Raw genomic sequence first — 57,671 nt, forward strand, 5'->3', positions numbered from 1 at the left:
GCGCGTGTAAAAACAATTATTAACCAGAAGGCAGGTCAATAATGAGCGATAAAATTCGTACTCTTCAAGGCCGTGTAATCAGCGACAAGATGGAAAAATCTTTCACTGTTGCTATCGCACGTTACGTGAAGCACCCAATTTATGGGAAATTCATCAAACGTACGACTAAGTTACACGTACATGACGAAAATAACACTGCAAAAGCGGGTGACACTGTCACTATCCGTGAATGCGCTCCAATCTCTAAGAACAAATCTTGGACTTTGGTAGATGTTGTTGAACGTCCAAAACAAGCTTAATTTTTAATTAAGTCTGTTTTATGAAAAGCCCCGGCATTAGCTGGGGCTTTTTACGTTTAGAGCAGTTTTTAGCGGTAAACTTTCAGCCTTTAGCTGGCAGAAGTAAATTATAGCGCCGTAGTTTGGGCTGAGTGTTACGAAGCTAAGTGCAAAAATAATATTATAAAATGGGCGTATTGTTAAATTAGAATTTCATAAAAGGCAATAAAAACCCTTTAGGTTAATTTCACTGGTTTTTTAACTAGGTTAATAACTAAATGGAATATCAAAGCAGATTCTATTCTTTTTTTATCTATGCTTAGACGGCTATCCTGCATACTCAATTAACCTCAACAGAACCTTCTGAATGAGGTGGCACTCATTTTAAACAATGTGAACAAGCATTGTGTTTAACGTTCAGGGTTATGAGGAAAAATTCATGTTGTTAGGTCAACTCAATGCGTTAGCAAGTCCGCTTTCGCAAGAGCAAGTTCAAAAGCTACAAGGTTTAGTGGCTGAGCTTAATCCAATTCAGCAAGCGTGGGTTAGCGGCTATTTGGCTGCTAATGCTAATTCAGCAGCGCTAGGTGCGCCAATTGCAGGTACACCGGCAAGCTCTGAGGCAGCCGTACTTACTATTTTGTATGGTTCACAAACAGGTAACGCTAAAGCGGTGGCGACTAAGCTTAAAGAGCAAGCTGAATCTCGTGGGCTAGCTGCAAAGCTGGTTAGCATGTCAGATTACAAACCGACCGCATTGAAAAAAGAAAAGTTTTTAACCGTTGTTGTATCAACTTATGGTGAAGGTGAGCCACCAGAAGACGCCGAAACACTGTATGAATTTTTAATTACCAAAAAAGCGCCAAAGCTTGATGGTGTTAAAGTCGCGGTATTAGGTTTAGGTGATTCTAGCTATGAATTTTTCTGTCAAACCGCTAAAGACTTTGAAGAGCGTTTAACTAACCTCGATGCAGAGGTTATTTATCAACGTGCCGACCTAGACGTTGATTACGATGACGAAGCCGCCACTTGGATCGAGGGCGCATTAAATGCGTTTGAGCCAGATTTAAAAGCTCAGCAAGATGCCACAGGCGGCCAAGTTGTATCAATGCCATTTGGTACGCCCACAACAGCGGCTAGCCAATACACTAAGCAAAACCCGTTTGCGGCAGAGCTAAGCTTAGTGCAAAAAATTACCGGTCGTGATTCAACCAAAGATGTACGCCATATTGAAATTTCACTTGAAGGGTCTGACATTACCTATACGCCGGGTGACTCGTTAGGCATTTACTTTTTAAATGATGAAGCCCGTGTAGATGAGCTACTAGCGCAAACGCAAATTGATCCAACTAGCCGCGTCAAACTTGGCGATGAAGAACTTAGCGTGCGTGATGCCTTAATTGAAAAACTAGAGCTGACACAATCGTACCCTGGTTTTGTAGAAAAATATGCCACGGCTACAGGCACGCCTGAACTTCTTAAGCTTGTGGAAGATAAAGCCGCAATGCGTGAATACATTGAGCCACGCCAAATTTTTGATGTGGTTGCACAAAACCCAGCTAAATTAGAGGCACAAACACTGGTTGATTGCCTACGTAAATTACAAGCGCGTTTATATTCAATTGCTTCTAGCCAAAGCGAGGTTGAGGACGAAGTGCATTTAACTATTGCACTGGTTGAGTTTGAAGCGTTTGGCACAGAGCATTTAGGTGGCTGTTCAGGCTATTTAGCACGCCGAGCGCAAGAAGGCTGTAAAGTAAAAGTATTTAGTGAACATAATGACAACTTCCGCTTACCAGTAAATGATGACACACCGATCATCATGGTAGGGCCAGGTACAGGTATTGCACCGTTCCGTGCCTTTTTACAAGAGCGTGATGCGCGAGAGGCTACGGGTAAAAACTGGCTGTTTTTTGGTAACCCACACTTCACCCAAGACTTTTTATACCAAGTAGAAATTCAAGGTTACTTAAAATCAGGCTTGTTAAGTAAAGTCGATGTGGCGTTTAGCCGTGATCAAGCAGAAAAAGTTTACGTGCAAGATAAGTTACGTAAAAACTCAAAAGAAGTGTTTGACTGGTTAGAAGCGGGTGCTCATTTTTATGTGTGTGGCGATGCAAACCGCATGGCTAAAGATGTACACAATGCCTTAATTGATATCATTAGCGAAAATACCGGCAAAAGTAATGAAGAGGCCGACCAATATTTAAAAGATTTGCGTAGCGCAAATCGCTATCAGAAAGACGTGTACTAAGTACACGTTGTTTATTTTATTAAAAGCTAACAGCCGTCACTGTAACAAATTTAGGATTTAAAATGAGCGAACAAGATAAAACCGTAAAGCTTTCTGATAACGAACGTTTAAAAAGAGAAAGTAACTTTTTACGCGGCACTATAGCGCAAGACTTAAAAGATGAAATTACCGGTGGTTTTACTGCCGATAATTTCCAGTTAATTCGTTTTCATGGCATGTACCAGCAAGATGACCGCGATATTCGTCCCGAGCGTGCTAAACAAAAGCTAGAACCACTACATAATGTCATGCTGCGTGCGCGTATGCCTGGCGGCATTATTAAGCCCGAGCAATGGTTAGCAATTGATAAGTTTGCTGGGGAGAAAACCAGCTATGGCAGTATTCGTTTAACTACGCGCCAAACATTTCAGTTTCATGGTGTATTAAAACCTGAAATTAAAGGTATGCACCAATTACTTAATAGCGTGGGTATTGATTCTATTGCAACCGCCGGTGACGTGAACCGCAATGTACTTTGTACCACTAACCCTGTTGAGTCTGAGTTACACCAAGAGGCGTATGAGTGGGCGGCAAAGATTTCTGAGCACTTATTACCTAAAACCAAAGCGTATGCAGAGATTTGGCTCAATGGCGAAAAAAGTGAAACCACAGAAGAGCCAATTTTAGGCTCAACTTATTTACCGCGTAAGTTTAAAACCACAGTAACAATTCCACCAAATAATGAAGTGGATGTTCATGCAAACGACTTAAACTTTGTGGCAATTGCTGATAACGGTAAATTAGTTGGTTTTAACGTGCTAGTAGGGGGGGGGCTTGCCATGACCCACGGTGATACTGCAACGTATCCACGTAAAGCCGATGATTTTGGTTTTATTGCCCTTGAAGATACCTTAAAAATTGCGGAGCACGTAGTGTCTGTGCAACGTGATTGGGGTAATCGTTCTAACCGTAAAAACGCAAAAACTAAATACACACTTGACCGTGTTGGGTCTGATGTATTTAAAGCAGAAGTTGAAAAACGTGCAGGCGTGAGTTTTGCACCAAGCCGCCCTTATGAGTTTACTCATCGAGGGGATCGCATTGGTTGGGTTGAAGGCATTGACGGTAAACATCACTTAACGCTCTTTATTCAAAGTGGTCGTATTTTAGATTACCCCAATAAGCCACTAAAAACAGGGTGTCGTAAGATTGCAGAAATTCATCAAGGTGATTTTCGCATGACCGCCAATCAAAACTTAATTATTGCCGGTGTGCCTGCGGATCAAAAAGCAATCATTGAAAAAATAGCGCGTGAACACGGTTTGATTGATGACAAAGACACTGAGCAACGTAAAAACTCAATGGCGTGTGTGTCACTGCCCACTTGCCCTTTAGCGATGGCTGAAGCCGAGCGTTACTTACCGAGTTTAATTGAAAAAATAGAAGGCTTATTGGCCAAGCATGGAGTACCAAATGACAGCATTATTATGCGTGTGGTTGGTTGCCCTAACGGCTGTGGTCGTGCCATGTTAGCTGAAGCTGGATTAGTAGGTAAAGGCCCAGGTAAGTACAACGTTTACCTTGGCGGGAATACGGAGGGGACGCGTATCCCTAAGCTTTATCTTGAAAATGTGGGCGAAGAAGTTTACCTAGAGGCATTTGATAAGCTTATTGGGCAATGGGTTAGTGAGCGCAATGAAGGCGAATGCTTTGGTGATTTTGTTATTCGCAAGGGTATTGTTGCAGAAGTAAAAGTATCTGTTACCGATTTTTACGCATAATTTAAAAGCAGCGCACCGCGCTGGTGAGGTTTAAAATTGACCATGAGTGAATTTAAAAACATATTACAGCTAGATAAGCAAAGCCAACAGGCTATGTTAGCTGATGCGAATGGTTTGCTGGCTAACATGAATGCTGAGCAGCGCGTTGCATGGGCGCTAGAGCACTTGCCTGACACCGCGTTTTTATCATCGAGTTTTGGTATTCAAGCAGCGGTAATGTTGCATTTAATGACATCACAGCGCCCCGATATACCTGTTGTACTAACAGACACGGGTTATCTATTTCCAGAGACCTATCAGTTTATCGATCAGATGAGCGAGCGTTTATCACTTAACTTAAAAGTGTATAAAGCGCAGTTGAGCCCTGCATGGCAAGAGGCTAAATTTGGAAAACTATGGGAGCTAGGTGAAGAAGGTATTAAGCAATACAACCAGCTCAATAAAGTTGAGCCAATGACGCGTGCTTTAAAAGAGCTTAACGCGAGCACCTGGTTTAGTGGCTTGCGTCGAGATCAATCGTCGAGCCGTGCTGAAAAGCAAGTTTTAGAAATCAGCCGAGGTACAGTAAAAGTGTACCCTATTATTGAGTGGAATAATCGTGATGTGTACCAATACCTTACTAAACATGATCTGCCATACCACCCATTATGGGAGCAAGGTTATGTGTCTATGGGTGATGTACACACTACGCGTAAATTAGAGCCAGGAATGAGCGAAGAAGAAACCCGCTTTTTTGGGCTGAGCCGTGAGTGTGGCTTGCATATCGATGGTGATGGAATTTAATTACCTTGTTATTCAAAGCTATAAATTTAAAAACGCAGCTAAAGCTGCGTTTTTATTTTCCATAAAATAATTGCCTGATTACCGTTTTTTTATTATATTAATGATAATAAAGGATTAAATTTACAGCAGGAACGCTATGAAATACTTTACCTACTTAGCAATATCAGTAATGGTCATTGCTCTTATCTCTTTGTTTTATCTTAAAAAGCCAAATGGGCAACCTTGGCTCACCAGCTCATTGATTAAAAATGAATCTTTTTCTATTAAAGATAAAGTGGTAGCGCTTTCATCTGATACATTTGAGCAGCTCACACTTGAGCTTAAAAAAGTAGGAGATAAAATCACATCGTCACCGTTAGCATCTGACTCTCAAAGTAAAATTTATAAGTGGCAAGATGAGCAAGGGCAGTGGCATTTCTCCGATGTGCCAAATAAAAATGGCAAGAGTATTGAAGTGCACCTTGACCCTGCAGATATTAATGTTGTGGTAGCCGAAGATACAGCTATATTAAGTGGCAGTGCTAAATCTGCGGCAAAACCTTTTCCTCAGCGAGCGCCTGAAATATACAACAGTGAGTCAATTAATAAGTTGTTTGAAGATGCTGAAAAAGCCAAAAAGAGAATTGAGCAACGCAGTAAAGAAGTCGAAAGTTTCAGCGGCTTTTAGCCCTTGGGAGTTACTGCGATTTCAAGTAGCGCTTTTCTGCTTCCATTAATAATATGGTTAAATAAATTTTAGTTGGCAGTGATAAAAACACACCAATTGCAATGCACGCTGCTGCAGTAATAATGCCTTTAATACCGTACTGGCTGGTAAAGTAGCTCGATACAATTAATACATGGCCTGTCACAATCAGGCATAATCCAAGCAAAATAGATGTTTTAAGTAGTCTTATCATTACTATTGAAGACATGGCGACCTCTGCGCAGCGTGTCTTCTTAGTGTATGGTATCTTGATAGAGCAACATTGATTTAGCGCAAGGGTGTATCAATATTTACTTCTATAGCGAATGTAAAAAGCCCAGCTCATTGCTGAGCTAGGCTTTTAAGCTACCATTGTTTAATGGCTAGTTAGTCGAGCATATTGCGTAATACGTACTGCAAAATCCCGCCATGTTTGTAGTAATCCCACTCTTTAGGGGTATCAATACGCACATCGGCACTAAAACTAACTTGTTTACCTTCACTGTTAGTGGCAATGACACTGACTTCGTCGGTTTTGTCGTATAAACCTTGAATATCAAATTGTTCTTGCCCCGTTAAGCCCAATGACTCATGGCTTTCACCCTCTTTAAATTGTAAAGGTAATACACCCATACCAATCAGGTTTGAGCGGTGAATACGCTCATAGCTTTGTGCTATCACAGCTTTAATACCGAGTAGTAATGAGCCTTTTGCAGCCCAATCTCGTGAGGAGCCGGTACCATATTCTTTACCTGCTAGAACCACTAACGGTGTTCCACTCTCTTGGTATGCCATTGCCGCATCATAAATACTCTCTAGCTTAGCGTCAGGTTGAGTGCGAGTGACACCGCCCTCAGTACCAGGGGCGAGTAAGTTTTTAAGGCGCACATTAGCAAACGTACCACGCATCATTACTTCGTGATTACCACGGCGAGAACCATAAGAATTAAACTGTGCTTTCTCTACCCCATTTTCTTGCAGATAAAGTCCTGCGGGTGCCTCCGCTTTTATCGCACCTGCTGGTGAAATATGATCGGTAGTCACTGAATCGCCTAGTTTAGCTAAACAGCGCGCACCTTCTATTTTTGGGATCCCCGGTGGTTCAACACTCATACCATCAAAGAATGGCGCTTTTTTGATATAAGTCGAGGCAGCATCCCAATCGTAAAGCTTACCATCAGGGATTTGAATTTTTTGCCAGCGGCTATCGCCTTCGTAAACGTTGGCATAGCTTTTTTCGAACATTTCTTTGGTTACCGTTTTTTGTACTAGTTCGTTGACTTCGCTCACGCTTGGCCAAATATTTTTAAGGTAAATATCGTTACCATTTTCGTCTTGCGCCAGCGGCTCGTTGTATACATCTATGTCTGTACGTCCTGCGATAGCATACGCAACCACAAGAGGTGGCGAGGCTAAAAAGTTCATTTTAACGTCTTGGTGAATACGCCCTTCAAAGTTACGGTTACCCGACAAAATAGAGCTTACAATTAGTTTATGCTTTTGAATAGCTTCTGAAATTTCATCCGCTAATGGACCGGAGTTACCAATACAGGTGGTACAGCCATAACCAACTAAGTTAAAACCAAGCGCATCAAGATCATCCATTAACCCTGCTTTTTCAAGGTAATCGGTAACCACCTGCGAACCTGGTGCTAAAGACGTTTTAACCCAAGGTTTTACATTAATACCTAATTGACGTGCTTTTTGAGCCACTAATCCTGCCGCTAAAATTACGCTTGGATTAGAGGTATTAGTACAGCTTGTGATTGCAGCAATAACGCAGGCGCCATCGTTTAATTCAAACTCTTGGCCATTAAAGTTAACTTTTGCTGCGCCCATAAACTGCGCTTCATCAGTGGGTTCGTCAGGATTGGTAGTAGGGCCTTCACTTTCAATACGCGCTTGCTCTTCATCGCTTTTATCTCGACGTGCCATACGTTCGTCTTGGAAGTCTTTTAAGTGTTGGCCAATAACATCACCGGCTTTATCCAGTGTGATTCTGTCTTGTGGACGTTTCGGGCCAGCAAGACTTGGTACTACATCATCTAAAGTTAGTTCTAGCTTATCGGTATAATGTGCTTCATCGCCATCATTACGCCATAAACCTTGATGTTTTGCGTAATCTTCAATCAGTTTAAGCTGCTTTTCATCGCGATTAGTTAAGCGTAAGTAATTAATCGTTTCATCATCAATAGGGAAAATACCACAGGTTGCGCCATATTCCGGTGCCATGTTGGCAATAGTCGCTCTGTCGGCCAGTGGTAAGTCGGCAAGCCCGTCACCATAGAACTCAACAAACTTACCTACCACACCGTGGTTACGCAGCATTTCAGTAACAGTAAGTACTAAATCGGTTGCTGTAGTGCCCTCAGGTAAGCGGCCATTTAATTTAACGCCAACGACCTGAGGAATAAGTAGGCTAATAGGTTGGCCAAGCATGGCGGCTTCTGCTTCAATACCGCCTACCCCCCAACCGAGTACGCCTAGGCCGTTGATCATGGTTGTGTGAGAATCAGTACCAACCAGTGTATCTGGATAGGCTAACGATTTACCGTTTTTTGTATCATTGAACACTACACGTGCTAAGTATTCTAAATTTACTTGATGGACAATACCTGTGGCTGGTGGCACTACTTTTAAATTATCAAATGCGGTTTGACCCCAACGTAAAAACTCGTAGCGCTCTTTATTACGTTCATATTCTAGTTTTGAATTTAAGTCGAATGAGCCATCTTTACCGTAACCATCCACTTGTACTGAGTGATCGATCACCAGTTCAGCCGGAGAAAGCGGATTTATTTTTGCAGGATCGCCACCAAGTTTTTCCATCGCATCACGCATGGCGGCTAAGTCAACAATAGCAGGGACACCGGTAAAATCTTGCATTACTACGCGGGCAGGGGTGAAGGCTACTTCGGCCGAGGGCTTAGCCTTTGGATCCCAATCTAGTAGTGCCTGAATATCTTGCTCTTTAATATTCACACCATCTTCATTACGCAATAAATTTTCTAGTAATATTTTTAACGAAAAAGGCAGGCGTTTGGCTTTATCGCCAAGTCCCATGAGCGAGTTAATATGATATTGCTCGCCATTGATAGTAAGCTGTTGTTGGGTGTCGAAACTATTTTTCATTATTTGTCCCTTCAATAAATTAGATTGATATTCTTGAAAAAGTGACCTCTGTAGTAGTTTGCAAACTGTGTACCATGATAAAAATACCATGCAGTGTAATTTTCTTGACTGTTATATAAATAGAGATGAAGGCCAAAAGTTAAAATTCAAGGGATGCTCTGAGTAATAATTGGCCACAAAACTAAACTTAAAAAGTGTTATTTAAAGTAGTCCTGTTGTTTTAAGTGGAAACTTAAATACACCAATGCAATCGCAATTAAGGTCACTGCAATAGGCATAAAAATAGCGCTAACGCCAAACAAGCTGATGCTATTAATAATCAAAAAATTATAATATTGCTGAGCTAAAACCGCTGCCAAAGAGATTATTAATGTTAATGTGGCCAGTGACTTTTTGAATAATAGAAGTACACACCCTAATGCGCCGCCAAATACTGCAATAGCAAACGCTAAAGTAGCCCATAGAGGTTGGCTGTTATAAGCAAGTTGTTGTTCTTGTGGGAGTTTACTTACCATTTCGGGTGTTAATAATAGCTGCATGCTAAATGCAAAAACACCTAATATATTCCATAACAGGGCGGTGATGAGTGCGGGTGTTATCCAGCGGTTTGCAGTGTTTTCTGACATGTAAACATCGATTTTTTATTATTGATATTCTATTAAAGAATAAAAAAGCCAGTGATGCAAACTGGCTTTTAATAACACATATGACGTAAGCGAATGTTAGCCAAACGAAATAGGACGACGACCCGTTTTTTCATCCACTTTAGGTTTTTTAGTACGTTTGCGCTTATTTTTAGATGGTTCTGTTGTTGCTACGGGCGCGGCTTTTTCTGTAACAATTGATTCATCAATAACAGGACGTTCTGCTGGAGTAGCATCTTCACTTAGCGTCAGTTGGAACAACTCGCCATCAAATGTAAGAACATCGCCACTGTATAATTTTTTCCGTTTAATTGTACAAATTTCATGGTTAACACCCACATAGCCACCGCTAATTAGATTTTTTGCTTGGCCGCCACCTTCAACTAGATCTAATACTTTTAATAATTTACAAAGCTCTATAGGCTCTTCTTCTAACTCAATTTCTATATACTCTTCGTTCATCATGTTTCTCTGTGGGGGGGCATTAGCTGTAGTATAAAGGCTAGCTGGTTATTTTGCACCAAAGTGCGTTTGTTAGATGCGATGATTGTGCATTTTTTATGAAACTTTTTACCTCTTTCATTTGTCTTTAAAAAAACTGAAGTAATTCAAGACTACACTTCGCGTGAAAAAATTACACATTGGCGCGCTTATTGCCAATATCTGTCGTAAAAAGAAATTGAATATAAACAGTGGAGTAAAACATGGGCATAAGATTAGCGATGAAAAAAGAGCTAATGGGCTTAGATAATTCAGATATGTTAACTGCTGATGATGTTAGAAAGCATTTGGCTCAGCAGGTACAAGAAGACACTAAACGTGGTTTTTCAGTTATCTCCAAGTTTAATGACACCCACAGTCAGTTAGTCAGCGGGCTTAAAACCAAACAAAGCGAGCTGGTATTTGAACGACATCGTTTATTTAATGAAGTACTTTATAATCGCCAGAGTGTTGATGCATGGTTAAATAACCAAATAAATTAAATTGCCATTTTAAGTCCCCCTTATAGACTACACTTGTAATCATTTGGGGGTGATAATGAAAATGGAATTTTAATATGTATATTGGTGTTTTTATTAGCTGCGTGCCAGCGACCTACTGTTTATGTTTTTATTGAAAACTTGCAAGGTGAACAGCGCAACCAGCTAGATGCTGCACTAAATGCACAAACTCTTCCCTATGAATATGTAGAACTAGCAATCCCATCAGATTTTGGTGAGGCCACATTACTACTCTCAAGCGATAAAATTTACCCCAAAGAGACGGAGCAACTTGCAGCTATAATGCAAGAGTTAGGGTACGCGCCACAAGTTAATTATACAAGTCGTTCAAATCATTTTTATGGTGATGGCAATATAGGCTTTTATTTAAAAAATGCTGATGCCAATAGAAATTTTGTTATGCCTAATCAGCTGAGAACAACTCATTGCAGCGAAGATAAATACAATGGTTTAGCAATCAAATTTGCAAATGAAGCTGTTGAGTTTACATTACCAAGTGGCGCAATCGTGAGGCTAAGTTGGGAATATTTATATGGTTATGTTGTTGTTTATTATAAAGACTATTCGCAAACATACAGTCATTCGCAGCCGCTTGTAAATACCCCCTTTGGCGCCAAGCCGTCAGATACCTACACATTTATCGCAAGCGTTAACACCCCCGGTTGGCTTGATTGTTCACTACAAATTGTTTATATGGACTGATTTAACCGTGGGTTTCTATATGCTCGCTTAGTTTAGCTATGCGCAGGCTCATTCCTTCAATAATACGGTCTTTAATTTTTTCGCGTATAACATTAGGTAGGCGGGTAAGGGCATCGGCTGTAATAGCCAGTACGATAGCATTTTCTTTGGCGCGTGCATTAATGCTGCGCTCTCGGTTATTAATAAACGCGCCTTCACCTATAAATTCACCAGGTTCTATGGTGCCTAGCTCTAGAAGGTGATTATGCTTAAACACCATCAAGGAGCCACTGAGGACAATAAACAGTCGCTTGTCATTATCAAACTCTTTAAATAAAAACTGATTTTTACTTACTAAGTATAATAATCCAAACGACTCTAAAAGAATTTGACGTTCATTAAGCGTGAACTCTTTAAAGAATTCTAAGCGATTTATAATTTCCATTTGCTTAAACAAAGGGATGTTTTCAATTAACTTCATCAATAACCTAGGGCGCTAGCCTTATAAAATATCAGCTAATATTGCGCTCTTTTAATTTACGGGTCAACGTATTGCGACCCCAACCAATTTTTACCGCGGCTTCTTGCTTATGGCCTGAACAATTAGCGAGTGCTGTTTTTATTAAGCGGGTTTCTAGCTGGGCTTGAATATCCGGCCAAATATTTTCTTTACCTTGTTTAAATTCTTGATTAAGCCATTGCTGAAATGAATCTAGCCAATCGCCTTCTTGGGTTGCGGCGGCATTATCAATAATTTCAGGGGGTAAATCTTGCTCACCAATCAGCTCCCCAGGAGCCATTACAGTTAACCATCGACAGGTATTTTCAAGCTGGCGAACATTTCCTGGCCAATTAAATAAACACAGTTGTTTAATCGCTTTAGGGCTAAGTACTTTACTATCTACTTGCAGGTCTTTTGCGCTTTTATGTAAAAAGTGTAGCGCTAAGCGTTCTATGTCTTCGGGGCGCTCGCGAAGAGCTGGCAAGCGTAAACGAACCACGTTTAAACGATGAAATAAGTCATCTCTAAACTTACCTTGTTTTACCAGCTCTTCTAAATTTTGGTGAGTGGCGGCAATAATGCGCACATCCACTTTTATACTTTGATGGCCGCCAACGCGGTAAAACTCGCCATCGGCTAATACGCGCAATAAGCGGGTTTGTACATCAAGCGGCATATCACCTATTTCATCCAAAAATAAGGTACCGCCATTGGCTTGTTCAAAGCGCCCTTTACGCACGCTATCGGCCCCCGTAAAAGCGCCTTTTTCATGGCCAAATAATTCAGACTCAACTAACTCTTTAGGAATAGCGGCCATATTAAGAGCAATAAATTGGTTTTCTTTACGCGGGCTGTGATTGTGCAAGGCGCTGGCAACCAACTCTTTACCGGTACCTGATTCACCATTGATCAGTACGCTCATACTCGATGCTGAGAGTTTGCCTATAGCACGAAACACTTCCTGCATAGCAGGGGCTTCGCCAATAATATGAGCGCTTTTGGGTGGCGCGCTTTTTCGTTTGGTTTTTTTGGTCGAATTAGCACGATAGGCGCTTTCCACTAGCGCAACGGCTTCATTTAAATCAAACGGTTTAGCTAAGTACTCAAACGCACCTTTTTGAAAAGCATTAACCGCTGAGTCTAAATCAGAGTGTGCGGTCATAATAATAACGGGTAGGCTAGGGGTTTGCTCAGCTATTAGCTCAAGTAACGCCATCCCGTCCATCCCCGGCATTCTTACATCTGAAATTAACACACTGGGTTGACTAAATTTTAGTGCATTAAGAACGTTTTGCGCATCTGCAAAGCTTTCTACTTCAAACCCTGCGCGAGTCAGTGCTTTTTCTAGTACAAAGCGAATTGAGGCATCATCATCTACAAGCCAAGCTGTTTTCATGCAAACTCCAAAGTATTAATCTGTAAATGGCAGATAAATATTAAATTCAGTATGTCCTGGCCAACTATCGCATTCGATATAGCCATCATGTTGATCAATCAAGGTTTGCGCTATAGATAATCCAAGTCCCGAGCCACCTTCTTTATTAGTGGTCATAGGGTAAAATAAGGTGTCGCGTAAATTAGCATCAATACCTGGGCCGTTATCCATTACTTGAATAAGCAATGCCTTTTTAGGGGCTTTGCCCGGACGACGATGCTGATAATTAATCCGTGTTTTTATTTTTATTTCGCCACCATCTACCAATGCCTGTTGCGCATTACGCACAATATTAAGCACCACTTGTTGAACTTTGCTCTGATCAATATAAACATCAGGAATACTCGGGTCGTAGTCTTTAATTAACCGAATATCGCGGTTGTTATCTAACGTACTGAGTTTAACAACCGACTCTAATGTTTGATGTATATTGCCATACGATTTTTGCGGTAGTTGGTTAGGCCCAAGGAGTCTATCAACTAATTCACGCAACCGATCGGCTTGTTCAATTATCAGTTCTGCACATTGATCTCTTTCTTGTTGATCACCCTCGTACTGCAATAATTGCGCCGCCCCGCGAATTCCACCCAGCGGGTTTTTAATTTCATGGGCCAAACCGCGAATTAAGTTACGTGCAGCTTGGTATTGATGCATTTGATTTGAGACCTGATCGTGCTTTATTTCGTCATCGGTTTGTCGACATTCAAATAAAATATAATAGGTGTTGTTATGTTTTATTCGCCGAGTACTCACCGCTAGTTTTGCATGGCGAGAATCGATAAACACCACGTCAGCTCTATGCTGGTGGCAGTCTACACCATCAACTAACGAGTACTGCGCAATACGTTTTAAGTCGATAGAATGGTAGTTAAATAAATCGTCGAATGCTTGTCCTAGCAAACGTTTTTCGCCTAAGCCAAGTAATTCACTGGCACTGGTGTTAGCGTAAATAAGCTGAAAGCTTTCATCAAGTAACATCAGGGCGGTGGTTTGGTTTTGCCAAATTATATTCAGTAGCTCTGGGCTAAAATGTGTTTTATTAATCATCATTGCACCATTTTAGTGCGCCTGGGCAGGTAGGCAAGGTTTTTAGAAAAATATACGCTAAACACGCGTACTTAATTGTAATTATCGACCTATGTTAAGGCCTTTACGGTGCATAAAAAATACACTTTCAGGACTGGTTGCAATTACCTGATTTTGTTTATTATAAAGTTTAACTTGCAGTGTGTGTTGGCCTCGCTCCACATCTCTTAACGCCAGTGTTGTCGTATCGCTCGGTGCACCAATGGCAACGCCATCTAAAAATAAACCAATGGTAAATCCAGCTTCAAATCGAGGGGCAATACGGGTAGAGACATACACAGAGCCCGTGTTTTCTCTTATAGTTTGCTGTGGTTCAGGCGATGAAATACTAATACTAAACTTTACTGCTGTTTTAGTAGGAGCAGTATCAAGAATATCGGTGTTTGTAGCGGGCATGCTGAGATGTTGGCTCGTGAGTTTAACCTCTTTAGCGCCAGGCTGAGGAGTATCTGAAAAAACCAGCACCCCATTTTTGTCTTTCCATGCGTAAATTTTTTTATCGCTCGCATGGCTATTAAGGCTTAACATTAAAGCTATTAATAGCAACAAAATCTTACCTACCATCCAGCTATCCTGCATTGTTTAAACTAACTTCACTTTAGTGTAGAACCGTTAAATTTACCATAAAAAAAGCCCGCAAAGCGGGCTTAAAACACACATTATTTTATCGGTTAATAAATTAACAGCTGTAGTACATTTCGAACTCAACTGGGTGAGTTGTCATGTTAAGTTTTTCAACTTCTTTTGACTTAAGTGCGATGTAAGCATCGATTAGGTCATTGGTGAATACACCACCTTGGTTTAAGAATTCACGGTCTGAATCAAGCGCAGCTAATGCTTCATCTAATGATGAGGCTACTGTTGGAATTTCTGCCGCTTCTTCAGCTGGTAAGTCGTATAAGTCCTTGTCCATAGCATCGCCAGGGTGGATCTTGTTTTTAATTCCGTCAAGGCCAGCCATAAGCATTGCAGAGAAAGCAAGGTATGGGTTAGCAGTTGGATCTGGGAAGCGTACTTCGATACGACGACCTTTTGCAGATGGCACAACTGGAATACGGATTGATGCCGAACGGTTACGAGCCGAGTATGCAAGCATTACCGGAGCTTCAAAACCAGGTACTAAACGTTTGTATGAGTTAGTTGACGCATTAGCAAAAGCGTTGATCGCTTTAGCATGTTTGATGATACCGCCAATGTAGTAAAGTGCATCTTCAGAAAGTCCGCCGTATTTATCACCTGCGAATAAGTTTACGCCATCTTTTGCTAAAGACTGGTGACAGTGCATACCAGAACCGTTATCACCAACAATAGGTTTAGGCATAAATGTTGCCGTTTTACCGTAAAGGTGAGCCATGTTGTGGATAACATATTTCATTTCTTGGATTTCATCGGCCTTTAACACCATAGTGTTAAAACGCGTTGCAATTTCGTTTTGACCGGCAGTCGCCACTTCGTGGTGATGCGCTTCAACAACTTGCCCCATTTCTTCTAAAACTAGGCACGTTGCAGAACGCCAATCTTGGAAATCATCAACAGGTGCAACTGGGAAGTAACCGCCTTTAACACCTGGGCGATGGCCTGTGTTTCCATCTGCATATTCTTTATCTGAGTTCCAAGCTGCTTGCTTAGAATCAATTTTATACATTGAACCTGACATGTCAGATTTGTATTTAACATCGTCAAATACGAAAAACTCTGGCTCAGGACCAAATAAAACAGTGTCAGCAATACCCGTAGAGCGCATGTACTCTTCAGCGCGCTTAGCAACTGAGCGAGGGTCGCGTTCGTAACCTTGTAATGTAGAAGGTTCAACCACGTCACAACGAACTATTAGCGTTGTTTCTTCTGTGAAAGGGTCAAGTTTAATTGAATCTGCATCTGGTAATAACACCATGTCTGATTCGTTGATGCCTTTCCAGCCAGCAATTGAAGAACCGTCAAACATCTTTCCATCTTCAAAAAAGTCTTCATCAACTTGATGGTGAGGAATAGAAATATGTTGCTCTTTACCTTTTGTGTCAGTAAAGCGTAAATCAATGAACTTAACGTCATTTTCTTTAATAAAATCTAAAACCGATTGTGACATGTGTCCTCCAACTATTGGGTTTTATTATTGCTGCATTAAATGCTTTAGCTACTAGTAAGCCGATTTTATGCCATTATTTTAACCTACTGTTTATTAAGTTAAAAAATATGGCTGCACAAAAATAGCCATGCGTATTGCACTTTTTTGGTGCGTAAGATATCCATAATGGTGCAAAAAATCCACACTTAAATTTGCATGTATTTTAATCACCTAAATCAGCTTAACTTAAATAGTAAATAGCGCCAAAGCAATTAACAAATTAGCTAAAAAATGACAGTTTATGTAATTTGTCGAAATTTATTTCATATAAATGTCATATAAAAAACAGATACTTAGTAAAAGTATTAAGAAAGTTTTTAAAATTGTATTGGATAAACTTTCATCCATGTCATTAATGAGGGATAATATGCGCCCTTTTAAATCCTATGCTGGGACATCTGGTGAAAACACAGATGAGTGCGTAGATCTTGCAGGATCAATGAGAATAAACTTCTCTGAGTAAAAATATGAGCATCGAACAGTTAAGAAATATAGCGATTATCGCGCACGTTGACCACGGTAAAACAACGTTGGTTGACAAACTACTTGAGCAATCAGGTACATTAGAAACACGCGGCGGTAACGAAGAGCGCGTGATGGACTCAAACGACATTGAGAAAGAACGTGGTATTACCATTTTGGCCAAAAATACAGCCATTTCTTGGAAAGACTACCATATCAATATCGTAGATACCCCGGGACACGCCGATTTTGGTGGTGAAGTTGAACGCGTACTTTCGATGGCTGACTCAGTATTGTTACTTGTTGATGCTCAAGAAGGTCCAATGCCACAAACGCGTTTCGTAACGCAAAAAGCATTCGCACAAGGCTTAAAGCCAATTGTTGTTATCAATAAGATTGATAAGCCTGGTGCACGTCCTGATTGGGTTATGGATCAAATCTTTGATTTATTCGATAACCTTGGTGCAACTGACGAACAGTTAGACTTTAAAGTAATCTACGCTTCAGCAATCAATGGTTGGGCTACATTAGATTTAGACGAGCCGTCTGACAACATGGAACCTATGTTCCAAATGATCGTTGACGAAGTATCACCACCAGAAGCTGATCCTGAAGGTGACTTCCAAATGCAAATCTCTCAGCTTGATTACAACTCTTATAAAGGTGTAATCGGTGTTGGTCGTATTAAGCGTGGCTCTGTTGCTCCTAACCAACAAGTGACTATTATCAGCGCTGATGGTTCTACGCGTAACGGTAAAATTGGTTCAGTACAAAGTTATTTAGGTCTTGAGCGAATCGAAACTGACCGTGGTTATGCAGGTAATATCGTAACAGTAACAGGTATTGGTGAGCTGAAAATATCAGACACAGTGTGTGCGCCTAATAATGTTGAAGCACTACCTCCACTAAGTGTTGATGAGCCTACAGTAACAATGACCTTCTCTGTAAATACATCACCATTTGCTGGTAAAGAAGGTAAGTTTGTAACGTCGCGTAATATCCTTGAGCGTTTACAAAACGAGCTTGTACATAACGTTGCACTTCGTGTAGAAGAGACAGATAACCCAGATAGCTTCCGCGTATCTGGCCGTGGTGAATTACACCTTGGTATCTTAATCGAGAACATGCGCCGTGAAGGTTACGAGCTAGCTGTATCACGTCCAGAAGTAATTTTGCGTGAAGTAGACGGTGTATTAGAAGAACCGTATGAAACAGTAACAATTGACTGTGAAGAAGAGCACCAAGGTTCTATCATGGAGCAAATTGGTCTTCGTAAGGGGGAACTTACTGATATGGCACCAGATGGTAAAGGCCGTATGCGTATGGACTTTATGATCCCAAGCCGTGGTTTAATCGGTTTCCAAACTGACTTCATGACGCTTACTTCTGGTTCTGGCCTTATGTACCACACATTCGATCATTACGGTCCTCATAAAGGCGGTACTATTGGCGCACGTAAGAACGGTGTAATGATTGCAAATGCGACAGGTAAAGCACTTACTAACGCATTATTCAACTTACAAGAGCGTGGTAAATTATTCATCGGTCACGGTGTTGAAGTTTACGAAGGTATGGTTATCGGTATTCATAGCCGTGATAACGACCTTACCGTTAACGCACTTAAAGGTAAGCAGCTTACTAACGTTCGTGCATCTGGTACAGATGAAGCACAAACACTTACGCCACCATTGAACTACACACTTGAGCAAGCGCTTGAGTTCATCGATGATGACGAGTTAGTAGAAGTAACACCTGAGAACATTCGTATTCGTAAACGCCACTTAACTGAAAGTGAGCGTAAGCGTGCGGGTCGTGCTGCTAAAGCTTAATAGTTTTTAGAGTAAGCATAATAAAAGCCGCTGTATTGCAAAATACAGCGGTTTTTTTGTGGGTGAAAACAAGCGCTATTAGCTATAAGTCGTCAGCTGTCAGATTAGAACAGTGTAATTGAATCGCTTGGTATTAATGTGGCTATTAGGTGAAAGCCGCTAGACTTTGTAAACCTTGCAACATAGTTTTTTTCCTCTAAAAGCGCTGCGCCTCTTATCCTCTTTGTGAATAATTCACTTAAAAAATATTTGCACAAAGAGAAGGGAGTGAGCAGTAAAAGAGTCAGATCTTAAACAATCTATAATGTAAAGCACCTGTAATTGTTGCTAGGATACTTTTTGCTTGGTTTCGCTGTGCTCAGCCCAACCTACGTTTTCAACTATTGTATTAATGGTTACTTACTTTTTGGCAGTAGGGTGATTTTGCCAAATACATCTGCATCTATAAACCCACGGTTTCTGTCACCATTGACTGGTTGTACTTCATGGGAGCCCATAAAGCGTTCGCGTACTTCGCTACCATCGTTATCGCAGTAGGCGAGCATAAAACCAATGAGGTGTTTTTCAGTTAACTTAATCGGTGTGTTTTGTGCGCCTTGTTGATAATCATTCGGGTAGAGTTTTATTGCCACTTCCCACGTGATGTTATAGGGCGCAGTGGTATTGCGTTTGCAGTTACTAACTAAGTGGTCGGTATATAAATGCGCTTTTTTATCAGGGCCATAATCGGCTGCTTGGTTATCAAGGCCAATGTGATAAGCAAACGCGGTATGATTAAACTGATGATTCCCACCCGATGCGTCACTATCTATAAACACTTCTAAGGCATCATCATCCCAGTATTTATCAGTTGGATTTGGGTGAGTATCTATCAGCACATCGTCACTAATATCTACTTGTAAATACAAGTAGTTTTCATCCCATAAAAGACGGTATCGGCCTTTAAAATCGGCCTCTGATGAGGGAAGTGCGCCATCCATTAGGTTTGGTATAGGATGCCATGTGGCGCTATCCCATGTACTTTCAGAGACACCATCAATAATAATAGCTGTTGATGTATGACTAACTTCAATAGCCATAAGTGGTTGGGTGAAAAGTAAACTAAAAGCGAGTAGTGTTTTTTCATTAATAAGCTCATCAATTAAAGATGGTTTAACTTGGCTTAAATAGCAATTAAAAACAATTTCATAGTTGTATTTATTATATTAACTTATTGCCCCAGTTATGCTTGTTTTTAATGTCAACATTAATAAATGCGCGCTTTCACCCGACATTTTAAAAGGGTTAAAGTCAATGTTACCCGAGTATTTTAGATTAAGTAATTCGGTTAGCTGTGATTGCGGCACATAGCCCATTGACCATGTTTCAAACTCTCTTTCGGGAATTTGGGTATAGTTGAGCATAATTACATTGTGATGACGTTTGTCATTTAATATTTGTTGATAGGTATTATTAACAGCGGTTCTGGAGCCTTCAAGGCATTGTAAAAAGTACTCATTACTAAAACATAACATGCCGGTGACATTTGTTTTTACATTGTAGGTTCGCGCATTTTGTAAAATATTTTCTATATCTTCAGGCCCAAACCACTACTTACTTTACTGGCGTAAATGAGTCGCACAAGAAAAATAAAACCCCCTGACTGTTTAGTTAATTAAAGATAGTTCAGTGAGGGGGTTATTACTAATTATGTAAACGCATTTTGTGTAAATGACTAACTAAAGCTGGATGCTTTCACCTTCATTTAAAATATACAGAGGGATCTTCGAGTTCATTTTTTTATGCATATGCAATAAGCGCAGTAGTGCAGAGTGGCTGCTGTGATCGCCCATCTTCCAACTTGAGTTACCATAGCCCCACGGTATCATTACTTTACAGTTAAGCGCTTGTGCTGCGGTTAATGCATCCTCAGGAGTGGTATGTACATAACGGTACCAGTTGCCGTTCTCTTTATGGTAATAAGAGGCAATAGGCATTAAGCACACATCGATATCGCCATATTTTTGCTGTATATCGTTAAAGTGTTTTGAATAACCAGTGTCGCCTGCAAAAAATAAAGTGCTACCACTTTGCTCAAGTAACCAGCCATTCCATAGGTCTTTATTGTTATCTTCATAAATAAAAGGCACTAAAACACGACTACTAAAATGATGCGCAGGTAGCGCATGAATGGTTAAATCATTAATTTTAGTTTTTGCATACCATGCCATTTCACTAATGTTAAAGCCACCTGTTGGAAAGTTATCAGCCATACCAAGGGGGGTTAGGTAGCGAGGCTGATTACCAATTTCTTCAATATCGGCTTTATTGAAATGATCGTAGTGAATGTGAGAATACATAACGGCGACTAAGTTTTTCAATTCATTGTCTGTGAGCCAGTCGCCAGGCTTGCGATAAAATCCTGAAGTAAGACGAAAAGCTAAATCAATAGGCGAGTCAAATTGCTCTTTTACGGGATCAAATACAACTTGTTGGCCATTCGGGGTTTTGATCACAAAGCCTGCGTGTCCGAGCCAACGAATAGTAAAGCCCGCATTAACCTGCGGATTTTTTTGCTTACCTTGATATTGGCAGTTTTCAGCCTCTGTTTCACAAATTAAGTTATTGTTTTTTGGGTAGCAATCAGTTTCACAGCTAACAGGATAACTTTTTTTGCCTGGGTAGAGGTTGTGGTAGCGCCCAGCTTGCTCACCTTGTTGATGAAGTGGAATAACGGTATCAGGGCCTGCAATAACCTCAATATTATTCGCAGTGCTGCATGCAACGAGCACACTGGAGGCGATGATTAAGCTAAGTGTATGTATTTTCATAATTCATTTTTAGTTGTTATTTTTATTTTACTGAAAGTGTAACAAAAGCAGTTTGCTAAAAAAGGACAAAAAAGTAACAAAAAGTGTGTATAAAAAAGCCCGCTATTTTTAGCGGGCTCAGTTTAATAGGTTAAATATTTAGGATTTATTCATTTGCTCAATAAATTTATTTGAGTCTTCAATCGATTTGTTCATATCATTCATTAATAACTGAATATCGCGCTTTAAGTTAGTAAATTCACCTTTGATAGCCGCTACCGCTTGCGCATTTAAGTTATGCTTTAAATACAATACGTTGTCTTTTAAAGATGATAATACCGGCTCCATTTTGCTCTCGGCGCTGCGCATTGAGCGAAGTAACTGGTCGAATTGACGTTGTGTTGCTGCTAACTTTTTGCTGCTTTCACGCTTAAGTGAGGCACTTTTGTATTGCTCTAACTCATCATTCCACTCATCAAATAAAGCTTCTGCTACGTCTTCAACTTTATTAATATTACTTGATACTTCGTTTGCCGCTTGAAGGCTTGACTCGTAATCGTCATTAAGTTGATTGTAAGCATCTTGCAATTCACCGCCATCAAAATTAATAAGTGTAGTTAAACGCTCAAGTGCTGATTGAAATTCTTGTTGAGACTCTTGTTGTGAGTCTTTTGTTTCTTCTACGCGGTCAATCAAAATATCACGCTTATGAACACCTACTTTTTCCATTGCCGAATAATAAGCAGACTGACAACCAGAGAGCATCAGCATTAACGCAAGTATGGTTGTCCCTAAAAATGTTTGTTTTTTCATCTGAATTCCTATTTACGAGTGTTAATGCTGTAAATTATGGCCTTGATTGTTATTATAATCAAAAGCTCACCAACAAAGTTAATTGTATGAATGATAAGCTCTCCCATTACAAACAGCAAGTTAAGGCGTTTTTAAAACTGCAACCAGGCTGGTGGATGCAATATTTTAATCGCTGTATTGACGATCAAATAACCATTAATGCAGGGTATTTAGCGTACGTTACTTTACTTTCGTTAGTCCCACTTATTGCTGTAGGTGTAGCAATATTTTCTGCTTTTCCAGGATTTGAGTCGACTCGTTTAGCTATTGAGAGCTTTTTGTTTACTAACTTTGTGCCCACCTCTTCTGGTGTCATTAAAGAGCATATTAGCTCGTTTGCTAGTAATGCCAATCAAATGACGGCAGTAGGTATTGGCTTTTTAGCAGCCATTGCCTTGCTACTTATTCGTAATGTAGATGCCACGCTAAACCGTATTTGGCGAGTAAAGAAAAAACGCCCGATGATGATATCGTTTGCCGTATATTGGATGGTACTCAGCTTAGGGCCCGTGTTACTGGGTGCGAGCATTGGTGTCACCTCTTATATTGTGTCGTTGGTATCGTTTGCCGATCAAGGGATCCCAGGGTTTAGTGGTTTCTTGTTAAAGCTACTACCGTACGCTATCTCTATGGCTGGTTTTATTATGCTTTACACCTTAGTGCCTAATACTCGCGTTTCGTTTAAGGCGGCCGTTCCCGGTGCGCTATTTGCTGCCATGTTATTTGAGCTAACCAAAAAAGGCTTTGCTTTGTACATTAGCCATTTTCCATCATACGAAGTGATTTATGGTGCGGTAGCAACCATTCCCATTTTGTTTGTATGGGTTTACTTGTCGTGGGTCGTGGTGCTACTAGGCGCTGAATTCACTGTGTGTATTAACATGAAGCATTACAATAAAAAAGATCAACAAGTAGAGGATACAGAGTAAATGCAGGGATTAATTCAACGAGTAACACACGCTAACGTGGTGATAGACCAACAGCTTGTCGGTGAAATTAAACAAGGCATTGTATTATTGCTGGGGGTGGAAAAAGAAGATGATGAAAGCAGCGCTGATAAACTATTACACAAAGTCACCAATTACCGTATTTTTAATGACGAAAACGATAAAATGAATCTCAGCCTTAAAGACATACAAGGCGAACTGTTAGTCGTATCGCAATTTACGCTCGCAGCCAATACAAAAAAAGGCATGCGGCCTAGCTTTTCATCGGCAGCTACACCAGACCAAGCGCAAGCGCTATATAATTACTTTGTAGAGCAGGCTAAATTACTCGGTATTAAGGTCGCGACCGGTGAATTTGCAGCCGATATGCAGGTGAGTTTATGTAACGATGGGCCGGTTACCTTTAATTTAACCGCTTAACGTGCTTTTTCTACAATCACAATATGATTAACAAAGCCGGTAATTTTTTGAATACTAATAGTCTTCCCAAATACAGTCAGTAGTACATGTTGTAACTGAGTAAGTTGTGATGAGTGCTGCGATAAAAAGTTAATAAATAATACGCCCTGTTGAGCAAGTGCATCATAAATTGTTTGATAAAAGCATGAATCAAATAAAAATCGCGGGGCGTCTAATTCACTAAATAAATCTAAAATAACCCAGTCCATCTGCTCTGCTGATTTTAAAATTGTTTGCGCATCCTCGCAATGAATCTGTTGTTGTTCACTGGGGGCAAAAAATTGTTGATAACAGTCAATAATATGGGGGCTTTTCTCTACTGAAGTAACCTGCACTTGAGGATACTGCTCTAATAGGTAATTACGAATGGCACCGCCACCTAACCCCAGTTCGAGTACTTTTTTAGGCGCAGGTAGCTGTTGCCAAGCCGTTGCTAAATAAGCAAGGTGCGGAAACAGCAATGCATGTGGTTTTGCTTTTAAAATAACAGACTGCAAGGTGTTATTAATGAGTAGCCAGCGAAGTTGTTGATACTCTCTTACTTGTATGTGCTCACCATGCTGATTATGCCAATAAAGTAACTGGCCTAGCGATGAACTATGCTCAATAAAATGTTGGCTGATCAGGCCACTACTGCAATGGATATATTTATTCATGCTATTGAGCATAAACCAGCAGAGGTAAATCGCAACGGCTTTTGTCATTAATTTTTTACAGCTGTTTTCTCAGCACCAAAGTCTTATTTGCAGTTTTACCCAGATCGAGTATGGTGTTTTTCACAAAATGCACAGCGTAATATTTTACATTTTTAATTTATGGAGTATGTATGTTTCAAGTGAGCACCCCACAAAGTAGTGAAGACTGGCAAGCCTATTACCAATTACGCTGGCAGGTTTTACGTGCCCCATGGGGCGAACCTCGGGGCTCTGAGCAAGACGATTTAGAGCAAGAGGCTGAGCATCGCTTCATTAAAAATAAAGCGGGTGAAGTATTGGGTGTGGCTCGTTTGCACTTTAATAATCAGCAACAAGCTCAAGTACGTTATATGGCGGTTGCAGAGGGTAACCGTAATCAACATATTGGTAGCCGTTTACTACATGAGCTAGAAAAAATAGCGTGGAATCAAGATGCTGATGAATTAGTGTTGTTTGCTCGTGAACGTGCTCTGGAATTTTATCAGCGCCATGGCTATGAAAATAAAGAAAAAGCACATTTGGCTTATGGTGATGTACAGCATTACAAAATGGTTAAGCTCAAACCGAGTGAGCCAGGTTGGTTTCGCCACCCTAATTGGACTCAAGTACTGCAAAACACATGGCGTGAATCAATCCCCATTAGTGATGCTATGGGAATAAAAGTAGAAAGTTACACAGATTGGCAATTTACTACTCGTGCAGATTTAAATGCTAACTTAAACTTACACAACACCATGTTTGCGGGCTCTATTTATAGCCTAGCTACATTAACGGGTTGGGGAGCAACGTATTTAGCATTAAAAGAAGCCGGACTTGAGGGCAATATAGTGTTAGCCGATGCTAATATTAAATATTTAAAACCACTGAATACCGATCCTAAAGGCTGTGTTGATATTCAAACCTGTAAAGGTAACTTAAATGAGTTACAAGAGGCGGGTAAGGCGAGCTATTTAGTACCAGTAACCATTTTTGATGGTGACCAAGTAGTTGCCCAGTTTGAAGGGCAGTTTGTAGTTAAAAAGTGATAAAATAAACGAAAAAGCCAAGCGAGTTGCTTGGCTTTTTTTATAAGCGTTTTTTACAGTAAATCTGTCAGTAATATACCCACACCAAAGCGTTCAATATCGGCGTTATAGTCTATTAAACTTTCACCATAACCATTAAAGTACTGTGCATAGCCGCGTACTCTTCCCCATAGAGGGAATGACCAATCAAGCTGAATTGCCCCGCGGTTATCTGAATTTAAATTATTACGAGTCATAAAACTAAATTCATGATCGTGAAAGCGATACGCGCCACCAAATTCAAAGTAACCCATGTATTTATAGATATCAGGGTTATCGTCACCTCGTGCATCTAACGGCGCAGGCTTTTTGTTTTCAGGAATGCGATACCAAGGTTTAAAGCTAAATACAAAGCCGTCTTTTTCCCAAATGAAATCGGCATAAATGCGATTCCAAGAACGCGAGTTTGGCTGACTACGACCATTAGATTGGTGCGAAATACCAATAGCTATTGCCATTTCATCGCCCCATAAAACGTTTTCAGGGTCTAAGTAATTAATCCAAAATACTTCTGGCTCGTAGTTGGTTTCACGAAAAGGAGAGGAAATATCGTCGTTATATACTTGCCAGTATGACTGCAAAGTAAAGCCAAAAAATATAGCTTGGTCTGAGTCGGCAAACTCATCATACAAAGGCACTTTAATTGATAGCTGATATTTAGCTTCTAAGTTATCAAGTGGGTCGCCATCTTTTTTATCGGTTAACTCTGCAAATCCATCAAACGGGCGAGTGTTTGGGTTCGACATATAAGAAACAGGTAAAATATAATTACGTCTATGTGGGGTAATTACATTACGATTTTTTTTACCAACCGCTTCACGGGCTTGGCGTTTGTCGATAGCCGTTAGCTGCTTGCTTTCTTCAACGGCAGAACACTTTTTACGTAATTGATCGAGGGTTTGCTTACCGTCTCCACCGATCACTTCATTTAAAATACATTGCTTTACCAGCTCAAGTTCATTGTTTTGCTCGTTATTCGCTGTTTCTTCAGCAACAACGGTTGTGCTGAGTAATGTAGAAAGTAGTATCCAATGGCGCCAACTCATTATAATTCCTTTGTAAGTGAGGGAAGTCAGTATTTTGCTAATTATAGCGCCTTTTTAACACATAAACGGTGAATTTGTCCTGAACTTTAATACTTTAAAAAGAAAAGCGACCTAAGTCGCTTTTACTGTGTAACTAGTTATTTACTAGCTAACTCTCACGCAATGAGAAGGGGTGAGCTAAAGCTCAAAGACGTTGGTAAAAAATTTATACAGTTCGGTACCTTGATTCACACTCGCTGAGGCAAAATGCAATATCGCAATTGCATCGAGATCAAAGCTTAGAGTTTGCAGCGGTTGTTCGCTTAAATAGCGCTCCATTCGCAGTATTTTAGCAATGGGTTCTCCAGCTTTAACATGCCCGCCAAGAGGTGCTAGGTATTCGACCATGCCACCCATGGGGGCGTAATAAGCGATATAATCATTTAGTTGGCAGCCATATCTTGTCATCAATTTTGGCTTGTAGGGGGCATCAACAAATACTTGCTTATGATTTAAATAACTTAAAATACTATTGGCATCGTCTAGTGCCGCGCTTAAATCGATTTTTTCTTGGCTGCCAAGCTCTACCGTAAAGGCTTCAACTTGCACGTTAAATTCACGCCCTTGCTGAGCAAGTTGCTCACTAAGCTGCCACCATGGACAAAAGCTTGCTTCATCCATTGCGCCATCAAAGTCATTAGGAATAACCAGCACATGGGGAATATTGAAGTAACGCGCGCTATCGGTCGCATACTCAGGGCAATATAAGTGCTGACTAGAAATAGGGCCGGTGTGTAAATCTAAAACTATATCTGCTTGATGCGCCAATTTTTGTAAGTTTAGCGCAATCCGTTTCCCCGTTGTTAAACGATAATCAGGGCCGTTGAGTTGTTGCTCAACGTCATTAATTAACGCGGCTTTAAAGGCTGTTTTCAGAATCTTATCATCGGCATCGCTGAACTGCTTTGCAAACTGTGATGCAAGTTTATTATTGCAGTGATACATGCGATTCCAATTAGTCCCCGTAATGGGATCGAATCGGCCAAGGGTAAATTCCCCCGACTTTTGATTACAGCCAATGGGGTTAGCGTAAGGAACTAAGGTAATATCACCTTTTAAATTAAGTGCTTTTAGTTGCTCAAGTAATTGGTAAATTACCGCGTTGCCTTGCACTTCTGCGCCATGCATATTAGCTTGTATATACACACTTGGGCCGGTGCCATCGCCTTTTAAACGATACACAGGAATAGTCAGTGGTAGTCCGTTTGCGACTTCGCCAACTACAATGTTTTCTTGGCTTATAGCTGTGGTGTTATTCATCTTTTTTACCTCAAGTAGTGGCTTGCATCTTCTGCTTGTCGCACGCAACTCAATACGCCATTGTGTATAACATATTCACCGGCCAGCTCATGACATAAAAAGTACGGCATACTTTCGGTAAAACCGTAGGCACCGCATTGACTAAATACTAACCAGTCTTGCTCATTTAAATCACTGGGTAATTGGTGCTCTCCTAAGCAATCAAGTGCAGTACATAAGGGGCCGTATAGGCTCATTGCTTGATTTGCTGCGTTTGAATCTCGTAACAAACGCGCAGGGAAATCTTGACTGGTGACCGCAGGGCGCAATAAATGATTAATGCCGCCGCTCATAATCACCTGTTGTTGGCCGTAATTTAGTTTGCGCTCAACAACAGGTGTGACGTAGTGGCCGCATTCGCCTACAGCGTAGCGACCTAGTTCCATCCATAGCTCAGTAACCCCCGCATCGCATTTAATTTTTGCAAGCGCCTCTATGAGTGCATCCCAACTTAGAGTGGGCGTATCAAGTGTATAGGGAATACCTAAACCACCACCTAAATCCAGCACCTTGAGGTTAATATTTAAATCCTCAGCAAGTTGCCTTAACGGCGCAATCATTTGTGTCCACAGTTCAGCAAGTTTGTCGCTGCTAAGCATGTTGCCCCACTGAAAAATATGCAGACCGTCAAAATTAAGTGCATAGTAGTCACTGGTATTTAGCGCCTGCCACTCGTCGCACCCTAAGCCAAATGGAGTAAGACTATCGCCCCCTAGCGGGTTTTTATCACCCTCGGGCCAGCGTAATTGAACGCGCAGTAATACTTGCAACTGGCACTGCTGAGCAATCGCTTGTTCGTTGAGCCAACGTACCTGATTGAGACTTTCGGCCACAAAGGTACGTACGCCACGCGCAATAAAGTGCTTAATTTGTTTTGGGCTTTTTGCAGGCCCCGTGTTGAGCACGCGTTCACTGTTAATTCCTTGAGCAAGGACTTGCTCAAGCTCGCCTTTACTGGCGACATCAAAGTTAAAACCAGCGTTATTTAAACGTTGGATCACGCTAGATAACGGGTTCGCTTTAACTGCATACCAGAGTTTTACCTCGGTTTGTGCTACTAAACGCGTTAAATGTGTGTTTAGTGAATCAAGATCATAAACAAAAAAGGGCGTATCAAGCTCAGTTGATAGCTTATCAATAGCGCTTTTAACGGGCGTGCTCAAAAAGGTCATTAACGTAAAACCTCTTCAAGCAATAATGACGCGTCACTTTGCTCGTCACGGTATTTAACAATTAACGCACACGACATGCTTAAGCCTTGCTCACGCGCCCAATCGTTTGACGCAGGGCGAGATCCAGGGATCACAATCGCGTATTCAGGGATAGCTTCGCCTTTATCAAGCTGGCGCTCATTTACGCAGTCATAAACAGGGATGGTTGCAGATAAGCGAACACCTGGAGCAAGTACCGCGCCTTTTTTAACTACCACGCCTTCAACAATCACACAGCCTGCACCAATAAAGGCATCATCTTCAATAACCACAGGGCTGGCACCAATGGGCTCAAGTACCCCTCCTAATTGTACCGCTGCGCTTAAATGCACATTTTTACCTACTTGAGCACACGACCCTACGAGCGCGTGGCTATCTACCATAGTGCCCTCGTCAATAAATGCACCAATATTTACGTACGCAGGTGGCATAATAATAGTGCCTTTGGCAACATGTGCACCACGGCGCACACTTGAACCACCGGGTACCATGCGAACGCCTGCTGTGGCGTCAAAGCTTTGCGGTGCTAAGTTATGTTTATCAACAAAACCGCCAGCAAACTCGGTGTTTTGACCGTTTTTAAAGGCTTCTAAAATGCCTTGCTTTACTTCTACGTTAGCGTGCCATTGGCCGTTTTCGTCTTGTGTTGCTGCGCGAACCGCGCCCGTTTCTAAATTATTTAATAGTTCTAACCAGTTCATTATAAAAACCTGTATTTAATGCCAAGATAAAATGGTGTTGTTTGCCGATGAAATGTCATCGGTGTGTGTCAACTCAAGGTGTGTTAAAGGTGGGCGTAGATACGGACTGTCAATACGCCCTTGTAAATGCATTAACACTTTGACTGGGATAGGGTTGGCTACTGAGAATAAGCTATTGATAGCACTAGACCACTGGACAAAAAGATTAGGGTGTTGGCCGCTTAAACTGCGCTTTACAAACTCATGGGTTTGCACTGGCCATGCATTGGCTGCAACCGACACTAAACCTTTTGCACCTGCTTGGGCAAAATAAGGCATGAGGGCATCATCACCACTAAAAATAGCTAAATCAGGCGCCGCTTTTCGAAAGGCTTCAAATTGAGAGATAGAGCCACTGGCTTCTTTGAGTGCCCATAAATTTTTATGATGTTTGAGGTTTTCAATAGTCGCAATGGGAATGCTTACGGCGCTTCGTCCTGGTACGTTATAAAGCATACACGGATGAGAACTGGCATTGAGCAGGCTTTCAAACCAATGTGTTTGCCCCACTGCACCGGGTTTGGCGTACAAAGGCGAGCCAAGTAAAAAACCATGGATAGGCAGTTGGTTGCAGTAGTTAACCCATTCAAGCTGCTGCTTTAAGTTACTACCGCCTACCGTAACCATAAGGGGGACGCTCGGCTGTAATTGGCAGACATGCTCTACGATGGCTTGCTGCTCTTTTAGGGTCAGGGCTAACCCTTCGCCAGTGCTACCAAGTAATAAAATGCCGTTGTTAGCGGCTTCTTGTTCGGCCACCAAGGTGTCTAAGGTTGCGTAACCAACTAGGCCATTTTGATCAAATGGGGTGATCAGCGCAGTCCATAAATGGAAATTGTTAATATTGAAGTTGTTGATCATCTCTCACGAACTTATAGGGCATTCGTCGAGTTTTTGGCGGGTATTTAGGATGCCTGACTCTTTGAATGTGTTTATAATTCGAAGAGCGAATGGGCTTAAATAATAGGGCGCACGGCCTTATTATACTAAGACCAGAAGCTCTCCACCAAATATGTTATTGGTGACAGTCGCTAGGATTCAACCTAGTCGCCCGAAGTAATCTTTCACAAAAAAGTGTTACCTCTCGGCGTTAATTCCCCTCACGTATGCTCATTGGAGTTTGCGCTCCTAACATACGCTACCTGAATAACGCACCTCTTCTAGCCCTTTGTACTCGCTACTTGAAAAGCCAGTTAGCAAATACAATGTAATAGGGTAAGTGCGGCGATTAAACCATTTTAGCCGTCTAGGTGTCAAGTGACTAAATTCAGATTGATTCATCCTGATTGACAGTTATTACGTATTGGCTGCTTTTCTCGTACACTAACCTCACAGTAGAAGTAAGGTATTAAGCAGATGGAAAAATTTAGCGATATTTATAAGCGAGCAGTGGAGCGAAAGGGCTCTGAAAAAATGCTTAAGTTGTTACTCGCAAAACCTTTATCAACAAAGCAACTCAGCACATTAAGTGATGATGATTGGCTAGAAGAATTTACTCGCAAGGTATTTCAAAGTGGTTTTTATTGGTCGGTGATCAATAGTAAATGGGCAGGATTTAGAGAGGTTTTTTGGGATTTTAATGTTGAAAAGTTACTGATGATGCCACCGGATATGCTTGAGCAAAAAGCCAGTGATGAGCGGATTGTACGCAACTATAAAAAAGTAAAAACTATTACTGAAAATGCATATATGATCCATGAAGTTGCGCAGCAGCATGGTAGTTTTAGTCAGTTTATAGCTAATTGGCCAAGTGAAGATATTATTGGTTTGTGGGCATATTTGAAAAAACAGGGTGCGCGTTTAGGGGGCAATACCGGTCCTTATGCTTTGCGTGCATTAGGGAAAGACACCTTTTTATTATCCCGAGACGTAGAGAGCTATTTACGTGCGCACAAAATTATAGATGGCGGCTTACAAACCAAAAAATCATTAAATGCCGCGCAAGCTTTTTTTAATGAACTGCAGCAGCAAAGCGGTTTAAGTATGCAAGAGCTAAGCTTAATTGTCGCTTATGGTGTCGGCGACAACCGAGTAGGAATAAGCCAACAACAATAGGATTAATCATGAAATTAGTGCCAAGGTATACCAATATTGGTGACGGCTTTGCTATTAGCGATCATCCGGCTAAAGTGGCAGCGCCACAGTTATTGTTATGGAATGAGCCCCTAGCTAAGCAATTTAATATACAGGTGAGTGCCGATTCACGAGCAAATATATTCAGTGGAAATGAACCTCAAGCAGTTTCTGCAGTGGCACTGGGATATTCTGGTCATCAGTTTGGTCACTTTTCACCGCGACTAGGGGATGGTAGGGCGCATTTGCTCGGTGCGATTAGCGATGATAAAAATCAGTTTTGGGATGTGCAATTAAAAGGCGCTGGTGCTACGCCATTTTCGCGCGGAGGCGATGGCCGCTGTGCATTAGGTCCAGCTATTCGTGAGTACGTAATGAGCGAAGCTATGCACGCGCTTGGTATTCCAACAACGCGTTGTTTAGCCGTGGTTGGCAGTGGCGAAACCGTTTATCGCAACCCACCTCAACCAGGTGCTATTGTAACCCGACTCGCCAGCAGTCATATACGGGTGGGCTCGTTTCAATATTTAGCCACTCAAGGTGACGTTACTAGCCTAAAAAACTTAGCCGACTTAGCCATTCAAAGACACTATCCCGAGATTAACAGCACTGGTGCTCAGCGTTATTTAGATTTTTTAGCTGCAGTGATCGCCAACCAAGTCAAATTAGTCGTAAGTTGGATGAGGGTGGGGTTTATTCATGGTGTTATGAACACCGATAACACCTTAATTAGTGGTGAAACCATAGATTACGGCCCATGTGCCATGATGAACCAGTTTGATTTTGATACCGTGTTTAGCTCTATTGATAAACAAGGGCGTTATGCGTTTGGTAATCAGCCAAACATGGCAAGTTGGAACTGTGCCCGCTTAGCAGAGAGTCTAATGGCGCTGATCAGTGATGATGACGAGCAAGCGGTGGCATTGATGACGCCTTTAATTGAGGGCTTTTCAACGCAATTTAACCAACAATTTAGCGCTATGTGGACGCAAAAGTTAGGGTTAACAGTCGCGGATGATAAAGATAATAAGTTGGTGGGAGAGTTACTAGGGTTATTAAAACAACACCAGCTTGATTATACCAATACTTTTAATGCGTTAACTGAATCGTTAACTGGACAAGCGCAAATACCATCAGCACTCGTATCGTGGGCACAGCAATGGCAAACACGAACTAACGAGCATAGTTATAATATAATGCGACAGGCAAATCCAAGTGTGATTCCCCGTAATCATATTATTGAAGATATTATTACTCAGTACACTACGCATGGGGATAGTGAGCTACTCAGTCGTTTTAGCAAAGTGATGTCGAGCCCTTACACAAGCAATATGCAAGCTACAGAGTTTCAACAGCCGCCTGAAGATGATAAGAATTATCGTACTTTTTGTGGTACTTAAGTATTGTTTGTTGCATCTTAAAATGAATATAAAAGGTCATTTTTTACTCCTGCAATGTTCATTCATAGAGTAAACTATGAACGAGTGATACCATAACTCCATAAAGGCCAGTGATCGTGTGGGGTTTAAAGCGATTGTTTGCTTTTTGAGCTAGCCTGTGTTCATCGACATTTTTTATGAGCTAGTTTTATTATCCTAGATATTGAAAAAATATATTTGCGTTAAGCATTGATTAACAAAGACTCAGTTACTATATAAGTAAGTTAGAAGAGCTAGCAATGCTTAGCTATATTTTTAGTTGTTAAAATGGGAAGAAAACAATGAAATTAAAATCACTTACAATGGCTATTGCGTTAGCTGCAACTAGCGCATCTACTTTCGCAGCCGAGCAAGAAGGCTTTTACATCGGTGCATTCGGCGATTATTACGATGCTTCGTGGAAAAACATGCGTGAGCAAGCTGGCCTTGACGTTAATGAGTCAACAGGCTGGGGTGCTGAATTAGGCTACCGCTTTAATGATTACTGGAGTGCGCGTTTAGAGTACGCAGACCTAGACTTTAATGCTCACGACAAAGTATTGAACAACCGCAACGATATTGACGGCGAACGTTATGGTATCGATGCACTTTACCACTTTGGTGGCGGTCCTTTCTACGGTTTATTTGGTCTGAAAGATATTGATGTTGTTGATGACAACACGTTTTTAAACGCAGGTGTAGGTTACCGACACTTTGTTACAGACAACTTTTTTGTTAATGCTGAAACCAGTGTTTACCAAGGTTTAGATAAAGGCTACACAGATGTTGGCGCTAAATTAGGTATAAACTACTTCTTTGGTCAAAAATCGGCGCCAGTAACACCGGTTGAGCCTGCACCAGAGCCAGAAATTGTTCCTGTGCCGGTAGCACTTGCTGATACAGATAAAGACAGCATCCCTGATGTAGATGATAAATGTGCCAATACACCTATGACAGATGCTGTTGGTAGCGATGGTTGTACACTTTATGAAGATACTGAAGTAACAGTAAGCTTGTTAGTAACATTCCCTAACAATGATTCTTCAGTTTCGCAGCAGTACTTAAATGATATTGATGAAGTAGCGACTTTCTTAAAAGAGTACCCAGATACAACAGTGCTTCTTGAAGGTCATACGTCTGCAGTAGGTAAAGCGTCTTACAATAAATGGTTATCTAAAAAACGTGCTGATGCAGTAGCTAAAAAGCTAATTGCTGATGGTATTGCAGAAGATCGCATTACAACGGTAGGTTTAGGTGAAGAACGCCTTAAAAATGAAGCGAATACGGCAAAAGCGCATGCTGAAAACCGCCGCGTTGAAGCACACGTAAAATCTATTAAACGTGTAAAAGTATTACGTTAATAGTCTCATTATTGAGTAAAAACCCAGCTTAGGCTGGGTTTTTTTATGGCTGCTTAATAGGTATTCATGGGAGTTGGTTTTACTTTGTTAACTATTCATATTATTAATAATCGGTATAACTAGTTGTATAACTGGATGGATTTTAATCTATGCACAAAAGCTTTATAATCGGCAGATAGAATACTATAGGTATTGGGTTATGGTGTGTTTAGTAAACACCACCGAATACTTTAACGTCACCAAGAGGGCAATACTGTGCTACAAGAATATCGTAAACACGTAGAAGAACGTGCCGCGTTAGGTATCGTACCAGCGCCATTAGATGCTCAGCAGACGGCTGATCTTATTGAGCTAATTAAAACGCCACCGGCAGGTGAAGAAGAGTTCATCCTAGAACTACTGATCAACCGCGTACCACCAGGTGTTGATGATGCAGCCTACATTAAAGCAGGCTTTTTAGCGGCTGTTGCTAAAGGTGAAGCTGTTTCTCCGTTGATTTCTAAAGAAAAAGCAGCTGAGTTACTAGGTACTATGCTCGGTGGCTACAATATTGCACCAATGGTTGAACTACTTGATGACGAAGCGTTAGCGCCAATTGTAGTAAAAGGCCTTTCGAACACATTATTAATGTTTGATGCGTTCTACGATGTAGAAGAAAAAGCAAAAGCAGGTAATGCATACGCCAAGCAAATTATAGAGTCTTGGGCTGCTGCAGAATGGTTTGTCAATAAGCCAGCCGTTGCTGAAAAAATCTCTGTTACGGTATTTAAAGTCACTGGCGAGACAAACACAGATGATTTATCACCAGCACCAGATGCATGGTCACGTCCTGATATTCCGCTTCATGCATTAGCCATGCTTAAAAATGAGCGTGATGGTATTAACCCTGACAAAGACGGTGAAGTAGGTCCAATCACTCAGCTTGAAGAATTAAAAACTAAAGGCTTACCACTTGCTTACGTAGGTGACGTTGTTGGTACAGGCTCTTCGCGTAAGTCTGCAACAAACTCTGTGCTTTGGTTTATGGGTGATGATATCCCATTCGTACCAAACAAGCGCGTGGGTGGTGTATGTTTAGGTAACAAGATTGCGCCTATTTTCTTCAACACAATGGAGGACTCGGGTGCGTTACCAATCGAGTTAAATGTTGATGAATTCAACATGGGTGACCAAATTGATATTTACCCATACGAAGGTGTAGTTAAGCGCCACGGTACTGATGATGTGATCTCTACATTTGAACTTAAATCAGAGGTAATTTTAGACGAAGTTCGTGCTGGTGGTCGTATTCCATTGATCATTGGTCGTGGTCTTACAGACAAAGCGCGTACATCATTAGGTTTAGGCGCAACTGACGTATTTAAAGTACCAGCAGTGACTGAAGTATCAGACAAAGGCTTTACGCTTGCGCAAAAAATGGTTGGTAAAGCATGTAACGTTGCCGGTATTCGCCCAGGCCAATACTGTGAACCTAAAATGACCACGGTTGGCTCGCAAGATACAACAGGTCCTATGACGCGTGATGAGCTTAAAGATTTAGCCTGTTTAGGTTTCTCTGCAGATTTAACAATGCAGTCTTTTTGTCATACATCGGCTTACCCTAAGCCAATCGATGTAAACACGCACCATACGCTTCCAGATTTTATTATGAATCGTGGCGGTGTATCGCTTCGCCCTGGTGATGGTGTAATTCACTCATGGTTAAACCGTATGTTATTACCAGATACCGTAGGTACGGGTGGTGATTCACATACACGTTTCCCATTAGGTATTTCATTCCCAGCAGGTTCGGGGGCGGTAGCGTTTGCAGCTGCAACGGGTGTAATGCCACTAGATATGCCTGAATCAATTTTGGTTCGCTTTAAAGGTGAAATGCAACCGGGTATCACTTTACGTGATCTAGTACATGCTATCCCTTACTTCGGTATCAAAGAAGGCCTATTAACGGTTGAGAAGAAAGGTAAAATCAACGAATTCTCTGGTCGCATACTAGAAATTGAAGGTGTTGAGCACTTAACGGTCGAGCAAGCGTTTGAGCTATCAGATGCATCAGCAGAGCGTTCAGCTGCTGGCTGTACTGTTAAACTTTCTAAAGAGTCTATCAGCGAATACCTTGAGTCTAATATTGTTATGCTTAAGTGGATGATTTCTGAAGGTTACGGCGATGTACGTACGATTGAACGTCGTGTTACTGCAATGCAAGACTGGTTAGCAAACCCAGAACTAATGGAAGCTGATAAAGACGCAGAGTACAAACACGTACTTGAAATCGACCTTGCTGAGATTAAAGAGCCAGTACTGTGTGCGCCAAATGACCCAGATGACGCGCGTTTACTTTCTGATGTTACTGGCGAGAAAATCGACGAAGTATTCATCGGTTCTTGTATGACTAACATTGGTCACTTCCGTGCTGCAGGTAAATTACTCGATGGCTTTAGCGGTCGTATCCCAACTCAACTTTGGGTAGCTCCACCAACGAAGATGGATAAAGACCAACTAACTGACGAAGGTTACTACGGTATCTTTGGCCGTGTTGGTGCACGTATCGAAACGCCAGGGTGTTCTCTGTGTATGGGTAACCAAGCACGTGTTGCTGATAAAGCAACGGTTGTTTCTACCTCAACACGTAACTTCCCTAACCGTTTAGGTACAGGGGCAAATGTATTCTTAGCATCAGCTGAGCTTGCTGCAGTAGCGGCAATTTTAGGTAAATTACCTACACCAGCTGAATACCAAGAATACGCAGCGAAAATCAACGCAACGGCTGCAGATACATACCGTTACTTGAACTTCCACCGTATGCCTCAGTACACTAAAAAGGCAGACAACGTAATTATTCAGCAAGCTGTATAATTTATAGAGTGTGTTTAAAAAACCCGCTTTGGCGGGTTTTTATTGTTCAAATAAAATATTAGATAGATAATGCTTCATTTGCTGCATGATTGTATTAATTTTCGTTAAATGTCGTCATTGATATGGTTAATAAAGCAAAAAATCCTCTCTATATGCATTAAAATCCTCGGCAATATTATCATTATTATAAGCAGGATTTTATGACTACATTAAACAACCAGAACCTTCTGCAACTTCGTTTTATTAACCAAGCAAATATTGATTTGGTTAAGCCTTCTTTTGATAACCTACCTGCAAATCCGTATGCAGATGGTGAATTTCGTAAGCGTCGTTACTCGGTAATTAAATTTCAAAATGGTGAGCTAAAACTTCAAGCTGCCAAAGCGTTTGTTCAAGACGATTCTATTAATACCTTTCAGGGTAATGTTGAGCGTACTTATGAAAACTTAGAGCAGAGCTTACTTGAGTCTCAGGGTATGAAAAGCATTGTAAGTGAGTTTTGTGAGCTTACCGGCATTGATGAAGACCGTGATATTGAAATACATCAATTTAGAATGCTTGCCATTGATAGCGATACGCCTGCAGCCCCAGAAGGTGTGCATCAAGATGGGTTTGAGCATGTTTGTGTATGTGGTGTTTCACACGAAAACCTTGAGGGCGGCGAACTGCTAGTATACGAAAGCAAGCAAGCTGAACCGTGTTTTAAAATGGAAATTAAAGACGGTATGTTTGCACTAATTAATGACCGTCAGGTATGGCATAACGCCACGCCAATGAACAAAATTGATGCTAACAAACCAGGTTACCTGGATTGCTTTGTACTAACTGCTTAAGAGAAATAAAATGAATTTAATGCAATTGCGCGCGCAATTTCCTGCTTTAATGCAAACCGTTGATGGTAAGTCACCAATATTTTTAGATGGCCCAGGTGGCTCACAAGTACCCCAGTCGGTACTCAGTGCCATGACCGCTTATCTAGGGCATTACAATTCAAACTTGGGCGGTGCGTTTTTCTCAAGTGACAAAACGGTTGAGCTGATGGCGAATGCGCGTCAAGCGGCGGCTGATTTGTTAAATGCGCCCAGTGCACAAAATATTGTGTTTGGCCCTAATATGACTAGCCTAACATTTAGCTTTAGCCGAGCAATTTCACGCAATTGGCAAGCAGGTGATGAAATTATAGTGACCAATGCTGATCATTTTTCAAATGTATCGTCTTGGCAGCAAGCCGCTGAAGATAAGGGCGTTGTGGTTAATACTGCACTGGTTAATGAAGCCGACTGCAGTTTAGATATGGCGCATTTTGAAAGCCTATTAAACAGTAATACTAAATTAGTTGCCGTTACGTATGCCTCAAACACCACGGGATCTATTAACGACATTAAACGTATTATAGAGCTTGCTCATAATGTGGGTGCGTTGGTGTATGTTGATGCGGTGCATTATGCGCCACATGAACTGATTGATGTACAAGCGTTAGATTGCGACTTTTTAGCTTGTTCTGCATATAAGTTTTTTGGCCCGCACTTAGGCATGGTTTATGGTAAAACTGAGCACTTAGAAGGGTTTACACCTTATAAAGTAGAGCCAGCAAAAGATGTTGCACCAGGTCGCTGGGAAACCGGCACACAAAGTTTTGAGGCACTTGCAGGCTTTATTGCGGCGGTTGATTACATAGCGGCGATTAGCGAACTTGATGACAGTCACTCACGCCGAGAAAAATTACGTGTTGCGTTTGCTAAAACAAAACAACATGAAATGGCATTGAGTGAATACTTTTTAACGCGTCTAGTTAACTACCCAAAAATTAAGTTGTTTGGTATAGACGATTTAGAGCGTTTGAGTGAGCGTACGCCTACGTTCGCACTGACCTTTGAAGGGCTAGAGCCGCGTGAGGTGTCTGAGTTTTTAGGTAAACAGCATATTTGTGTGTGGGATGGTAATTTTTATGCACAAGGCTTATGCAAGCAGTTAGGCGTACTTGATAAAGGCGGCGTAGTGCGTATTGGCTGTATGCATTACAACACAACAGCTGAGCTAGATAAGTTATTTGATTTATTTGATGATTTACTAGGTTAAAGCCTTACCCATTCAGCACTTTAAAAGCCATAAGTAAAAAACTTGTGGCTTTTTTATTGTCTGATTACTTAGCTTTTTGGCGTTCCATAAATTTGCTCTGCTCGATTAAACAAAACCCATGAGGTTAAAATATACTTATCGTTTGATACTGGCTTATTGCCTCTATGTGTATGCGTAAAGTAGCCTGGGGCAACCACCATACTGCCCTTTTTAGGGGCTATTTTACGATTTTGATAATAAAACTCGGTTTCTCCGCCTTCTTCAACATCATTTAAATAAAACATAAATAACAACACCCGATGCAGTGCTTCATTATGCTGTAGCTGCGGATACACCTCACTGTGCCAATACGGATAACCGCCTTTATTTACTTCGTATTTTTGCGCTTGAATATTACCGAGTCTAAAAATTTGCTGCACCAATAAGGGGAGTTGTGGTTTACCTACCTCGTCATAGTTGGCGTGAGTTAAATCAACCGGTTGTCCTGTTTTTGGGTGATATACCTTTAAACCAAATGCCCCAATCATCATAAAAATATGTTCTTCAATGTAGTTGAAAACATACTGTGCAGTGGTTTGTTGAATATGTTTTAATTGTTCTGCGTATTCAGGATGATTGTTTAAGTATAAGTCGTGGCTATCTTTTTTATTAAGATCAACACCGCCCGATGTCATCCCTTGTTTAATATGCGGGCTTTGAGAAAAGGTAGTGATAAAGTTATCGCAAAATTCATTACTGAGCGCGTTGTCATACACGCGGATAAAGTCCGTCATGAGTTACCTGTTTAATTATTATTGGATTATTATGTTTACTGAAAAAGTGATGCCGCGTTTTAGCGAAACGGATGCACTCGGACACATCAACAATACCGTACTCCCCGTATGGTTTGAAGCGGCCCGAGTACCTATTTTTAAATTTTTTACGCCAGATCTAAATCCACACAACTGGAAGTTAATCATTGCTAAAGTTGAAGTGTCGTTTGTTGGCGAACTATTTTATGCCCATGAGGTGAAAATTAACACCAGCATAGAGCAAATTGGCAATAGTTCATTTGTGATCCGCCAAGAAGCATGGCAGCAAGATAAGTGTTGCGCCATTGGTAAAACGGTGATGGTACGTTATGACTTTGCTAGCAAAACAAAGCAACCACTTTCGACTGATGAAAAAGCCGCATTAACACAGCACCTTGTAGCAGTTAGTTAATCGCAGCTTAACTATGACAAGCTGGATGTTTAGTTAAATATTGCCCCAAGGCAATGACTTGTTTTTCTGAAAAGCGCAGCCCAAGCTTTGTTCGTCGCCAAAGTATATCTGCGCTGGTTCTTGCCCATTCATGGTTTACTAAGTAATCAACTTCTTGCGCATACAGACCATGACCAAAGTGATAACCTAAATCACCGATTGATTGGCTGTTCCCCAGTAATTGATAACTAAGCGTGCCATAGCTGCGAACCATACGTTTTAATGTGTCGATTGCCAGCCAAGGGTAGCTACTTTCTAACTGAGCGGTAAGGTATGTTTGGTTACTAAAGTCGCCGCCTGGTAAAGGGGCATCTTTGGTCCACGAGCCACTCATCTTTGGGTAAAAAGGCGCTAACTTATTAACGGCATTTTCTGCAAGCTTTCGATAGGTAGTAATTTTACCACCAAACACACTTAATAAAGCGGCATGATCGGTGTCGTTGTTTAATATCAGCTTGTAATCGCGGGTGACGGCTTGAGCATCTGTTGATTTGTCATCTAATAGTGGCCGCACCCCACTAAAGCTGTGCACAATATCGGCCGCGCTTATTGCGTTGTTAAAGTAATGGTTAGTGATACTGATGAGGTACTGTATTTCTTGCTCACTAATTTTTACATCAGTAATATCGCCGGTGTACTCTTCATCTGTGGTGCCAATCAGTGAGTAATCTTGCTCATAAGGAATGACAAATACAATGCGATTATCTTTATTTTGTAAAATATAGGCAGCTGGCTCATTGTGGAGTCGGGGCACTACAATATGACTGCCTTTCACAAGGCGAACAGTGTGCGGTGTGGGCTGGGTAAATACATCTTCAAATAATGACGCGACCCATGGGCCTGCGGCATTTACAACACTTTTTGCCTTTATATTTAGGTGCTGCTTGCTGGCTTGTTGCTCTAAAATCACATCCCAATAATCTGCGTTACGCGTTGCTTTAATGCAGCGGGTGCGTGTTGCAATGGTGGCGCCTAAATTATGAGCAGCTTGGGCGTTTAAAATCACTAAACGCGCGTCATCAACCCAGCCATCGGCGTATTCAAAGCCATGGGTTATACTGTTGTTAAGTATACTATTGCTGTCAAATTTAATCGTTTTTGAGGCAGGTAAGGTGTCACGTTTCGCTAGGTGATCGTAAATAAATAACCCCACACGAATCATCCAAGAAGGACGTAAGTGTGCTTGGTGCGGTAGCCTAAAAGAAAGCGGCCACATAATATGCGGCGCTTTTTTTAATAGCACTTCACGTTCACGTAATGCCTCTCTTACCAATCTAAATTGATAATTCTCTAAATAGCGCAGCCCGCCATGAATAAGCTTACTGCTATTAGAGGAAGTGGCTGAGGCTAAATCGTTTTGTTCACACAATAATACTTTTAAACCGCGACCACTGGCATCGGCTGCTATTCCGGCGCCATTAATACCGCCGCCAATAATGAGTAAGTCATATTCGTTGTCGTGTGCGCTCATAGATTTTACTCACTCTCGCCGTCATTGCTATTAGAAAGTCTAACTTGTGCAATGCAATGTAGCCACTTTGCATATAAATCGTTGCGCTCTTCACTGCTCATGGTCGGTTCAAAACGACGATCGCTTTTCCACATGCTGGCAAGCTGCGCAGTTGATTCATAAAGCCCAGTTTGCAAACCGGCTAAGTAAGCAACCCCTAACGAAGTGGTTTCGGTTAGAGTAGGGCGCTCAACGCTTGCGCCTAAAATATTGGCTAAAAACGCCATTGCCCAATTATTATTTGCCATGCCGCCATCAACTCTTAGAATACTAGGGCGGAGTCCGTCACCTTCCATGGCTTTTTGTAGATCTTTGGTTTGATAACCCACCGACTGCAAGGCAGCTGCAACAATAGTGCTAATGCCTGAGTCTCGGGTTAGGCCCAAAATTGCGCCTCGGGCATTTGCATCCCAATAGGGCGCACCTAAGCCTGTAAACGAGGGAACCAAGAATACCCCATGATCCAAGGGAACATCTTTGACGAGGGCTTCACTTTCACCTGCGTTTTCTAATAACTTTAAGCCTTCTACTATCCACTGCATGGTGGCACCAGCCATAAAAATACTGCCTTCAATCGCATAGGTGGGTTTGCCGTTGAGCCGATACGCAAGAGTGGTTAATAAACGATTATTTGATTTTAGTGCTTTATCACCCGTGTTAAGCATTAAAAAGCAGCCTGTTCCGTAAGTACTTTTTGCCATACCTTCTTCAAAACAAGCTTGACCAATTAAGGCGGCTTGTTGATCGCCTGCTATACCGCAAATTGGAATTTCACCACCAAATAGCTCGCTTGCAGTCACCCCAAAGTCAGCCGCTGAGTCCATTACCTCAGGTAGCATCGACGCTGGAATATTAAATAAAGCCAGTAACTCTTCATCCCAGCATTGCTGATGAATGTTAAACAGTAATGTACGAGAGGCATTGGTAGCATCGGTTTTGTGAGCTTTACCGTTAGTGAGTTGCCATAGCAAGTAGGTATCTATCGTACCAAATGCTAGTTCACCTGCGTGTGCTTGCTCTTTAGCGCCTTTGACGTTATCTAAAATCCAACGAATTTTGGTTGCAGAAAAGTAAGGATCGAGCACTAAACCGGTTTTATCATTCACCATTTGTGTATGCCCAGCATGACGTAAATTATCGCAATAGTCACTGGTACGTCGGTCTTGCCACACAATCGCATTGTAGATAGGTTGCCCAGTTTTTTTATTCCACACTAAGGTGGTTTCTCGTTGGTTAGCAATGCCAATGGCAATAATGTCGGCGGCAGTGACTTGTTGCTGCGATAATACGTTTTTAACGCTGCTTAATACGGTTTGCCAAATATCTACAGGGTCATGTTCAACCCAACCATTTTTCACAAAGTGTTGAGGGAAGGTTTGTTGAGCCGTGTCAAAAACCTCGGCATCTTTAGTGTATAAAATAGCTCGAGAGCTTGTCGTTCCTTGGTCAATCGAGAGTATGTATTTAGACATAAAAAATAGTGTTGTTTAATTTAGATAAAGACAGCTTGTCTTTAAGCTAAACGAATAGCAATGCTTTTGCACCATAATGGTTAAAATTATAGATGAGCGAAAGGTAGGGGAGAGAGGTGAACACTCAATTCTGGCGCCTACAATTTAATAGGCGCCAAATAACAACAATTAATTAGCATCCGTTAATTGTTGATGTAGCCAATCTTTTAATACCATTCGGTCGTGTTTTAACTGCTGCATGGCTTCGTCATCTATGGGTGAGTCTTGTAGCTCAAGTACTCGAATTTCTTTATCGATTTCATTATATTGCTTTGCTTTGGTTGCAAAGTTTTCATCGTTTGCATTAAGTTTTGCAATAGTTTGCGTGTAATCAGGAAAATCTTTGGTTAATGAATGGTCTTCGCCTAACATAGGTTACTCCTTAAATGGCTGTTGCATAATGCACGTCACGTTATATAAAAATGATCAGTGACTTGGGGTGACCCCATACAACAGAGCTTGGGCTGATCTAAAATAAATCAACCGTTATTGGTTGTTAGTGTGTCTATTTATGTTTGTTGGGCTGCAAAACGCTGACACCTGCAAAGGCTTCAGTTAGAATATGCCTGCGACAGGCCCTAATTACTTTGAGTACTTTATTGCATGCTTTTAATGATCGATAACTACGACTCGTTCACCTATAACTTGGTACAGTATTTTCAGCGCTTAGATCAAGACGTGTTGGTAAAACGTAACGACCAAATAACGCTGAGTGAGATCAAACAGTTAAACCCAGATCATATTGTGATTTCTCCAGGGCCTAAAAACCCGACTGAAGCGGGAGTGTCGTTATCTGTGGTAGAGCAGTTTAAAGGAGTTTATCCTATATTAGGTATTTGTTTGGGGCACCAAACCATTGCTCAAGTGCTAGGTGGTAAAGTAGTGCGAGCTAAACAGGTGATGCATGGCAAAACATCGCCTATTTATCATCAGCATCAAGGTATGTTTAAAGGTTTACCTAACCCGCTGACAGTGTGCCGCTACCATTCTTTAATTGTTGAAGCACACTCATTGCCTAAAGAACTAGAAGTCACAGCGTGGACTCAAAGCAACACTGGGCAGCGTGATGAAATTATGGGATTATTACATAACGAGCTCGCGCTCGAAGGCGTGCAATTTCATCCTGAAGCAATTTTGACAGAGCAAGGCTTAGCTTTACTTGATAACTTTTTAACACGCTTCTAGGCTTATACCTGCAAGCTATTTACTTTTTCCCTAAGATAGAGCTTATGACTGACACATTGCAGCAACAGCGTATTGTTAACGTGCTACATCAACGAGCGCATGATTTGCTACTGGGTCATAGTTTTGCTAATCAGCAAATAGGCTTTATTCATACCTTAGATCTCAATGATGGTAAACCGGTTAAAAATCGTACCTTATTAGAAGTTGAAGTGGCCGCTCAGCAAAAGCGTCAACAAAAAAGTACTTCACATCAAAAGTTACAGGCAAAAACCAGTCAAAAATTACATACGGTTATTGAAACCGTGATTGCTAAACGTCTTGAAGACATCGATTTTGTTATTAAAGACACCATTGGCATAGAAGATAACGTGTGCGCCATACTCGATATACTGGCTACTCGCGCCGCCTCGGTTGGCCGTTTAGAGCCGCTAGTTAACGATTTAAACTGGCTTGGACGAGAGCTGGTTACCTTAGTTAATTTACCTTTTTATCGTAAGCAACGCAGTAAAGGCACCTCAGTCAAAGTAGATACCCCAGCGTTGGCATTACGTTATTTGGGCTTAGATAACCTGCAACTTGTAGTGCCTACTTTTGCAGTGCGCCATTGGATGCCACATAGCACAGAACCCTTCACGTTATTAAAGCGCAGGTTAAAAGACAACACCATGTCGTGTGCAATTGCAGCGCAAACGTTTGCCCAGCTTAACGGGGTAAACCCAATGCATGCGTTTACATTGGGCATGTTACTTAATGTAGGGCAAATTGCTTTAGTGCGCTTATACCTAAAAGTGTTTGATCAGGTATGGCAGCGCAAAGTACTGCGTGCTCGTGAAGAAGGTGATAAAAACTTACACACCGCGCTATTAGAGCTAAAACCAGATCCGTTATTTTTAACAACACTGCTGAATGAAAAATCACTGCTTGTTAGCGCTAAGGTGATTGAGAACATGTCATTTAAATATTTGCCGCTTGACAGTGTTATGCAGCAGTTAGTGAATGGAGTAGCAAAGGGCGATAGTTTATTGCCATTAGCGCAAGTAATTTTAAAAGCGCGTTGTTACTCTCAATACTTAAATTTAAAAGAGCACCAGCTTATTGAAGACGATGAATTACAAAGCTGGTTTAGCTATTATCAGTTCACTAAAAAAGAGTTAGATACCTTACAAACGGGTAATTTTACTAATTTGGCACTCCAAATCGATTAAATCTGTTAATTTTTTTGCGACTATTCATTCACTTTAATTCTACTTCTTCATGTGCTGTTGGTTTATAAGCGCCATGCCTTTTTCGTTGTAGAGGCGCTTACTAAGGTAAGCATGCGTTATTTTTAGCTGCCAAATAGTTATTCACTATCTATGAAATAATATCTTAAGCCCTTTATTTTAAAGGGGTACATGAAAGTTTTTGAAGAGACATAACTCCAAATTTCTGAAATAATGAGCGCCTGAAAATTGAACCACAACGTAGTTTCAGGCAAATATAATCGTATTAATTTTGCCCACCTATTTGGTTATTAACAATAATCACACCCCTATTCTACTGCTTTGTGATGCACACAATTAAGAGGAAATAAAATGACAGTCAATCGCGAATTATTTGATCACGTAATGGTTCCTAACTACGCACCTTCAAGCGTAATTCCAGTTCGAGGCGAAGGCTCTCGTGTATGGGATCAACAAGGACGAGAGTTTATCGACTTTGCTGGTGGTATTGCCGTTAACTGTCTTGGCCATTGCCATCCTGCATTAGTAGGTGCATTAAAAGAGCAGGGCGAAAAAATTTGGCATTTATCTAATGTAATGACCAATGAGCCAGCGCTTCGCTTAGCTAAGAAAATGGTTGATGCGACTTTTGCAGAAAAAGTTTACTTTGCAAACTCAGGCGCAGAAGCAAACGAAGCGGCACTTAAATTAGCGCGTCGTTTTGCGCTTGATAAATTTGGCGCGGAAAAGTCGCAAATTATCGCCTTTAATAAAGGTTTCCATGGTCGTACCTTCTTCACGGTTACTGTAGGCGGTCAAGCGGCTTACTCTGACGGTTTTGGTCCTAAGCCAGGCGACATTGTTCATTGTGACTACAATGACCTTGCCGCATTTGAAGCGTTGATTAGCGATAACACCTGTGCGGTAATGATGGAGCCAATTCAAGGCGAAGGCGGTATCATTTCGCCAACTGACGAATTTGCTCAAGGCGTTCGTGATTTATGTACTAAGCACAATGCATTGCTAATTTTTGATGAAGTGCAATCAGGTGTTGGCCGTACAGGTGAGCTATATGCATACCAAGGTTTAAACGTAGTGCCTGATATTTTAACTTCAGCAAAAGCACTTGGTGGCGGTTTCCCAATTGGCGCTATGCTAACAACCACTGAAATTGCACAGCACCTCAAAGTAGGTACTCATGGTTCTACTTACGGCGGTAACCCATTAGCGTGTGCAGTTGCAGAAGCCGCATTTGATACTGTAAATAACCCAGAAGTTTTAGCGGGCGTTAAAGCAAAGTCGGCGTTATTTACTGAGCTATTAAATGCCATTAACGATAAGTACAACGTATTTAGTGAAATTCGTGGCCAAGGTTTATTAATTGGTGCTGTGGTAAACGAGCAATACAAAGGCCGTGCAAAAGAGTTTTTAGTTGCCGGTACTGAGCATGGCTTAATGTCATTGGTTGCTGGTGCTGATGTGGTTCGTTTCACTCCATCTTTAGTCATACCTGAAGCGGATATTCGCGAAGGTATGGCACGCTTTGAAAAAGCAGTAGCCCACGTTGTAAATGCGTAATTGCTAATTCAACTGCTTTAGGGGCAAACGTAGTTTGCCTTGCAGTTCCTATTTACCGTTATATATAAGGGAGTAAGCGGATTCATGATGATCCTTCGCCCAATCCAAAAAAGTGATTATGCAGCTTTAGTAACCATCGCCGACGAGTCGGGACATGGCTTTACTTCTTTGCCTAATAATGAAGAGTTATTACAAAAGAAGATAGCGCATTCAGTTAACTCATTTACAAAAACAACATCACAACCAGGTGATGAGGGTTACTTATTTGTTCTTGAAGATACTGAAACTGGTGAAGTAGTCGGTACTTCAGGTATTGAAGCCGCAGTTGGCTTAGATGACGCATTTTATCATTATCATTTGAGTAAAGTGATTCACTCTTCGCGCACGCTAGATGTGTATAAAGCGGTAGATATTCTCACCCTTTGTAATGACTACACTGGGGCGACAGAGCTGTGCACACTGTTTTTAAAAGACGGCTATCGTAAAAATTATAACGGTAAGCTGCTTTCAAAAGCGCGTTTTATGTTTATAAAACAGCATCAACAACGCTTTGCACAAACCGTTATTGCAGAAATGCGCGGTGTATCTGACGAAAACGGTAGTAGCCCATTTTGGCAGTGGCTTGAAGAGCACTTTTTCTCTATGGACTTCCCAACGGCAGATTATCTGACGGGAATAGGGCAAAAAGTATTTATTGCTGAGCTTATGCCTAAATACCCAATTTACGTCAACTTATTGAGTAAAGACGCGCAAGCGGTTATAGGTCAAGTGCATGACAATACGCGCCCTGCAATTCAACTATTAAAAAGTGAAGGTTTTACTTTTAATGGTTACGTTGACATTTTTGATGCGGGTCCAACCGTTGAAGCAAAAGTAGATAACATTGCGACAATTCGCAATGCACAAAACTTTAGCGTTGAAATTGGCGAAATGACAGGCGATACCATGGTGTTGTTAGCCAATGACAAACTTGAAGACTTTAGAGCAACAGTAGCGCCAATGGTATTTGACGAGCGCTCAAACAGCCTGGTATTAACACAGCAACTTGCTGATGCATTACATTTGAAATCGGGCGATTTTGTTACTGCTACCCCAGTTTAATTTAGGAGAAAGTATATGACTCATCCTGCACAATTTATTAATGGTCAATGGTCACCAGGCCAAGGCACAGAATTTAACTCAGTTAATCCTGCAAATAACGACGTTATTTGGCAGGCATCAGCTGCAAGCGCAGAGCAAGTAGATAGCGCTGTAGCATCAGCACGTGAAGCATTTTACAGCTGGGCTGATAAAAGCTTTAGCGAGCGTTTAGAGATTGTAAAAACCTTTGCTGCAACATTAAAAGAGCACAGCGAAGAGCTAGCGGTTGCTATTGCACAAGAAACAGGTAAACCACTTTGGGAAACACGTACTGAAGCAGGCGCCATGGTAGGTAAAATTGCCATTGCTGAAAAAGCATTTTTAGACCGTACTGGTGATGTTGAAAACGCTATGCCGCAAGGCCGTGCGATGATCCGTCATAAGCCACATGGTGTTGTTGCTGTATTTGGTCCTTACAACTTCCCTGGGCACTTACCAAATGGCCACATTGTACCTGCACTTTTAGCTGGTAATACCGTGGTATTTAAACCATCTGAACTTACACCTATGGTGGCTGAGCTAACCCTTAAACTATGGGAAAAAGCCGGTTTACCTGCTGGGGTAATTAACCTAGTTCAAGGTGAAGTAGAAACAGGTAAAGCATTGGCGTCACACAAAGGCATTGATGGTCTATTTTTTACTGGGTCTTCACGTACGGGTCATATTTTACATGAACAGTTCGCAGGTCAACCAGGTAAAATTTTAGCGCTTGAAATGGGTGGTAATAATCCGCTAATCGTTAAAGATGCAGAAGATACGCTTGCTGTTGTGCACGATATTGTGCAATCTGCGTTTATCTCAAGCGGCCAACGTTGTACCTGTGCGCGTAAATTGTTTTTACCAACAGGCGCTAAAGGCGATGAAATTTTAGCGCGCTTAATTACAGCGACTAAAGCAATTAAAGTTGGTAACTACGACGACGCTGACCAACCGTTTATGGGCTCAATGATCTCAGCGGCCGCTGCTGCTGGTATGGTTAAAGCACAAGATGAATTAAAGGCCATGGGTGGTGACGTGTTAGTTGAGCTTGAGCATACAGCTAACACCGGTTTTGTTACACCGGGTATTATTGAGTGCACAAATATTAAAGACTTCCCAGATGAAGAGCACTTTGGTCCACTTTTAAAAGTATTCCGCTTTGACGATTTTGACCAAGCAATTGATAAAGCAAACGACACTAGCTTTGGTTTATCAGCAGGTTTACTCAGTGATAACCAAGCTGATTACGATCATTTCTTACGTCGTATTCGTGCGGGTATTGTTAACTGGAACCGCCCAATTACAGGCGCCTCAAGTGCAGCGCCGTTTGGCGGTATTGGTGCCTCAGGTAACCACAGAGCAAGCGCTTATTATGCCGCTGACTACTGTGCATACCCTGTTGCGTCTGTGGAACTTGAAAAAGTAACCATGCCAGCAACATTAAGCCCAGGTTTAAAAATCGATTAATCGATTTTTAAACTAGTAATAAATCACTAAAAAAGCAGCTTCGGCTGCTTTTTTAGTACTGCAATCTCACAAAGCTAGCAATTATCAGTGCTTTCTGCTTAAATTAAGCAACCAGTATTTTCAAGGTAAGTAGACAATGGTTTTAAACAGGCAAGGGTACGATGACTTAATAATGTACCTAACTCAGAACTTAGCGTTGTTTGAAAAACCAGGTGAAATAAAGCCAGGTGCACCAACGGTTATTGAGTTAATTGAAGATGTAATTGCCGAAAATGTCATACGCATTTGTCAACAACACCCCGATCTATCTACAGAGCAGCGTAGTCAAATTGTACGCGAAGTTGATGGCATTGTTTACGACTTACAAGAAGTACTCAGCAGTGTGACTTCTCACACCGCCACAGTTGAACAGCATGCTTTTATTGATGAGTTTGCAGGGCTAGTCAAAAACTTATTTGATAACGCTATTAGTTAATATTTCCCCCTTTAAAACCACGCTTTATTCGCTATTTAATTTTAAATGCGTGCGAGTGTCTGCGTGTAATGAATATAAATTATTGAGATAAAACAATGCAAGCAAATGTAAAATGGGTTGAAGGTAATACTTACATCGGTCGCTCTAATAGCAATCATAATGTCGTGTTTGATGCGGGCAGTGACGGAGCAGCACCTAGCCCAATGGAAATGGTATTGATGTCGGTTGGTGGTTGTTCATCGGTTGATGTGGTGAGTATTTTAAAAAAAACTAAGCAAGAGTTCTCATCAGTAGATGTGCAGTTAACCGCTGAACGAGCAGAAACAGCCCCGCGCGTGTTCACCAAAATTAATTTACACTTTGTTGTAACCGGTAATAATGTATCTGAAAAGCACCTAGAAAGAGCGGTTTCGCTTTCGGCAGAAAAGTATTGTTCAGTTGCATTAATGCTTGATAAAACAGTAGAAATTACCCACAGCCATGAAGTTGTTCAAGAACAGGCAAAATAACGCTTTTTCCGTGAGTAAAATTCGTATAAAATCCGCGAACTTTTCATTCTGCAGGTGCAGATTTCACTAATTTATAGGTTGGTTTATATGAACAAACCCTTCGATAAACTTAAACTTCATGGCTTTAATAATTTAACTAAAAGCCTAAGCTTTAGTATTTACGATATTTGCTATGCAAAAACAGAGCAACAACGTAAAGAATATATAGAATATATCGATGAGCAGTATAGTGCAGATAGACTAACCGACATTTTAGGTGATGTGGTTGATATTATTGGTGCCAATATTTTAAATATTGCACGTCAAGATTACGAGCCACAAGGTGCCAGCGTAACTATCTTGGTTTCAGAAGAGCCAGTAGAAGAGCAGCAAAATTATGATGCTGATGAAGCACCAGGGCCGTTACCTGACTCAGTGGTTGCACACCTTGATAAAAGTCACATTTGTGTTCACACGTACCCTGAAGCACACCCTGATGATGGTATTTGTACTTTCCGTGCTGATATTGAAGTATCAACCTGTGGCATTATTTCGCCGCTTAAAGCGTTAAACTTCTTAATCCATAGCCTTGAGTCTGATGTGGTAACGATTGATTACCGTGTGCGTGGTTTTACCCGTGATGTAAACGGCGTTAAACATTACATTGACCATGCAATTAATTCGATTCAAAACTTCATGACAGAAGATACCAAAGAAGCGTACCAAATGATGGACGTGAACGTGTATCAAGAAAACCTGTTCCATACCAAAATGATGCTAAAAGAGACCGATTTAAATACGTATTTATTTGGTTTATCTACTGATGATTTGTCAGATGACGAAGAAGAAGAGATTCGCTCAAAACTAACGCGTGAAATGCAAGAAATATTCTATGGCCGTAACCTGCCAGATACAGAATAATAGCAACGAATTAAATAAAAATGGCGCTCATTGAGCGCCATTTTTATTTGTCTGAGAAAGCTCAAGTAAATGAGCAGGGCTTTTGTAAAAAATACTTGCTTAGCTAAGCATGCTGTACAGTAACGCACACACAGCTAATGAACCGACAGCCAGTACAAATAAGGTACTTAAACGATTACGGTACTTTTGTAAGCTAGGCACTTTGTAAACTGCAATCATTGGCATAATGAATAAAATCATCGCAATGATTGGGCCTGATAACTGATCCATCATATCTAGTATGCTTGGGTTTTTAACCGCGCAGAACCAAATAGCGAAAAACATCAGTACCGCACCCACTTTGTCAGCCACTTTAGGGCTCATGCTTGAGTGTTTAGTCACTAACCCAGTAAAGCTTTCGCGCGCCCCTAAAAAGTGACCTAAAAACGACGACATAATAGCAATAAAGGCAACCAAAGGTCCCAGCGTTGCAATAAATGAGTTTTCTGTAATATTAGCTAAGTAAGACAAAACAGAGACGTTTGCCGCTTTGGCTTCTGCCATTTGCTCACCTGTAAGCGATAACACACACGAGAATACAAATAACAAAACAAAGGTGATCAGTAATAAGCTGGTACGTTTTAGAATTGCTTCTGACTTAGACGTTGCTAGTTCACCGTAGTGACTGCGTTGTTTATTAACAAAGCTTGAAATAGCCGCTGCATGGCTAAACGAAAATACAATAATAGGAATTGATAACCAAAGTGTTTTACTAAAGCTGCCAAGTTCAGGCAAGCTTGTATCGGGCATTTGCCAGCTTGGGATTAAATACAAAGACAAAAAGAATAAAATACCTACTAACGGGTAAACTAAAATAGCAAAGGCGCGCAGCATTAAGCGCTCACCGCCCATCATTAAGCCAATCATTAGCGCAACTAAAATACCCGATAAAGCAACGCGTGACGGCGACTCCATCCCTAATTGATTGACCATAAAGCTGTCTACCGTATTGGTTAAGCCCACACCGTAAATAAGCAAAATAGGGAAAATCGATAAAAAGTATAACAAGGAGATCAGTCGACCCGCATTTACGCCAAAGTGCTCTTCTACTACATCGGTAAAGTCAGCCTCTTTATTTTTTGACGATAATACAAAACGCGCCAAACCACGGTGCGCCAAAAAGGTCATTGGAAAGGCTAAGCTTGCTAGAATAATCAGCGGCCAGAACCCGCCTATACCAATATTGATAGGTAAAAATAAAATGCCCGCGCCCACTGCGGTGCCAAAAAGGCTCAGTGTCCACTGCGTATCATGTAGGTTCCATTTTGACGTGTGTGTGTCTTGTGATGATGCATTTGAAAGCGTTGCACCTTGAGATGTTGTCATGTGTGTGTATCCATTATTTATAATAATAATTGCGCCGAAGAATATAGTTTTTAGGCACTCATTTCATGTGTTTTTATGTCTTGGATATAAATTTGTTGTAGCGTATTAGTTACTGACTGTCACGAATACGAAACAGCGTTTAAAAGCTGCGCAATTAGTGTAGGAATATGCCGCGAAATGCGTGAATAATGTTCACTTTTTTGAGTTAAGAGTGTGGGGAATATATTTATATGTATTTGTTAAAGTGCTAAGTGCTTGTTGGGTTTCGTTCCACTCAACCCAACCTACGGTGTTTAAATTGCCATTGAGCTACTCGCGACTCTAAGCCCGTAGCTCGCAACTCTTAGCTTTTATTCTTCCACCGCACTCACTACAAAATACGGGTTCAAATATTCATCTTTGGTGTTATATAAAAGCGGGCTGCCATCAAGTTGAGTTACTTTTGCACCGGCTATTTCGGCGATGGCGTGGCCTGCTCCGGTATCCCATTCACAAGTTGGGCCTAAGCGCGGGTAAATGTCGGCGCTGCCTTCGGCGACTAAACACAGTTTGAGTGAGCTGCCTTTTGATACCATTTCAACCTCATCAAAGCGTTTTACAAATTCAGCTAAATCAGGGGAAGGGTGGGAGCGGCTACCTACAACACGAATAAGGCCTTTGTTAGGCTTGGTGGTAACTTTAAGCTCGATGCGCTCATCGCCTTTATCTTTAAAAGCACCAATGGCTTCGGCGGCTAAATAAGATACACCCAGTGCAGGGGCATCAACCACGGCTAAAACCGGTTTGCCATTTTCGATTAGGGCAATATTAACGGTAAACTCGCCGTTCTTTTTTATAAATTCTTTGGTGCCATCGATTGGGTCAACCAGCCAGTAGCTTTTCCATGTTTGGCGTACATCCCAACCAATATCGGCACTTTCTTCACTAAGCACAGGGATATCTGGGGTGAGCTCTTTTAGTCCTGCACTAATGATTTTATGAGCTGCTAAGTCGGCGTCGGTTACAGGGCTTTCATCGGCTTTGTACTCAACGTTAAAGTCTTTATTGTAAATACCCATAATCGCGCTGCCCGCTTTGCGGGCGAGAATAAGGGTTTCTTCTAGCAGTTCAGTGTGGTTCATTACATGGGCCTATAGTATATGCTGATGTTTTAGATACGTTATCAGTTGAGCTACCGATTGGTCTAGGGTGTTTTTACTGGTATCTAAAATTATTTCAGGATTAACCGGCGGCTGATAGGTTGAATCAATCCCGGTAAAGTGTTTAATTTCACCGGCGCGTGCTTTTTTGTATAAGCCTTTTGGGTCGCGGCTTTCGCACACCTCAAGAGGGGTGTCGATAAAAACTTCGATAAATTCACCTTCATCTACTAACTCACGAACCATGTCGCGCTCAGCTTTAAAAGGAGATATAAACGCAGTAAGGACTAACAAACCAGCGTCAACCATTAGCTTGGCTGTTTCGCCTACGCGGCGGATATTTTCAACGCGATCGGCATCACTAAAGCCCAAATCTTTACATAAACCATGGCGAACATTGTCGCCATCAAGTAGGTACGTGTGCGCACCTTGCTGATTGAGTGCCGCTTCTAGTGCATTAGCAACGGTGCTTTTACCTGAGCCAGAAAAACCAGTAAACCATAAAATAGCCGGCTTATGCTTTTTTTGTTTGCTGCGCTGTACTTTAGTGGTGGCGTAATTATGCCAAACAATATTGTTATCCATTTGCTGTGTCTCTTTATGCTATAAGCGCGGGCATTAAAACGGAAATACCAGCGGGATCAAAGTTAGTACGGTAATTGAATAAATAATAGAAAGGGGTAGCCCCATCATTACATAGTCTTTTAGTCGGTAGTTACCCGCGCTATAAACCATTAAGTTAGTTTGATAACCAAAAGGTGAAATAAAGCTGGCTGAGGCGCCAAATGCAACCGCCATAATAAACGGCAAAGGTTCTACGTTAAAGCCAATAGCCAATGAGTAGGCAACCGGAAACGAAAGTGCCGCTGCGGCGTTATTAGTGATCAATTCGGTAAATAACACCGTCATTAAAAAGATTGCGATAAACGCGCCATAAGGGCCAAAGTCGCCTAGCACTACAAACATGGCGTCTGATATTTGCCCAGCAAGGCCGGTGCCTATCATCAGTTTAGCTAAACCTATGGCACTACCTACTACGGCAAGTAACTCAATAGGAAAGCGGCGTTTTATTTCGCTCAGCTTAATCGTGCCACACATCATCAGCCCAATAAGTAACACTAACAAGCCTTTAACCAGCGGTACTGCACCTAAAATACTTAACCCCAGCACACCCGCAAAGCTTAACAACACAATATTTGATTGTTTTGCGTTGAGGTGGGTTTGTAAATCAAGCCCTGAAATATACACAAACTCGCGTTTTAAGTTCGTGAGGCTATAAAAGCTTTTTCCTGGTGCGAGGATTAATGAATCACCCGCTTGTAATCGCACTTGGCCAAGCCCACCTCGTAAACGGTCATGCCCACGGCGAATAGCAATAACGGCCGCATGAAACTGCTCTCTAAAGCGGGCTTCTTTTACCGTTTTGCCAATTAACTTAGACGACTGGCTAACCACAACTTCAACGAGGTGTTCAATGTCTTTCTCGTGTTTGTCGTGCACTACTTTTAATCCATCAAAGCGAGTGAGCAAAGGCACTGACTTTATATCGCCTACAAACAGCAGTATGTCGTCTTGTTGAATAATATGTTGGGGGGTCACGGCGCAAATGCGATTGCCATCGCGAATAATTTCAGCCAAAAACAAGTCTTTTAAATCGCGTAAACCGTTTTCTTCAACGGTGCGGTTTATTAGTTTAGAGCCGGTTTGTACTTTCCCTTCTAAATAAAAAGGCACCACCTCTTGGCTATTTTTACCATTGTCGGGCAGGCATTTTAGCATCACCAAAATAGTGATTAAGCCAACACTGAGTGCGCCTAAACCCACTAAGGTAAAATCAAAAAAGCCTAATGGTGCCATCCCCGCATCTACTGCAAAGCCATTTACGATTAAGTTAGTAGAGGTACCGATGAGTGTAATAGTACCGCCTAAAATTGCGGTGTACGACAAGGGTAGCAACAGCTTTGAAGGGGAGTGGTTTGGGTTATCTTTTATGGCGGTAATTAAAGAAGCAACCACCGCAGTATTGTTAGTAAAGGAAGACAAAAACGCCGTAGAAAGCCCAAGCTTGGTCACTGATTTTACTAAACTGCCACTGGATAACGATTTAGCTAAGCGTTGAATAAGCGTGGTTTTTTCTATCGCTATCGACACTAAAATTAATAACACTAAGGTGATTAATGATGGATTAGTATAATTAACCAGCATGCTTTCTAAGTCAATTAACCCCGCTAGGTAGCTGGTGCCTATGGCACTGACAAATAACCACGCAGGATTAATACGGGTGCCAAACAGGCACCCGACTAAAAGCAACATAATGCCTGTTAAAATGAGCTGTTCTACCATGCTTTAAATGTTCCTAACAGGCGTTCATTAATGTTATAGCTTTGAAATATCAAGCGCTTGCCAATGTGGAAAGTGCTTGCGTACGAGGGCATTAAATTCAACTTCAAAGTCGCTAAATTTACCCGCATTTTCTTCACTTTGCAGTACTTGCTCTATCATTCCTGCTGCAACCGTTAAGTTTGATAAACGGTCAATAAGAATAAACGAACCGGTTTCATGATTGTGATGGTACTGATCCGCTAAAATAGTCTCGGTCAGCTCCAGTGTTACAATCGCAATTTCGTTTAACTGTAATGAATCTGCGCTGCCATGCTCTAGGGTGTTTACATCAATAGTGTGGTCAATTTTTGTGACCGTGGCCGAGGTGTTTTTACTGCCAAGTTTAAGGTTATAGCTTTTACCGAGTACCAATGGCGATTCGTGCATCCACACAATTTTAGCCTGTAATTGGTTGGTTACTTGAGCTTGCGAGTTTGCCGGTACAATCACATCCCCTCGGCTAATATCTATTTCAGTATTAAGTGTCACTGTGATTGCTTGGCCA

At 41.4% G+C, this 57,671-nt stretch carries 54 protein-coding genes and 1 riboswitch (1 of these 55 running past the window's edge); of the genes, 26 read left to right on the forward strand and 28 right to left on the reverse strand.

The window, feature by feature from the left end:
* Window positions 1-41: 41 nt before the first annotated feature.
* The 5 genes from rpsQ (at window position 42) to MTN96_RS28860 (ending at window position 5,742) form a co-directional block, all read left to right on the forward strand.
* Window positions 42-299, forward strand: coding sequence for a 30S ribosomal protein S17 (gene rpsQ, locus MTN96_RS28840; RefSeq protein ID WP_008108356.1), 258 nt, complete (start codon window positions 42-44; stop codon window positions 297-299).
* 418 nt (window positions 300-717) lie between these two features.
* Entirely contained in the window at window positions 718-2,532 is a 1,815-nt protein-coding gene (locus tag MTN96_RS28845) for an assimilatory sulfite reductase (NADPH) flavoprotein subunit (RefSeq protein ID WP_036980909.1), read from the forward strand.
* A 62-nt stretch (window positions 2,533-2,594) separates the two neighbouring features.
* The gene (gene cysI, locus MTN96_RS28850) at window positions 2,595-4,292 is read left to right on the forward strand and encodes an assimilatory sulfite reductase (NADPH) hemoprotein subunit (RefSeq protein WP_028835920.1); all 1,698 of its coding nucleotides are present in this window, start codon (window positions 2,595-2,597) and stop codon (window positions 4,290-4,292) included.
* 42 nt (window positions 4,293-4,334) lie between these two features.
* Window positions 4,335-5,075, forward strand: a complete 741-nt coding sequence (locus MTN96_RS28855; protein ID WP_036980912.1) for a phosphoadenylyl-sulfate reductase — start codon at window positions 4,335-4,337, stop codon at window positions 5,073-5,075.
* Window positions 5,076-5,211: 136 nt separating this feature from the next.
* Window positions 5,212-5,742 carry a DUF4124 domain-containing protein gene (locus tag MTN96_RS28860; protein WP_036980914.1) on the forward strand — a complete coding sequence of 177 codons (531 nt, stop codon included), beginning with the start codon at window positions 5,212-5,214 and terminating at the stop codon, window positions 5,740-5,742.
* A 10-nt stretch (window positions 5,743-5,752) separates the two neighbouring features.
* Here MTN96_RS28860 and MTN96_RS28865 read toward each other — a convergent pair whose 3' ends face one another.
* From MTN96_RS28865 to MTN96_RS28880, 4 genes are all read right to left on the reverse strand, one after another.
* The gene (locus tag MTN96_RS28865) at window positions 5,753-5,989 is read right to left on the reverse strand and encodes a hypothetical protein (RefSeq protein WP_024601183.1); all 237 of its coding nucleotides are present in this window, start codon (window positions 5,987-5,989) and stop codon (window positions 5,753-5,755) included.
* 158 nt (window positions 5,990-6,147) lie between these two features.
* The gene (gene acnA / locus MTN96_RS28870) at window positions 6,148-8,892 is read right to left on the reverse strand and encodes an aconitate hydratase AcnA (protein ID WP_036980916.1); all 2,745 of its coding nucleotides are present in this window, start codon (window positions 8,890-8,892) and stop codon (window positions 6,148-6,150) included.
* Between the two features lie 197 nt (window positions 8,893-9,089).
* Entirely contained in the window at window positions 9,090-9,518 is a 429-nt protein-coding gene (locus tag MTN96_RS28875; protein ID WP_248533639.1) for a hypothetical protein, read from the reverse strand.
* A 96-nt stretch (window positions 9,519-9,614) separates the two neighbouring features.
* On the reverse strand, window positions 9,615-9,998 hold the full coding sequence (locus MTN96_RS28880) for an RNA-binding S4 domain-containing protein (protein WP_036983354.1): 384 nt from the start codon (window positions 9,996-9,998) through the stop codon (window positions 9,615-9,617).
* A gap of 242 nt (window positions 9,999-10,240) precedes the next feature.
* Between MTN96_RS28880 and MTN96_RS28885 the strand changes: the two genes are divergently transcribed.
* Both MTN96_RS28885 and MTN96_RS28890 read left to right on the forward strand, forming a co-directional pair.
* Window positions 10,241-10,519, forward strand: a complete 279-nt coding sequence (locus MTN96_RS28885; protein WP_036980922.1) for a hypothetical protein — start codon at window positions 10,241-10,243, stop codon at window positions 10,517-10,519.
* A gap of 81 nt (window positions 10,520-10,600) precedes the next feature.
* Window positions 10,601-11,239, forward strand: coding sequence for a hypothetical protein (locus tag MTN96_RS28890; RefSeq protein WP_248533642.1), 639 nt, complete (start codon window positions 10,601-10,603; stop codon window positions 11,237-11,239).
* A 1-nt stretch (window position 11,240) separates the two neighbouring features.
* Here MTN96_RS28890 and MTN96_RS28895 read toward each other — a convergent pair whose 3' ends face one another.
* From MTN96_RS28895 to glnA, 5 genes are all read right to left on the reverse strand, one after another.
* A complete protein-coding gene (locus MTN96_RS28895) occupies window positions 11,241-11,699 on the reverse strand; it encodes a Crp/Fnr family transcriptional regulator (RefSeq protein ID WP_036980927.1) in 459 nt (152 codons plus the stop codon).
* A gap of 31 nt (window positions 11,700-11,730) precedes the next feature.
* On the reverse strand, window positions 11,731-13,116 hold the full coding sequence (gene ntrC / locus MTN96_RS28900) for a nitrogen regulation protein NR(I) (protein WP_036980930.1): 1,386 nt from the start codon (window positions 13,114-13,116) through the stop codon (window positions 11,731-11,733).
* Window positions 13,117-13,131: 15 nt separating this feature from the next.
* The gene (glnL, locus tag MTN96_RS28905) at window positions 13,132-14,202 is read right to left on the reverse strand and encodes a nitrogen regulation protein NR(II) (protein WP_248533673.1); all 1,071 of its coding nucleotides are present in this window, start codon (window positions 14,200-14,202) and stop codon (window positions 13,132-13,134) included.
* An 81-nt stretch (window positions 14,203-14,283) separates the two neighbouring features.
* A complete protein-coding gene (locus tag MTN96_RS28910) occupies window positions 14,284-14,805 on the reverse strand; it encodes a DUF4124 domain-containing protein (RefSeq protein ID WP_138626623.1) in 522 nt (173 codons plus the stop codon).
* Between the two features lie 115 nt (window positions 14,806-14,920).
* A complete protein-coding gene (glnA, locus tag MTN96_RS28915) occupies window positions 14,921-16,327 on the reverse strand; it encodes a glutamate--ammonia ligase (RefSeq protein WP_138626624.1) in 1,407 nt (468 codons plus the stop codon).
* Between the two features lie 506 nt (window positions 16,328-16,833).
* Here glnA and typA point away from each other — a divergent pair.
* Window positions 16,834-18,657 carry a translational GTPase TypA gene (typA, locus tag MTN96_RS28920; RefSeq protein ID WP_138626625.1) on the forward strand — a complete coding sequence of 608 codons (1,824 nt, stop codon included), beginning with the start codon at window positions 16,834-16,836 and terminating at the stop codon, window positions 18,655-18,657.
* A 395-nt stretch (window positions 18,658-19,052) separates the two neighbouring features.
* Here the strand turns inward: typA and MTN96_RS28925 are convergent, their stop codons facing one another.
* From MTN96_RS28925 to MTN96_RS28940, 4 genes are all read right to left on the reverse strand, one after another.
* Window positions 19,053-19,736 carry a CBM9 family sugar-binding protein gene (locus MTN96_RS28925; RefSeq protein WP_248533644.1) on the reverse strand — a complete coding sequence of 228 codons (684 nt, stop codon included), beginning with the start codon at window positions 19,734-19,736 and terminating at the stop codon, window positions 19,053-19,055.
* 126 nt (window positions 19,737-19,862) lie between these two features.
* Window positions 19,863-20,228, reverse strand: a complete 366-nt coding sequence (locus MTN96_RS28930; RefSeq protein WP_374276138.1) for a BLUF domain-containing protein — start codon at window positions 20,226-20,228, stop codon at window positions 19,863-19,865.
* A 147-nt stretch (window positions 20,229-20,375) separates the two neighbouring features.
* On the reverse strand, window positions 20,376-21,467 hold the full coding sequence (locus MTN96_RS28935; protein WP_248533646.1) for an MBL fold metallo-hydrolase: 1,092 nt from the start codon (window positions 21,465-21,467) through the stop codon (window positions 20,376-20,378).
* 138 nt (window positions 21,468-21,605) lie between these two features.
* Window positions 21,606-22,259 (reverse strand): DUF2959 domain-containing protein, encoded by a 654-nt coding sequence (locus MTN96_RS28940; protein ID WP_013463802.1) that lies wholly within the window; start codon window positions 22,257-22,259, stop codon window positions 21,606-21,608.
* 86 nt (window positions 22,260-22,345) lie between these two features.
* Between MTN96_RS28940 and MTN96_RS28945 the strand changes: the two genes are divergently transcribed.
* Together MTN96_RS28945 and dtd are read left to right on the forward strand one after the other, a co-directional pair.
* Window positions 22,346-23,227: a virulence factor BrkB family protein gene (locus tag MTN96_RS28945; RefSeq protein ID WP_036983355.1), complete on the forward strand. Its 882-nt coding sequence runs from the start codon at window positions 22,346-22,348 to the stop codon at window positions 23,225-23,227.
* Window positions 23,228-23,665, forward strand: a complete 438-nt coding sequence (gene dtd, locus MTN96_RS28950; RefSeq protein WP_033102725.1) for a D-aminoacyl-tRNA deacylase — start codon at window positions 23,228-23,230, stop codon at window positions 23,663-23,665. It abuts the gene before it with no gap.
* Here dtd and MTN96_RS28955 read toward each other — a convergent pair.
* Entirely contained in the window at window positions 23,662-24,408 is a 747-nt protein-coding gene (locus tag MTN96_RS28955) for a spermidine synthase (protein ID WP_248533648.1), read from the reverse strand. The genes dtd and MTN96_RS28955 overlap by 4 nt on opposite strands.
* A gap of 122 nt (window positions 24,409-24,530) precedes the next feature.
* On the opposite strand from MTN96_RS28955, the gene MTN96_RS28960 reads away from it, so the two are divergent.
* The gene (locus tag MTN96_RS28960) at window positions 24,531-25,424 is read left to right on the forward strand and encodes a bifunctional GNAT family N-acetyltransferase/hotdog fold thioesterase (protein WP_036980946.1); all 894 of its coding nucleotides are present in this window, start codon (window positions 24,531-24,533) and stop codon (window positions 25,422-25,424) included.
* Between the two features lie 53 nt (window positions 25,425-25,477).
* Here the strand turns inward: MTN96_RS28960 and MTN96_RS28965 are convergent, their stop codons facing one another.
* From MTN96_RS28965 to dapA, 5 genes are all read right to left on the reverse strand, one after another.
* Complete coding sequence (locus tag MTN96_RS28965) at window positions 25,478-26,509, reverse strand: phospholipase A (protein WP_036980948.1); 1,032 nt, start codon at window positions 26,507-26,509, stop codon at window positions 25,478-25,480.
* A 177-nt stretch (window positions 26,510-26,686) separates the two neighbouring features.
* Entirely contained in the window at window positions 26,687-27,808 is a 1,122-nt protein-coding gene (locus tag MTN96_RS28970) for a succinylglutamate desuccinylase/aspartoacylase family protein (protein WP_248533650.1), read from the reverse strand.
* A gap of 5 nt (window positions 27,809-27,813) precedes the next feature.
* Window positions 27,814-29,019, reverse strand: coding sequence for a PLP-dependent decarboxylase (locus tag MTN96_RS28975; RefSeq protein ID WP_248533652.1), 1,206 nt, complete (start codon window positions 29,017-29,019; stop codon window positions 27,814-27,816).
* The gene (locus MTN96_RS28980) at window positions 29,019-29,759 is read right to left on the reverse strand and encodes a 2,3,4,5-tetrahydropyridine-2,6-dicarboxylate N-succinyltransferase (RefSeq protein ID WP_248533654.1); all 741 of its coding nucleotides are present in this window, start codon (window positions 29,757-29,759) and stop codon (window positions 29,019-29,021) included. The genes MTN96_RS28975 and MTN96_RS28980 overlap by 1 nt, the downstream gene beginning before the upstream one ends.
* A gap of 15 nt (window positions 29,760-29,774) precedes the next feature.
* Window positions 29,775-30,659 carry a 4-hydroxy-tetrahydrodipicolinate synthase gene (gene dapA, locus MTN96_RS28985; protein ID WP_248533656.1) on the reverse strand — a complete coding sequence of 295 codons (885 nt, stop codon included), beginning with the start codon at window positions 30,657-30,659 and terminating at the stop codon, window positions 29,775-29,777.
* A gap of 127 nt (window positions 30,660-30,786) precedes the next feature.
* A riboswitch (Lysine riboswitch) is annotated at window positions 30,787-30,966 on the reverse strand.
* A gap of 188 nt (window positions 30,967-31,154) precedes the next feature.
* On the opposite strand from dapA, the gene MTN96_RS28990 reads away from it, so the two are divergent.
* The 6 genes from MTN96_RS28990 (at window position 31,155) to MTN96_RS29015 (ending at window position 39,582) form a co-directional block, all read left to right on the forward strand.
* Window positions 31,155-31,853 (forward strand): DNA-3-methyladenine glycosylase I, encoded by a 699-nt coding sequence (locus MTN96_RS28990; protein WP_036980958.1) that lies wholly within the window; start codon window positions 31,155-31,157, stop codon window positions 31,851-31,853.
* A gap of 8 nt (window positions 31,854-31,861) precedes the next feature.
* On the forward strand, window positions 31,862-33,271 hold the full coding sequence (locus MTN96_RS28995) for a YdiU family protein (protein ID WP_248533658.1): 1,410 nt from the start codon (window positions 31,862-31,864) through the stop codon (window positions 33,269-33,271).
* Between the two features lie 320 nt (window positions 33,272-33,591).
* Window positions 33,592-34,650 (forward strand): OmpA family protein, encoded by a 1,059-nt coding sequence (locus tag MTN96_RS29000; protein WP_069440232.1) that lies wholly within the window; start codon window positions 33,592-33,594, stop codon window positions 34,648-34,650.
* Between the two features lie 255 nt (window positions 34,651-34,905).
* Complete coding sequence (acnB, locus tag MTN96_RS29005) at window positions 34,906-37,503, forward strand: bifunctional aconitate hydratase 2/2-methylisocitrate dehydratase (RefSeq protein WP_138626632.1); 2,598 nt, start codon at window positions 34,906-34,908, stop codon at window positions 37,501-37,503.
* Window positions 37,504-37,703: 200 nt separating this feature from the next.
* Window positions 37,704-38,336 (forward strand): 2OG-Fe dioxygenase family protein, encoded by a 633-nt coding sequence (locus tag MTN96_RS29010; RefSeq protein ID WP_248533660.1) that lies wholly within the window; start codon window positions 37,704-37,706, stop codon window positions 38,334-38,336.
* Window positions 38,337-38,346: 10 nt separating this feature from the next.
* On the forward strand, window positions 38,347-39,582 hold the full coding sequence (locus MTN96_RS29015) for a cysteine desulfurase-like protein (RefSeq protein WP_248533662.1): 1,236 nt from the start codon (window positions 38,347-38,349) through the stop codon (window positions 39,580-39,582).
* A 68-nt stretch (window positions 39,583-39,650) separates the two neighbouring features.
* On the opposite strand, the gene MTN96_RS29020 is transcribed toward MTN96_RS29015, so the two are convergent.
* Entirely contained in the window at window positions 39,651-40,355 is a 705-nt protein-coding gene (locus MTN96_RS29020; RefSeq protein ID WP_036980972.1) for a 2OG-Fe(II) oxygenase, read from the reverse strand.
* 31 nt (window positions 40,356-40,386) lie between these two features.
* On the opposite strand from MTN96_RS29020, the gene MTN96_RS29025 reads away from it, so the two are divergent.
* On the forward strand, window positions 40,387-40,785 hold the full coding sequence (locus MTN96_RS29025) for a thioesterase family protein (RefSeq protein ID WP_248533664.1): 399 nt from the start codon (window positions 40,387-40,389) through the stop codon (window positions 40,783-40,785).
* Window positions 40,786-40,792: 7 nt separating this feature from the next.
* On the opposite strand, the gene glpD is transcribed toward MTN96_RS29025, so the two are convergent.
* From glpD to MTN96_RS29040, 3 genes are all read right to left on the reverse strand, one after another.
* The gene (glpD, locus tag MTN96_RS29030; protein WP_248533666.1) at window positions 40,793-42,295 is read right to left on the reverse strand and encodes a glycerol-3-phosphate dehydrogenase; all 1,503 of its coding nucleotides are present in this window, start codon (window positions 42,293-42,295) and stop codon (window positions 40,793-40,795) included.
* 5 nt (window positions 42,296-42,300) lie between these two features.
* The gene (glpK, locus tag MTN96_RS29035; protein WP_214552142.1) at window positions 42,301-43,806 is read right to left on the reverse strand and encodes a glycerol kinase GlpK; all 1,506 of its coding nucleotides are present in this window, start codon (window positions 43,804-43,806) and stop codon (window positions 42,301-42,303) included.
* Window positions 43,807-43,974: 168 nt separating this feature from the next.
* A complete protein-coding gene (locus tag MTN96_RS29040) occupies window positions 43,975-44,217 on the reverse strand; it encodes a YdcH family protein (protein ID WP_013463823.1) in 243 nt (80 codons plus the stop codon).
* 231 nt (window positions 44,218-44,448) lie between these two features.
* Between MTN96_RS29040 and MTN96_RS29045 the strand changes: the two genes are divergently transcribed.
* From MTN96_RS29045 to speD, 8 genes are all read left to right on the forward strand, one after another.
* The gene (locus tag MTN96_RS29045; RefSeq protein WP_036980977.1) at window positions 44,449-45,030 is read left to right on the forward strand and encodes an aminodeoxychorismate/anthranilate synthase component II; all 582 of its coding nucleotides are present in this window, start codon (window positions 44,449-44,451) and stop codon (window positions 45,028-45,030) included.
* Between the two features lie 44 nt (window positions 45,031-45,074).
* Window positions 45,075-46,235, forward strand: a complete 1,161-nt coding sequence (locus MTN96_RS29050; protein ID WP_248533668.1) for an HDOD domain-containing protein — start codon at window positions 45,075-45,077, stop codon at window positions 46,233-46,235.
* Between the two features lie 369 nt (window positions 46,236-46,604).
* Window positions 46,605-47,810 carry an aspartate aminotransferase family protein gene (locus MTN96_RS29055; RefSeq protein WP_013463826.1) on the forward strand — a complete coding sequence of 402 codons (1,206 nt, stop codon included), beginning with the start codon at window positions 46,605-46,607 and terminating at the stop codon, window positions 47,808-47,810.
* An 84-nt stretch (window positions 47,811-47,894) separates the two neighbouring features.
* Window positions 47,895-48,911, forward strand: coding sequence for an arginine N-succinyltransferase (gene astA, locus MTN96_RS29060; RefSeq protein ID WP_076922671.1), 1,017 nt, complete (start codon window positions 47,895-47,897; stop codon window positions 48,909-48,911).
* 15 nt (window positions 48,912-48,926) lie between these two features.
* On the forward strand, window positions 48,927-50,396 hold the full coding sequence (gene astD / locus MTN96_RS29065; RefSeq protein ID WP_248533670.1) for a succinylglutamate-semialdehyde dehydrogenase: 1,470 nt from the start codon (window positions 48,927-48,929) through the stop codon (window positions 50,394-50,396).
* 136 nt (window positions 50,397-50,532) lie between these two features.
* Window positions 50,533-50,871, forward strand: a complete 339-nt coding sequence (locus tag MTN96_RS29070) for a DUF3802 family protein (protein WP_036980984.1) — start codon at window positions 50,533-50,535, stop codon at window positions 50,869-50,871.
* A 95-nt stretch (window positions 50,872-50,966) separates the two neighbouring features.
* Window positions 50,967-51,380: an OsmC family protein gene (locus tag MTN96_RS29075; RefSeq protein ID WP_036980986.1), complete on the forward strand. Its 414-nt coding sequence runs from the start codon at window positions 50,967-50,969 to the stop codon at window positions 51,378-51,380.
* 87 nt (window positions 51,381-51,467) lie between these two features.
* Window positions 51,468-52,280, forward strand: a complete 813-nt coding sequence (gene speD, locus MTN96_RS29080; protein WP_036980988.1) for an adenosylmethionine decarboxylase — start codon at window positions 51,468-51,470, stop codon at window positions 52,278-52,280.
* A 99-nt stretch (window positions 52,281-52,379) separates the two neighbouring features.
* On the opposite strand, the gene MTN96_RS29085 is transcribed toward speD, so the two are convergent.
* The 5 genes from MTN96_RS29085 to cysN all read right to left on the reverse strand — a co-directional run.
* Window positions 52,380-53,645 carry an aromatic amino acid transport family protein gene (locus MTN96_RS29085; protein ID WP_069440239.1) on the reverse strand — a complete coding sequence of 422 codons (1,266 nt, stop codon included), beginning with the start codon at window positions 53,643-53,645 and terminating at the stop codon, window positions 52,380-52,382.
* Between the two features lie 350 nt (window positions 53,646-53,995).
* Window positions 53,996-54,766: a 3'(2'),5'-bisphosphate nucleotidase CysQ gene (cysQ, locus tag MTN96_RS29090; RefSeq protein WP_069440240.1), complete on the reverse strand. Its 771-nt coding sequence runs from the start codon at window positions 54,764-54,766 to the stop codon at window positions 53,996-53,998.
* Window positions 54,767-54,775: 9 nt separating this feature from the next.
* Entirely contained in the window at window positions 54,776-55,369 is a 594-nt protein-coding gene (cysC, locus tag MTN96_RS29095) for an adenylyl-sulfate kinase (RefSeq protein ID WP_069440241.1), read from the reverse strand.
* Window positions 55,370-55,402: 33 nt separating this feature from the next.
* Window positions 55,403-57,127 (reverse strand): SLC13 family permease, encoded by a 1,725-nt coding sequence (locus MTN96_RS29100; protein WP_069440242.1) that lies wholly within the window; start codon window positions 57,125-57,127, stop codon window positions 55,403-55,405.
* A gap of 33 nt (window positions 57,128-57,160) precedes the next feature.
* Window positions 57,161-57,671 carry the final stretch of a sulfate adenylyltransferase subunit CysN gene (cysN, locus tag MTN96_RS29105; RefSeq protein WP_069440243.1) on the reverse strand. The gene runs 914 nt beyond the window's last position, so 511 of the gene's 1,425 nt are visible here — the last part of the coding sequence; its start codon lies off the right edge, out of view; its stop codon occupies window positions 57,161-57,163.

It is taken from the genome of Pseudoalteromonas sp. 2CM28B, from assembly GCF_023161935.1.

Bases quoted from the DNA above. Each gene is read 5' to 3' on its own strand.
- MTN96_RS28995 (WP_248533658.1), top strand. From the start codon at position 31,862: ATGAAATTAGTGCCAAGGTATACCAATATTGGTGACGGCTTTGCTATT.
- cysC (WP_069440241.1), bottom strand. From the start codon at position 55,369: ATGGATAACAATATTGTTTGGCATAATTACGCCACCACTAAAGTACAG.
- MTN96_RS28960 (WP_036980946.1), top strand. From the start codon at position 24,531: ATGTTTCAAGTGAGCACCCCACAAAGTAGTGAAGACTGGCAAGCCTAT.
- MTN96_RS28855 (WP_036980912.1), top strand. From the start codon at position 4,335: ATGAGTGAATTTAAAAACATATTACAGCTAGATAAGCAAAGCCAACAG.
- MTN96_RS29085 (WP_069440239.1), bottom strand. From the start codon at position 53,645: ATGACAACATCTCAAGGTGCAACGCTTTCAAATGCATCATCACAAGAC.
- MTN96_RS29100 (WP_069440242.1), bottom strand. From the start codon at position 57,127: ATGGTAGAACAGCTCATTTTAACAGGCATTATGTTGCTTTTAGTCGGG.
- MTN96_RS29075 (WP_036980986.1), top strand. From the start codon at position 50,967: ATGCAAGCAAATGTAAAATGGGTTGAAGGTAATACTTACATCGGTCGC.
- MTN96_RS28910 (WP_138626623.1), bottom strand. From the start codon at position 14,805: ATGGTAGGTAAGATTTTGTTGCTATTAATAGCTTTAATGTTAAGCCTT.
- MTN96_RS29055 (WP_013463826.1), top strand. From the start codon at position 46,605: ATGACAGTCAATCGCGAATTATTTGATCACGTAATGGTTCCTAACTAC.
- MTN96_RS29000 (WP_069440232.1), top strand. From the start codon at position 33,592: ATGAAATTAAAATCACTTACAATGGCTATTGCGTTAGCTGCAACTAGC.
- glnA (WP_138626624.1), bottom strand. From the start codon at position 16,327: ATGTCACAATCGGTTTTAGATTTTATTAAAGAAAATGACGTTAAGTTC.
- MTN96_RS28860 (WP_036980914.1), top strand. From the start codon at position 5,212: ATGAAATACTTTACCTACTTAGCAATATCAGTAATGGTCATTGCTCTT.
- MTN96_RS29045 (WP_036980977.1), top strand. From the start codon at position 44,449: ATGCTTTTAATGATCGATAACTACGACTCGTTCACCTATAACTTGGTA.
- dapA (WP_248533656.1), bottom strand. From the start codon at position 30,659: ATGATCAACAACTTCAATATTAACAATTTCCATTTATGGACTGCGCTG.
- MTN96_RS28940 (WP_013463802.1), bottom strand. From the start codon at position 22,259: ATGAAAAAACAAACATTTTTAGGGACAACCATACTTGCGTTAATGCTG.
- cysI (WP_028835920.1), top strand. From the start codon at position 2,595: ATGAGCGAACAAGATAAAACCGTAAAGCTTTCTGATAACGAACGTTTA.
- MTN96_RS28965 (WP_036980948.1), bottom strand. From the start codon at position 26,509: ATGAGTTGGCGCCATTGGATACTACTTTCTACATTACTCAGCACAACC.
- MTN96_RS28955 (WP_248533648.1), bottom strand. From the start codon at position 24,408: ATGACAAAAGCCGTTGCGATTTACCTCTGCTGGTTTATGCTCAATAGC.
- MTN96_RS28980 (WP_248533654.1), bottom strand. From the start codon at position 29,759: ATGAACTGGTTAGAACTATTAAATAATTTAGAAACGGGCGCGGTTCGC.
- typA (WP_138626625.1), top strand. From the start codon at position 16,834: ATGAGCATCGAACAGTTAAGAAATATAGCGATTATCGCGCACGTTGAC.
- rpsQ (WP_008108356.1), top strand. From the start codon at position 42: ATGAGCGATAAAATTCGTACTCTTCAAGGCCGTGTAATCAGCGACAAG.
- MTN96_RS28970 (WP_248533650.1), bottom strand. From the start codon at position 27,808: ATGAATAACACCACAGCTATAAGCCAAGAAAACATTGTAGTTGGCGAA.
- MTN96_RS28945 (WP_036983355.1), top strand. From the start codon at position 22,346: ATGAATGATAAGCTCTCCCATTACAAACAGCAAGTTAAGGCGTTTTTA.
- MTN96_RS29020 (WP_036980972.1), bottom strand. From the start codon at position 40,355: ATGACGGACTTTATCCGCGTGTATGACAACGCGCTCAGTAATGAATTT.
- MTN96_RS28935 (WP_248533646.1), bottom strand. From the start codon at position 21,467: ATGAAAATACATACACTTAGCTTAATCATCGCCTCCAGTGTGCTCGTT.
- glpD (WP_248533666.1), bottom strand. From the start codon at position 42,295: ATGAGCGCACACGACAACGAATATGACTTACTCATTATTGGCGGCGGT.
- MTN96_RS29070 (WP_036980984.1), top strand. From the start codon at position 50,533: ATGGTTTTAAACAGGCAAGGGTACGATGACTTAATAATGTACCTAACT.
- MTN96_RS28925 (WP_248533644.1), bottom strand. From the start codon at position 19,736: ATGGCTATTGAAGTTAGTCATACATCAACAGCTATTATTATTGATGGT.
- glnL (WP_248533673.1), bottom strand. From the start codon at position 14,202: ATGATTAATAAAACACATTTTAGCCCAGAGCTACTGAATATAATTTGG.
- MTN96_RS28875 (WP_248533639.1), bottom strand. From the start codon at position 9,518: ATGTCAGAAAACACTGCAAACCGCTGGATAACACCCGCACTCATCACC.
- MTN96_RS28895 (WP_036980927.1), bottom strand. From the start codon at position 11,699: ATGAAGTTAATTGAAAACATCCCTTTGTTTAAGCAAATGGAAATTATA.
- MTN96_RS29050 (WP_248533668.1), top strand. From the start codon at position 45,075: ATGACTGACACATTGCAGCAACAGCGTATTGTTAACGTGCTACATCAA.
- dtd (WP_033102725.1), top strand. From the start codon at position 23,228: ATGCAGGGATTAATTCAACGAGTAACACACGCTAACGTGGTGATAGAC.
- acnA (WP_036980916.1), bottom strand. From the start codon at position 8,892: ATGAAAAATAGTTTCGACACCCAACAACAGCTTACTATCAATGGCGAG.
- MTN96_RS29015 (WP_248533662.1), top strand. From the start codon at position 38,347: ATGAATTTAATGCAATTGCGCGCGCAATTTCCTGCTTTAATGCAAACC.
- MTN96_RS28845 (WP_036980909.1), top strand. From the start codon at position 718: ATGTTGTTAGGTCAACTCAATGCGTTAGCAAGTCCGCTTTCGCAAGAG.
- MTN96_RS28975 (WP_248533652.1), bottom strand. From the start codon at position 29,019: ATGACCTTTTTGAGCACGCCCGTTAAAAGCGCTATTGATAAGCTATCA.
- MTN96_RS28885 (WP_036980922.1), top strand. From the start codon at position 10,241: ATGGGCATAAGATTAGCGATGAAAAAAGAGCTAATGGGCTTAGATAAT.
- MTN96_RS28865 (WP_024601183.1), bottom strand. From the start codon at position 5,989: ATGTCTTCAATAGTAATGATAAGACTACTTAAAACATCTATTTTGCTT.
- MTN96_RS29040 (WP_013463823.1), bottom strand. From the start codon at position 44,217: ATGTTAGGCGAAGACCATTCATTAACCAAAGATTTTCCTGATTACACG.
- speD (WP_036980988.1), top strand. From the start codon at position 51,468: ATGAACAAACCCTTCGATAAACTTAAACTTCATGGCTTTAATAATTTA.
- glpK (WP_214552142.1), bottom strand. From the start codon at position 43,806: ATGTCTAAATACATACTCTCGATTGACCAAGGAACGACAAGCTCTCGA.
- MTN96_RS29010 (WP_248533660.1), top strand. From the start codon at position 37,704: ATGACTACATTAAACAACCAGAACCTTCTGCAACTTCGTTTTATTAAC.
- astA (WP_076922671.1), top strand. From the start codon at position 47,895: ATGATGATCCTTCGCCCAATCCAAAAAAGTGATTATGCAGCTTTAGTA.
- cysQ (WP_069440240.1), bottom strand. From the start codon at position 54,766: ATGAACCACACTGAACTGCTAGAAGAAACCCTTATTCTCGCCCGCAAA.
- astD (WP_248533670.1), top strand. From the start codon at position 48,927: ATGACTCATCCTGCACAATTTATTAATGGTCAATGGTCACCAGGCCAA.
- MTN96_RS29025 (WP_248533664.1), top strand. From the start codon at position 40,387: ATGTTTACTGAAAAAGTGATGCCGCGTTTTAGCGAAACGGATGCACTC.
- MTN96_RS28990 (WP_036980958.1), top strand. From the start codon at position 31,155: ATGGAAAAATTTAGCGATATTTATAAGCGAGCAGTGGAGCGAAAGGGC.
- MTN96_RS28880 (WP_036983354.1), bottom strand. From the start codon at position 9,998: ATGAACGAAGAGTATATAGAAATTGAGTTAGAAGAAGAGCCTATAGAG.
- ntrC (WP_036980930.1), bottom strand. From the start codon at position 13,116: ATGAAAACAGCTTGGCTTGTAGATGATGATGCCTCAATTCGCTTTGTA.